At 33.5% G+C, this 57,671-nt stretch carries 50 protein-coding genes and 1 tRNA gene (1 of these 51 only partly in view); 34 read left to right on the top strand and 17 right to left on the bottom strand.

All coding sequences use genetic code 11. From position 1 onward, the window contains the following. The first annotated feature begins 13 nt into the window (after positions 1-13). A complete protein-coding gene (locus K5V07_RS02380) occupies positions 14-838 on the top strand; it encodes a thymidylate synthase (RefSeq protein ID WP_221916227.1) in 825 nt (274 codons plus the stop codon). 38 nt (positions 839-876) lie between these two features. Then, positions 877-1,812 (top strand): WD40 repeat domain-containing protein, encoded by a 936-nt coding sequence (locus K5V07_RS02375; protein WP_221916225.1) that lies wholly within the window; start codon positions 877-879, stop codon positions 1,810-1,812. Between the two features lie 160 nt (positions 1,813-1,972). On the opposite strand, the gene K5V07_RS02370 is transcribed toward K5V07_RS02375, so the two are convergent. Then, complete coding sequence (locus K5V07_RS02370) at positions 1,973-2,269, bottom strand: isoamylase early set domain-containing protein (protein ID WP_221916224.1); 297 nt, start codon at positions 2,267-2,269, stop codon at positions 1,973-1,975. Positions 2,270-2,510: 241 nt separating this feature from the next. Between K5V07_RS02370 and K5V07_RS02365 the strand changes: the two genes are divergently transcribed. The 4 genes from K5V07_RS02365 (at position 2,511) to K5V07_RS02350 (ending at position 5,354) form a co-directional block, all read left to right on the top strand. Beyond that, positions 2,511-2,837, top strand: coding sequence for a 2TM domain-containing protein (locus tag K5V07_RS02365; protein WP_182649526.1), 327 nt, complete (start codon positions 2,511-2,513; stop codon positions 2,835-2,837). A gap of 18 nt (positions 2,838-2,855) precedes the next feature. Further along, the gene (locus K5V07_RS02360; RefSeq protein WP_221916223.1) at positions 2,856-3,338 is read left to right on the top strand and encodes a dihydrofolate reductase; all 483 of its coding nucleotides are present in this window, start codon (positions 2,856-2,858) and stop codon (positions 3,336-3,338) included. Positions 3,339-3,916: 578 nt separating this feature from the next. Beyond that, positions 3,917-4,648, top strand: a complete 732-nt coding sequence (ubiE, locus tag K5V07_RS02355; RefSeq protein ID WP_221916222.1) for a bifunctional demethylmenaquinone methyltransferase/2-methoxy-6-polyprenyl-1,4-benzoquinol methylase UbiE — start codon at positions 3,917-3,919, stop codon at positions 4,646-4,648. A gap of 1 nt (position 4,649) precedes the next feature. Beyond that, complete coding sequence (locus K5V07_RS02350; protein WP_221916221.1) at positions 4,650-5,354, top strand: porin family protein; 705 nt, start codon at positions 4,650-4,652, stop codon at positions 5,352-5,354. Positions 5,355-5,384: 30 nt separating this feature from the next. On the opposite strand, the gene K5V07_RS02345 is transcribed toward K5V07_RS02350, so the two are convergent. After that, a complete protein-coding gene (locus tag K5V07_RS02345; protein WP_221916220.1) occupies positions 5,385-6,110 on the bottom strand; it encodes an RNA methyltransferase in 726 nt (241 codons plus the stop codon). A gap of 38 nt (positions 6,111-6,148) precedes the next feature. Here K5V07_RS02345 and K5V07_RS15050 point away from each other — a divergent pair, with 38 nt between their 5' ends. The 6 genes from K5V07_RS15050 (at position 6,149) to K5V07_RS02320 (ending at position 12,208) form a co-directional block, all read left to right on the top strand. After that, a complete protein-coding gene (locus K5V07_RS15050; protein WP_370632442.1) occupies positions 6,149-6,670 on the top strand; it encodes a hypothetical protein in 522 nt (173 codons plus the stop codon). A gap of 10 nt (positions 6,671-6,680) precedes the next feature. After that, positions 6,681-8,717 carry a BamA/TamA family outer membrane protein gene (locus K5V07_RS02340; RefSeq protein ID WP_370632441.1) on the top strand — a complete coding sequence of 679 codons (2,037 nt, stop codon included), beginning with the start codon at positions 6,681-6,683 and terminating at the stop codon, positions 8,715-8,717. Positions 8,718-8,778: 61 nt separating this feature from the next. Then, on the top strand, positions 8,779-9,846 hold the full coding sequence (gene fbaA, locus K5V07_RS02335; protein WP_221916218.1) for a class II fructose-bisphosphate aldolase: 1,068 nt from the start codon (positions 8,779-8,781) through the stop codon (positions 9,844-9,846). Between the two features lie 67 nt (positions 9,847-9,913). After that, positions 9,914-10,768 carry an acetyl-CoA carboxylase, carboxyltransferase subunit beta gene (accD, locus tag K5V07_RS02330; protein WP_086454725.1) on the top strand — a complete coding sequence of 285 codons (855 nt, stop codon included), beginning with the start codon at positions 9,914-9,916 and terminating at the stop codon, positions 10,766-10,768. Positions 10,769-10,913: 145 nt separating this feature from the next. After that, positions 10,914-11,342 carry a hypothetical protein gene (locus K5V07_RS02325; RefSeq protein ID WP_221916217.1) on the top strand — a complete coding sequence of 143 codons (429 nt, stop codon included), beginning with the start codon at positions 10,914-10,916 and terminating at the stop codon, positions 11,340-11,342. A gap of 14 nt (positions 11,343-11,356) precedes the next feature. Continuing rightward, positions 11,357-12,208 (top strand): IS3 family transposase, encoded by an 852-nt coding sequence (locus tag K5V07_RS02320; RefSeq protein ID WP_221916215.1) that lies wholly within the window; start codon positions 11,357-11,359, stop codon positions 12,206-12,208. A gap of 78 nt (positions 12,209-12,286) precedes the next feature. On the opposite strand, the gene K5V07_RS02315 is transcribed toward K5V07_RS02320, so the two are convergent. Beyond that, positions 12,287-13,537, bottom strand: a complete 1,251-nt coding sequence (locus K5V07_RS02315; RefSeq protein ID WP_182649518.1) for an ABC transporter permease — start codon at positions 13,535-13,537, stop codon at positions 12,287-12,289. 196 nt (positions 13,538-13,733) lie between these two features. On the opposite strand from K5V07_RS02315, the gene purH reads away from it, so the two are divergent. The 6 genes from purH (at position 13,734) to rodA (ending at position 20,960) form a co-directional block, all read left to right on the top strand. After that, positions 13,734-15,260 carry a bifunctional phosphoribosylaminoimidazolecarboxamide formyltransferase/IMP cyclohydrolase gene (gene purH, locus K5V07_RS02310; RefSeq protein ID WP_221916214.1) on the top strand — a complete coding sequence of 509 codons (1,527 nt, stop codon included), beginning with the start codon at positions 13,734-13,736 and terminating at the stop codon, positions 15,258-15,260. A 53-nt stretch (positions 15,261-15,313) separates the two neighbouring features. Next, positions 15,314-16,342 carry a rod shape-determining protein gene (locus K5V07_RS02305; RefSeq protein WP_086454445.1) on the top strand — a complete coding sequence of 343 codons (1,029 nt, stop codon included), beginning with the start codon at positions 15,314-15,316 and terminating at the stop codon, positions 16,340-16,342. Between the two features lie 102 nt (positions 16,343-16,444). After that, entirely contained in the window at positions 16,445-17,269 is an 825-nt protein-coding gene (mreC, locus tag K5V07_RS02300) for a rod shape-determining protein MreC (protein WP_182649514.1), read from the top strand. Continuing rightward, the gene (gene mreD, locus K5V07_RS02295; RefSeq protein WP_144891504.1) at positions 17,262-17,768 is read left to right on the top strand and encodes a rod shape-determining protein MreD; all 507 of its coding nucleotides are present in this window, start codon (positions 17,262-17,264) and stop codon (positions 17,766-17,768) included. The genes mreC and mreD overlap by 8 nt, the downstream gene beginning before the upstream one ends. Further along, complete coding sequence (gene mrdA, locus K5V07_RS02290) at positions 17,765-19,750, top strand: penicillin-binding protein 2 (protein WP_221916212.1); 1,986 nt, start codon at positions 17,765-17,767, stop codon at positions 19,748-19,750. The genes mreD and mrdA overlap by 4 nt, the downstream gene beginning before the upstream one ends. Beyond that, positions 19,725-20,960 (top strand): rod shape-determining protein RodA, encoded by a 1,236-nt coding sequence (gene rodA / locus K5V07_RS02285; RefSeq protein WP_221916210.1) that lies wholly within the window; start codon positions 19,725-19,727, stop codon positions 20,958-20,960. Before mrdA ends, rodA begins: the two co-directional genes overlap by 26 nt. Before the next feature lie 57 nt (positions 20,961-21,017). Here rodA and K5V07_RS02280 read toward each other — a convergent pair whose 3' ends face one another. Continuing rightward, the gene (locus tag K5V07_RS02280; protein WP_255577467.1) at positions 21,018-21,875 is read right to left on the bottom strand and encodes a DNA/RNA non-specific endonuclease; all 858 of its coding nucleotides are present in this window, start codon (positions 21,873-21,875) and stop codon (positions 21,018-21,020) included. 117 nt (positions 21,876-21,992) lie between these two features. Beyond that, entirely contained in the window at positions 21,993-24,170 is a 2,178-nt protein-coding gene (locus K5V07_RS02275; protein WP_221918125.1) for a carboxy terminal-processing peptidase, read from the bottom strand. Positions 24,171-24,378: 208 nt separating this feature from the next. On the opposite strand from K5V07_RS02275, the gene surE reads away from it, so the two are divergent. The 5 genes from surE to K5V07_RS02250 are packed head-to-tail and all read left to right on the top strand — an operon-like array spanning position 24,379 to position 29,229. Continuing rightward, positions 24,379-25,161 (top strand): 5'/3'-nucleotidase SurE, encoded by a 783-nt coding sequence (surE, locus tag K5V07_RS02270; RefSeq protein WP_221916208.1) that lies wholly within the window; start codon positions 24,379-24,381, stop codon positions 25,159-25,161. Next, positions 25,151-25,423, top strand: a complete 273-nt coding sequence (locus tag K5V07_RS02265; RefSeq protein ID WP_221916206.1) for a hypothetical protein — start codon at positions 25,151-25,153, stop codon at positions 25,421-25,423. The genes surE and K5V07_RS02265 overlap by 11 nt, the downstream gene beginning before the upstream one ends. Before the next feature lie 37 nt (positions 25,424-25,460). Next, on the top strand, positions 25,461-26,573 hold the full coding sequence (gene lpxB / locus K5V07_RS02260) for a lipid-A-disaccharide synthase (protein WP_221916204.1): 1,113 nt from the start codon (positions 25,461-25,463) through the stop codon (positions 26,571-26,573). A gap of 1 nt (position 26,574) precedes the next feature. Further along, positions 26,575-27,132, top strand: coding sequence for a C40 family peptidase (locus K5V07_RS02255; RefSeq protein ID WP_221916202.1), 558 nt, complete (start codon positions 26,575-26,577; stop codon positions 27,130-27,132). A 60-nt stretch (positions 27,133-27,192) separates the two neighbouring features. After that, positions 27,193-29,229, top strand: coding sequence for a ComEC/Rec2 family competence protein (locus K5V07_RS02250; protein WP_221916201.1), 2,037 nt, complete (start codon positions 27,193-27,195; stop codon positions 29,227-29,229). A gap of 11 nt (positions 29,230-29,240) precedes the next feature. On the opposite strand, the gene K5V07_RS02245 is transcribed toward K5V07_RS02250, so the two are convergent. From K5V07_RS02245 to K5V07_RS02220, 6 genes are all read right to left on the bottom strand, one after another. Continuing rightward, positions 29,241-29,696: a thioredoxin family protein gene (locus tag K5V07_RS02245; RefSeq protein ID WP_221916200.1), complete on the bottom strand. Its 456-nt coding sequence runs from the start codon at positions 29,694-29,696 to the stop codon at positions 29,241-29,243. Positions 29,697-29,807: 111 nt separating this feature from the next. Further along, on the bottom strand, positions 29,808-30,266 hold the full coding sequence (locus K5V07_RS02240; protein WP_221916199.1) for a thioredoxin family protein: 459 nt from the start codon (positions 30,264-30,266) through the stop codon (positions 29,808-29,810). Positions 30,267-30,318: 52 nt separating this feature from the next. Next, positions 30,319-31,830, bottom strand: coding sequence for a peptide MFS transporter (locus K5V07_RS02235; protein WP_221916198.1), 1,512 nt, complete (start codon positions 31,828-31,830; stop codon positions 30,319-30,321). 3 nt (positions 31,831-31,833) lie between these two features. After that, a complete protein-coding gene (locus tag K5V07_RS02230; protein WP_221916196.1) occupies positions 31,834-33,492 on the bottom strand; it encodes a peptide MFS transporter in 1,659 nt (552 codons plus the stop codon). Between the two features lie 77 nt (positions 33,493-33,569). Continuing rightward, on the bottom strand, positions 33,570-35,243 hold the full coding sequence (locus K5V07_RS02225; RefSeq protein WP_221916195.1) for a peptide MFS transporter: 1,674 nt from the start codon (positions 35,241-35,243) through the stop codon (positions 33,570-33,572). A gap of 34 nt (positions 35,244-35,277) precedes the next feature. Continuing rightward, positions 35,278-37,449: a S9 family peptidase gene (locus K5V07_RS02220; RefSeq protein ID WP_221916193.1), complete on the bottom strand. Its 2,172-nt coding sequence runs from the start codon at positions 37,447-37,449 to the stop codon at positions 35,278-35,280. Between the two features lie 180 nt (positions 37,450-37,629). Here K5V07_RS02220 and K5V07_RS02215 point away from each other — a divergent pair, with 180 nt between their 5' ends. Both K5V07_RS02215 and K5V07_RS02210 read left to right on the top strand, forming a co-directional pair. Next, positions 37,630-38,946 carry a hydroxymethylglutaryl-CoA reductase, degradative gene (locus tag K5V07_RS02215; RefSeq protein WP_221916192.1) on the top strand — a complete coding sequence of 439 codons (1,317 nt, stop codon included), beginning with the start codon at positions 37,630-37,632 and terminating at the stop codon, positions 38,944-38,946. Between the two features lie 60 nt (positions 38,947-39,006). Further along, a complete protein-coding gene (locus K5V07_RS02210; protein ID WP_221916191.1) occupies positions 39,007-39,921 on the top strand; it encodes a GYDIA family GHMP kinase in 915 nt (304 codons plus the stop codon). 67 nt (positions 39,922-39,988) lie between these two features. On the opposite strand, the gene K5V07_RS02205 is transcribed toward K5V07_RS02210, so the two are convergent. The 5 genes from K5V07_RS02205 to K5V07_RS02185 form a co-directional block, all read right to left on the bottom strand. Next, entirely contained in the window at positions 39,989-42,085 is a 2,097-nt protein-coding gene (locus tag K5V07_RS02205) for a peptidylprolyl isomerase (RefSeq protein ID WP_221916189.1), read from the bottom strand. A gap of 347 nt (positions 42,086-42,432) precedes the next feature. After that, complete coding sequence (locus K5V07_RS02200) at positions 42,433-42,636, bottom strand: hypothetical protein (RefSeq protein WP_221916187.1); 204 nt, start codon at positions 42,634-42,636, stop codon at positions 42,433-42,435. A gap of 11 nt (positions 42,637-42,647) precedes the next feature. Next, positions 42,648-43,202 carry an LPS export ABC transporter periplasmic protein LptC gene (gene lptC, locus K5V07_RS02195; RefSeq protein WP_221916185.1) on the bottom strand — a complete coding sequence of 185 codons (555 nt, stop codon included), beginning with the start codon at positions 43,200-43,202 and terminating at the stop codon, positions 42,648-42,650. A gap of 33 nt (positions 43,203-43,235) precedes the next feature. Then, positions 43,236-44,486, bottom strand: a complete 1,251-nt coding sequence (locus K5V07_RS02190) for a hypothetical protein (RefSeq protein ID WP_144891462.1) — start codon at positions 44,484-44,486, stop codon at positions 43,236-43,238. Next, the gene (locus tag K5V07_RS02185; protein ID WP_221916183.1) at positions 44,483-45,214 is read right to left on the bottom strand and encodes a type III pantothenate kinase; all 732 of its coding nucleotides are present in this window, start codon (positions 45,212-45,214) and stop codon (positions 44,483-44,485) included. Before K5V07_RS02185 ends, K5V07_RS02190 begins: the two co-directional genes overlap by 4 nt. A 98-nt stretch (positions 45,215-45,312) precedes the next feature. Between K5V07_RS02185 and K5V07_RS02180 the strand changes: the two genes are divergently transcribed. From K5V07_RS02180 to acs, 9 genes are all read left to right on the top strand, one after another. Continuing rightward, a tRNA-Phe gene (locus K5V07_RS02180) sits at positions 45,313-45,385 on the top strand. 325 nt (positions 45,386-45,710) lie between these two features. After that, a complete protein-coding gene (locus tag K5V07_RS02175; protein WP_221916180.1) occupies positions 45,711-46,130 on the top strand; it encodes a hypothetical protein in 420 nt (139 codons plus the stop codon). A gap of 101 nt (positions 46,131-46,231) precedes the next feature. Further along, a complete protein-coding gene (locus tag K5V07_RS02170; protein WP_221916178.1) occupies positions 46,232-47,611 on the top strand; it encodes a porin in 1,380 nt (459 codons plus the stop codon). A gap of 21 nt (positions 47,612-47,632) precedes the next feature. Continuing rightward, positions 47,633-49,168 carry an MFS transporter gene (locus K5V07_RS02165; RefSeq protein ID WP_144891454.1) on the top strand — a complete coding sequence of 512 codons (1,536 nt, stop codon included), beginning with the start codon at positions 47,633-47,635 and terminating at the stop codon, positions 49,166-49,168. Positions 49,169-49,179: 11 nt separating this feature from the next. Then, positions 49,180-49,407: a DUF6814 family protein gene (locus K5V07_RS02160; protein ID WP_144891452.1), complete on the top strand. Its 228-nt coding sequence runs from the start codon at positions 49,180-49,182 to the stop codon at positions 49,405-49,407. Between the two features lie 332 nt (positions 49,408-49,739). Continuing rightward, a complete protein-coding gene (locus K5V07_RS02155; protein WP_221916175.1) occupies positions 49,740-52,445 on the top strand; it encodes a sensor histidine kinase in 2,706 nt (901 codons plus the stop codon). Positions 52,446-52,448: 3 nt separating this feature from the next. Continuing rightward, positions 52,449-52,811 carry a response regulator transcription factor gene (locus tag K5V07_RS02150; RefSeq protein ID WP_144891445.1) on the top strand — a complete coding sequence of 121 codons (363 nt, stop codon included), beginning with the start codon at positions 52,449-52,451 and terminating at the stop codon, positions 52,809-52,811. Between the two features lie 15 nt (positions 52,812-52,826). Beyond that, positions 52,827-54,725, top strand: a complete 1,899-nt coding sequence (locus tag K5V07_RS02145) for an acetate--CoA ligase (protein ID WP_221916173.1) — start codon at positions 52,827-52,829, stop codon at positions 54,723-54,725. 15 nt (positions 54,726-54,740) lie between these two features. Next, positions 54,741-56,648: an acetate--CoA ligase gene (gene acs, locus K5V07_RS02140; RefSeq protein WP_221916171.1), complete on the top strand. Its 1,908-nt coding sequence runs from the start codon at positions 54,741-54,743 to the stop codon at positions 56,646-56,648. A gap of 111 nt (positions 56,649-56,759) precedes the next feature. Here the strand turns inward: acs and K5V07_RS02135 are convergent, their stop codons facing one another. Continuing rightward, a protein-coding gene (locus K5V07_RS02135; RefSeq protein ID WP_221916169.1) for an alpha-amylase family glycosyl hydrolase crosses the window boundary here: on the bottom strand, positions 56,760-57,671 show its end. Its footprint extends 1,977 nt past the window's final position; only the last 912 of its 2,889 coding nucleotides appear in the window; its start codon lies off the right edge, out of view; the stop codon is at positions 56,760-56,762.

The following is a 57,671-nucleotide window of genomic DNA, read 5'->3' as shown; positions in this document are numbered from 1 at the left end:
TGAAACACTAAACATGAAACAATATTTAGACTTGGTACAACACGTTATGGAAAACGGTTGTCAAAAAGGAGATCGCACGGGAACGGGTACAAAAAGTGTTTTTGGGTATCAAATGCGTTTTGACTTAAACGAAGGTTTCCCTATGGTGACCACAAAAAAACTTCATTTAAAATCGATTATTTTTGAGTTGCTATGGTTTTTAAAAGGAGATACCAATATCAAATATCTTCAAGAAAACGGAGTGAAAATTTGGGATGCTTGGGCTGATGCCAACGGTGATCTTGGACCAGTATATGGCAGGCAATGGCGTAACTGGAATAATGAAGAAATTGATCAAATATCAGATTTGATAAAGGAATTAAAAGCAAATCCTAACAGTCGTAGGATGTTAGTTTCAGCATGGAATCCCTCAGTTCTACCAGATACTACAAAATCATTTGATGATAATGTTGCCAATAATAAAGCCGCATTACCCCCTTGTCATGCCTTTTTTCAATTTTATGTAGCAGATGGAAAGTTGTCATGCCAATTATACCAGCGCAGTGCTGATATTTTCTTAGGGGTTCCTTTCAATATAGCTTCTTATGCACTTCTAACAATGATGATTGCACAAGTTTGTAATTTAGAAGTAGGCGAATTCATTCACACTTTTGGCGATGCACACATATACAACAACCACTTTGAACAATTGGAACTGCAATTAACCCGAAGTCCAAGAGCTTTACCACGTATGATCTTAAATCCTAAAATTAAAGATATTTTTGAATTTGAATATAAAGATTTTACACTTGAAGGTTATGATCCACATGACATCATAAAAGGTAGTGTCGCAGTATAATAAGAACAGTATAAGTAACCATTTAAAATACATACGTTATGAAACAAACAATTCTTATTCTGACCCTCACATTTCTAATCAACAATTTAGTGAATGCTCAATCTTGTGTAATAGCTAAAAGTTTTACTGGACATAAAGAGGCGATTTTGGGAATTGCTCAATCCCCTAATGGAAAATATATTCTATCAGGTAGTGACGATAATCTTGCTTTTATGTGGGATGAATACGGTAAAATTATTGACACAATAAGCGTACACAAGAAAAGTGTAAACGATGTAGCTTTTTCACCAGACAATAAACGTTTTATTACAGGAGGCTCTGAAGGAACATTTGTAATTTGGAGCATAAACGGAACTGAAATAAAAACAGTTTCTGCAGACAAAGTATATGTAAAAACTGTTGTTTATTCAAACGACGGAAAATATATTTTAAGTGGTGGTGGTGACAATACTGCAAAATTATGGACAGCAGATGGCACACTTATCAGAACATTCAAAGGACATAAATGCACAATTTACCAAGCCTCTTTTTCTCCAAATAACAAATCAATAATACTTGCAAGTTGCGACAATACCGCATCGATTTGGAATATAAATGGAAAAAAATCTATGATTTTAAAATGGCATAAAAGTGGAGTAAGTGCAGCGAGTTTTTCACCAGACGGAAAAAATATACTTACAGCAAGCTTCGACAAAACAGCTGTTATTTGGAATTTAAACGGAAAGCCTAGTATCATTTTAAAAGGACATTCTGGTGAAATAAATCAGGTAGAGTTTTCTTCAGACGGCAAGTATATTTTAACAGGTAGTGAAGACGGAACTGCCAAACTATGGAATATTAAAGGCAAACTTATTAAGACATTTGAAGAAAAATTTGAAACACAATATACCGCCGCAACATTTTCTAGTGATGGACAATTTGCAATTGTTTCTTCAAAGGATAACAACATAGATTTTTGGCATCTGCCCAAATAAACGGAAATAACAGGTACATAGAATTTGAGCAATTACCTTGATGGGAAATTGGTTTGTATTTGGGATGATTTACTTCGTCAATTCGCTATCGTTCGAATGGCATAACCGAAAATATAACTTAATTTAGTACAAACCTAATGTAGCACCAAAACGTTATGGTTTAAACAACTAGAACACTGTTTTCATTTCCAGCAAAGGCATTCCATCGGTAGGAGTCAGCTTCGGGCTCATTGACATAGTTTCCGTCTACTAGATATTTAAATTCATAATCAGCATCTTTATTCAAATCAAAGACTCCCTTAAAGATACCACTCTTTAATTTACTTAAACTGCCTTGAGTAGGATCCCAATTATTAAAATCACCTACAACAGCCACTTGTTGAGCTGTTTTAGCAGAGAAAGAAAAAGTAACTTTACAGACAGGTTTCGCTTTAATAAATTGTTTCTTAACAGACATAACTATTTCATTTATAGATTTATACAACAAAGTAAGTGAAAATTAACGAACATACAAACGCTCATTATTAGAATTTCTAAAATGCTTCAAACAGTGTTAATTTTTAAACTTTTATATATTTTTACAGGCATAAAATTTTGAATTCAAAAATCGTGAATCGATTGCGTTCAAAATTATACGTTTTCCAATTGATTCATTTTAAGAAATAAACTTTATCTTTATACATTAAAAGCATAAAAAAATGGAACGAGAAATACACGAACAATACGAATATGCAAGACGCAGAATCAAGCAAAAAAAACGACTTTACTTTCATTTTGTTCTCTTTGTACTAAGTAGTTTATTGTTATTTACTTTGAAACATTTATTTGAGAATTCTTTTATTTCAAATTGGTACTTGTACATCATTACAGTATGGTTATTTTTATTTACGCTACATTTTATAAAAATATTTATCACAGATCGTTTTATGAATAAAAGTTGGGAAAGAGAACAAATTGACAGATTGGTTGCCTTACAAAAAAAGAAGATAGACCAATTACAAACTCAAATTAATAATAACGAATAATAATAACCTGATAACATTATGATCATAATGATTGCTGCCGTTGCAGATAACAATGCTTTAGGAAAAAACAACGATTTAATGTGGCATTTACCAGATGATTTTAAGAGATTTAAAGCGCTAACATCAGGTCATCATATTATAATGGGTAGAAAAACATTTGAAAGTTTTCCTAAACCATTACCTAATAGAAAACACATCATTATTACCCGAGACAAAAAATACGAAGCAAATGACTGTATTATTGTAGATAGTCTTGAAAAAGCACTAGATCATTGCCCCGAAAATGCAGACAAATATATTATTGGTGGAGGAGAAATATACAAACTAGGACTTCAATACGCAAATCAACTTGACATTACAAGAGTACATCATGACTTTGAAGCAGATGTTTACTTTCCAGAAATAGATTTAAACATCTGGAAAATAAGTGCAACCGAATATCATGCTCCCGACGAAAAACACCAATACGCATTCACATATCAAACATACATTAGAATTTAAAACAAAAAAAAACATCCTTTTCAGGATGTTTTTTTTTAGCAATTGGTTAAAAGTGGTGAACTACTCTAGAAAGAGTATTTGATAACATAAAATAAAAATTACAAACATTAATAATATACCAGATATGGCAATAATAATGTTTGAAAACCTTTGAGAGTACATCTCAAAGTAGCCTTTAATACCAAATACCACGAAGGTACTAAAGACGAAAAAAATTAAAATTTCCAAAAACAAATTTAATCCTAAGAACGTATGTTGCGTTTTAACCTCTATACTGCTTTGTAGAACAGTACGCTCAAAAAATCTAACTAGAACAAACGAGATAAGTAACGCAAGAACTATCCATTTGCTTTGGTCCACCATTTGTCTTTTAACCATTTATTATGCTTATTTCTTCGGTACAAATGTGTAGATTAAAATTCACCTCCACAATACCCACTTTTAGTGATATTTTGATTTTTTTGTAAAAAAATGAAAGAATCTTTTTTCAATACGTTAAAAAAATAAATCTTGAGTCAAATTTTAGAAACACATTACTAGTTCATTTAGATTGTATTATATTTGTACAAACAAAAAAAATGTCACAAAAAATCACTCCATACAAGGATTCTTCTCTAGGTAAAAAAGAACAAGTTGCGCAAATGTTTGACACCATTTCTGGAAATTATGATAGCCTCAACCGTGTTATCTCTTTTGGAATAGACATCAAATGGCGCAAAAAAGTTTTGCAAATTGTTGCTAAATCTAAGCCTAATACAATTTTAGACATTGCAACAGGAACTGGAGACCTTGCTATACTAATGGCTCAAACCAAGGCAGAAAAAATCATTGGCCTAGACATATCTGCAGGAATGCTTGAGGTGGGCGAACGTAAAATTGCTGATAAGAATTTGACTAAAACTATAGATATGGTTTTAGGCGATTCAGAAAACATGCCCTTTGAGGACAATTATTTTGATGCCATAACTGTTGCTTTTGGAGTAAGAAACTTTGAAAATCTTGAGAAAGGTCTTTCGGAGATTTTGAGGGTACTAAAACCAAACGGCGTTTTTGTTATTCTAGAAACTTCGGTTCCCGTGAAAACTCCCTATAAACAAGGCTATAACTTTTACAGTAAAAACATACTACCACTAATAGGAAAATTATTCTCAAAAGACAACGTAGCATACGGCTATTTATCAGAATCGGCAGCAGCTTTCCCATATGGCGAAGCCTTAAACAATATTTTAAGAAAAACTGGGTTTATAGATGTTGTAGCTTTACCACAAACTTTTGGGGTTGCTACCATTTATTCAGCATCTAAAAAATAATATGAAAAAAATAATTATTGCCCTATTTTTAACTGGAATTATTACTGGAAATGCACAGAATTCAAAAGGTATTTTCAGCAAAGACCCCATTATAAATCTTGAAAATTTTCAACAAAAAAAGGTGTATTTTGGATTTTTCTTGGGTTTTAATACTTTCGATTTTAAAATAGACTATAAGACAGAAACTCCTGATATACTTGTAAAAAAGACCACAGGATTTAATGTTGGTATTGTAGGGGATTATAAACTACATGAATATATCAATCTGCGTTTTGAACCAGGATTGTATTATTCTAAAAGGGATTTAAACTACCCTAATTTTTCTAATCCAAGTGATGCATTAAGAGAAGTAAACAGCACATACATACACTTCCCTCTTTTATTAAAATTCTCATCTTTAAGAACAGGGAACATTAGACCTTATGCACTCGGCGGGTTATCTGCAACACTCAACTTATCCAGCAATTCCAAATTAATGGACGATAACTTACAGCAAAGGTTTAGGGTAAAAAGCTGGACTACAAATTACGAATTAGGATTTGGGATTGATGTATTTTCAGAATACTTTATCTTCTCGCCTTCCATTCGAGGTGTTTTTGGAATCAATGATGAGTTAATTAGAGACAATGACGCTAATAGCCCGTGGACTAGTAATATTGAATCCTTAAAGTCTCGAGCTATTTTAATCAATTTTACATTTCATTAAAAAAAATAGGTCAAGCTCAAAGATATCTTATTAGCCTCTACAGAATTCACTCAAAACAATTGCTGTAGCGGTTGCTACATTAAGACTTTCTGTTTTTTGTACAGCTCCAAATCTTGGTATTGTGAGTCTACTTGTAATTTTAGATTCTATTTGTTGTGATATTCCATTGGCCTCATTACCCATTACTATGATACCTTGTTTAGGCAAGGCACTTTGATAAATGTTTTCGCCATTCATGAATGTTCCGTAAACTGGTAATTGAGTTTGAGATAAGAACAAATTCAAGTCAACATAATTCACATTTACTCTTGAAATAGATCCCATTGTGGCTTGAACCACCTTTGGGTTATAAAGATCAACTGTTTCTTTTGAACAAAGTACTTGTTGAATTCCAAACCAATCACACAATCTTAAAATAGTCCCTAGATTACCTGGATCTCTAATTGCATCAAGTGCAAGAGTCAAACCCGAGGTTTTAATTTCTTTTTCTATGGGCATTTTAAATACTGCTAAACAAGAATTAGGAGTAGCTAGCGCTGAGATTTTCTTCAAGTCTTGATCTTGCAACATCGTTCTTATGGCGGGAGAAACGGTTTCAAAATCATTTAAGGTAGTATACAAATGAACTAACTCAAAATTTGAATCTATTAGCTCTTGAACACCCTTTACCCCTTCGGCAAAAAATAATTGATGGGCTATTCTATATTTTTTTTGCTGTAAACTCGTTATAAGTTTTATTTGGTTTTTACTAACCATAAAAAAATGTACTTTTGAATTAAATATATTAAGACCTCTTGAAAAAAATTTCTACAAAAATAACTGCATTTATTCTAATTGCAATACTTATTTGTGCCTGTAACGCTGTAAAAAGAGTTCCTGAGGGCAAATTATTGCTTACAAAGAATGAAATAACGGTGAATGATAAAAATGTTTCTGATGAAACTATTTTCAATCAATTGTATCAAAAACCAAATAGCACCTTACTTGGATACCGATTAAGACTTAATTTATACTCTATTGCAAATTTAAATCCTGATTCAACTTATCAAGCTAAATTTACCAATAATCCCAACAAGTACAATCGTAAATCAAAATGGCTTTCTGCAAAACAGGTTGACCGATTAGGCAAATCTTTCTGGTACCATGGCATTCATGATTTTTTAAAAACTACCGGAGAGACGCCCGTTATTTTAGACAAAGAAAAAGCAGATAAATCGTTATTCAGATTGAAATATTATTTTTTTAATAATGGTTTCTTCAATGTAAACGCATCATATGTTATTGACACACTTGAAAGAAAAAAAAGGGAAAATTAAATACAATATTATGTCTGGTTCAGAATATACTCTGGACACTATAAAAACAACAATATTAACACCTGCACTAGATTCTTTATATACTTCTATAAAAAGCGCAAGCTTCATTAAAGCTGGCAATACGTATAAGACAGTGGATTTTGAAAATGAAAAAAACAGAATCACAACTCATTTTAGAAACAATGGCGCTTATTATTTCCAGCCAAATTATATCACATTTGATGTAGATACTATAAAAAAAGTCAATAAAGCAAACATCAATTTATTGGTTGCAAATTATTCATACCAAATGAATGACAGCACTAAAACGGAACCGTTTAAGCTATATAAAATTAGTGATGTAAAAATATATTCGGATTACAGCCCTAATTTGAATTCGTTTCAAATCAAAGACAGCGTGACGTATAATGGCTTTACAATTTACAGTCAAAACAAACTTAAATACAAACCAAAAGCCATAACTAATGCACTTTTTATAACAAAAGGAGGATTGTATGCCGATAATAAAACCGTACTGACAACACGCTATTTGAACAATCTTAAAATCTTTAATTATCCCTCTATACAATATGAGGTTGATAAGAGAGATACTACTGCGCATTCTCTTATTGCTAAAGTATTCTTGACACCACGAAAAAAATATAGTTTTGGTACCACTCTTGATGTGACACATTCTAACATTCAAGATTTTGGTGTTGGGGTTAGTATCTCTGAAACTGTGCGCAACGTATTTAATGGTGCCGAAACATTAGAACTGGCAGTGCGCGGCAACATTGGCTCCTCTCGAGATTTAGCTAATCCGAATAATAATTTTTTCAATGTATCTGAATATGGTTTAGATCTAAAACTAAATATCCCAAGGATTTTTATGCCTTTCAGAACCGAAAAAATCATCCCAAAAAGCATGATTCCTTCAACATTGATTACGGTAGGTTTTGCTAAGCAACAAAACATTGGACTTGATAAAGAAAACTTTACGAGTACACTATCTTACAATTGGACTCCACAAAAAAACAATACAGCACGATTTGATTTGCTCAACACACAATTTGTACGAAATTTAAATTCTCAAAATTATTTCAATGTTTACAAATCATCCTATAATGCTTTAAATAACATTAGTAAAGAATACAACACCAATAGTACTTATTACGATAACCCAACATCAAAAAATCTTCTTATTGAAAGAGGTACTTCGGGATTTACAAATGATGTATTGAGCAATAGTGGCACATTTTTAAAACCTATAGAACCTACTGATTTTCAATCTGTAAAAAGCATTGAAGAAAGAAGACAAAGATTAACCGAAAATGACTTTATTCTAGCTACAAATTTCACTTTTTCAAAAACTACTAAGAAAGATATAACTGATAATACCTTTTATTTATTTAAAACCAAAATTGAATCTGCAGGTACATTATTGTCTGCATTTGCATCTTCAACAAAACAAAAAAGAAATTCTAATGGCAACTATGAAATCTTTAATCTAGAGTATTCAGAATACATTAAAACTGAGTTTGATTACATCAAACATTGGGAACTTACAAAAGATAAAGTAATTGCATTTCGATCTTTTTTTGGTATTGCTATTCCATTTGGCAACTCTGACAATATCCCTTTTTCACGAAGTTATTTTTCGGGAGGATCCAATGATAATAGAGCGTGGCAACCCTATGCACTGGGACCAGGAAGCAGCGGAGCAGTAAATGATTTTAATGAAGCCAATATGAAAATTGCCATAAGCGGTGAATTTCGATTTAAAGTTCTTGGCGATTTAAAAGGTGCTTTATTTGCAGATGCCGGAAACATCTGGAACGTACTAGATAATGTTGAAGATGAGAAATCTACGTTTACCAGTTACCGAGATTTTAAGGACATCGCAATAGGCTCTGGCTTTGGACTTAGATATGACTTGAGTTTTTTTGTTATCCGTTTTGATTTAGGTTTTAAAACCTATAACCCAGCCAATGAAACAAATAAAAGATGGTTTAGAGAGTACAACTTTACGAACTCCGTTTTAAATTTTGGTATAAATTATCCGTTCTAATACTATTTAATTCCTATTTTTGCAGAACTAAAAACTAAAAAAATTACTTAATATTAACACTATGGCACACAACATAAAACCAGGAGTAGCAACAGGAGATCAAGTTCAAGAAATCTTTAACTATGCTAAAGAAAAAGGATTTGCATTGCCTGCAGTAAACGTAACTGGCTCAAATACAATAAATAGCGTTCTTGAAACAGCCGCTAAACTAAATGCTCCCGTAATCATTCAGTTTTCTAATGGTGGAGCACAGTTTAATGCTGGTAAAGGATTATCTAATGCTGGAGAAAAGGCAGCCATTGCTGGTGGAATTGCTGGTGCTTTGCACATTCATACACTAGCGGAAGCCTATGGTGCAACGGTAATTTTACATACTGACCATTGTGCAAAAAAATTATTGCCTTGGATTGATGGATTATTAGACGCATCCGAAGCACATTTTGAAAAAACAGGAAAACCTCTGTACTCATCACACATGATTGATTTATCTGAGGAGCCAATTGAAGAAAACATCGAAATTTGCAAAGGTTATTTAGAGCGAATGAGCAAAATGGGGATGACTCTTGAAATTGAACTAGGTATTACAGGTGGTGAAGAAGACGGTGTAGACAACTCTGATGTAGATAGCTCAAAATTATACACTCAACCTGAAGAAGTTGCTTATGCTTATGAGGAACTTTCTAAAATAAGTCCTCGTTTTACAATTGCAGCCGCTTTTGGAAATGTACACGGAGTATACAAACCAGGAAATGTAAAATTAACTCCAAAAATCTTAAAGAATTCTCAAGATTTTGTTCAAAATAAATTCAACACAGGTCACAACCCCGTTGATTTTGTTTTCCACGGTGGATCAGGATCTACACTTGAAGAAATTAGAGAAGGAATTAGCTATGGTGTTATCAAAATGAATATCGATACTGATTTGCAATTTGCATTTACAGAAGGCATTCGTGATTATATGATTAAAAATATTGATTATCTAAAAACACAAATTGGTAATCCAGAAGGGGCTGACGCTCCAAATAAAAAACATTACGATCCAAGAAAATGGTTGCGTGAAAGCGAAATCACTTTCAATACAAGATTGGAGCAAGCATTTGCTGACTTGAACAACGTGAATACATTATAATAAAAAGTTTAAAGTTTCAGGTCTAAGGTTTCAAAACTTTAAACCTGAAACAACAAAAACAATAAATATGGCTTGGTTTAAAAGAAAAGAAAAAGGGATTACAACAGCTACTGAAGACAAAATGGACATCCCAAAAGGGCTTTGGTACAAATCTCCTACGGGAAAAATTATTGATGCAGATGAGCTTGCTCGCAACTTATTTGTAAGTCCCGAAGATGGTTTTCACGTAAGAATAGGTAGCGCTGAATATTTTCAAATTTTGTTTGACAACAATGAATTTGTTGAATTAGACAAAAACATGACTTCAAAAGACCCTCTTCATTTTGTGGATACAAAAAAGTATGCCGATCGATTGAAAGATGTCATGGATAAAACCAAACTTAAAGATGCCGTACGCACAGGCGTTGGGAAATCTAAAGGTAAAGATTTAGTAATTTGCTGTATGGATTTTGCTTTTATTGGTGGATCTATGGGAGCTGTTGTAGGCGAAAAAATTGCTAGAGGAATAGATCACGCTATCAAAAACAAAATGCCGTTTTTGATGATTTCAAAATCAGGTGGAGCCAGAATGATGGAAGCTGCTTACTCTTTAATGCAATTAGCTAAAACATCTGTAAAATTAGCACAACTTGCTGAAGCAAAATTACCTTATATCTCGTTATGCACCGATCCAACTACGGGAGGAACTACAGCTTCATACGCTATGCTAGGTGACATTAACATCGCTGAACCAGGCGCATTGATAGGTTTTGCAGGTCCTAGAGTTGTAAGAGACACCACTGGAAAAGATTTGCCAGAAGGTTTTCAAACTGCTGAATTTCTTCTTGAGCATGGATTCTTAGATTTTATTACTCCAAGAAAAGAATTGAAAGACAAGATTAACTTGTATATAGATTTGATTCAAAACAATCCTGTACGATAATTTGAAATCCAAAGCATCGGCTGAATATTATTCAATCGTTTTTGATTCATTAAAATAAAAAAAGCAGCTTCTCATAATTGGGAAGCTGCTTTTTTTTACCATAAATTGTCCCGTCCTGAAATAGCGATACACAAAAACAATCGTTATGGAAGAATACACGAATTATGTAAAGCGCACCCAGCGAGATTACAGCATGTCCTTAAAACTTCAAATCGTTAGAGAAGTTGAGCAAGGTAGTTCATCAATTACCCAAATTAGAAAACAATATGGCATTCAAAGCCATGCTACAGTTCTGGGCTGGTTACGAAAATTTGGTAACTTTGATTGGGAAAACCAATCCCCTTTGAATATGGCAAAGTCACCCGAACAAAAAATTATGGAACTTGAAGCCCAAGTCAAGCTATTAGAAAAACAAAAGGCTCTTTTAGAACGACAAGCTTACGTTGCAGATAAAAAAGCAATCTTGTTTGACATGATGATTGATTTAGCTGAGAAAGAATATCATATCGATATCCGAAAAAACTCTGCACCCGAACAATCGCCCGCTTTAGAGCAAAAGAACAAAAAACAGTAGCGTTTACCTGTTATTTGTTCGGGATAGACAGACAGGTTTATTATCGAAAGACTAGAAGAATAGCATCCAAACAAAACAAAGCCAAAGAAGTGATTTTGATGGTGAATAATATCAGGAAGACAATGCCTAGAATAGGTACTCGAAAACTATATTATCTTTTGTTTGATAAACTTCAATTAATGAAAATTGGAAGAGATAAGTTCTTTGATATACTCAGAGCCAATCATTTATTGATACATCCTAAACGAAGTTATCATGTAACGACTAACTCACATCATCGATTTAATAAACATCAAAATCGAATTCTAGATTTAGAAATTAACAGACCAGAGCAAGTTTGGGTCTCTGATATAACCTATATAGGAAAAAGAGATAATCCTTGCTATTTAAGCTTAGTCACAGATGCTTATTCTAAAAAGATTATGGGATATTATGTTGCCGATAACATGAACACAGAAAGCAGTTTGAAGGCTTTTAAAATGGCTCTTAAACACAGAAACAACAAAAACTTACCATTGATACATCATTCAGACAGAGGGATTCAATATTGTGCTAATGACTACCAAAAGCAACTTAATAAAAATAAAATTCTATGCAGTATGACACAAAACTCTGACCCTTATGAAAATGCAGTGGCAGAAAGGATCAATGGTATTTTAAAACAGGAATTTAGGATTGACAAATACAATCAAAAAGCAGAAATCATGCAAAAAATTGTAAAAGAAGCTATTGATATCTATAATGAAATCAGACCTCATTATTCTAATTACATGCTTACTCCAAATCAGATGCATCACCAAAACAAAATTAAAATGAGAACCTATAAAACAAAAAACAGTAGCAAACCAGAGCTTGCTACTGTCTAAAATTGTACTTTTATTTTTTATTAATCCTGTATCACTTTTTCAGGACTAGACAAATCATTAAAAATTAAAAATAATCTTTTACATACCAGTTCGAATAGCTTCAACAGGATCTAATTTTGAAGCTGAGATAGCTGGTAGAATTCCCGAAATTACCCCAACAACAATGGATAATCCAGAACCTATTAGAATATTCCAAAAACTTAAAACAAATTCAAAATCCAATACATTTGTCAGTAATATAGACAGCAACCACACAATTATCAAACCGATAGTCCCTCCTATTACGCATAGAATAATAGCTTCAAATAAAAATTGAAAAAGTATAAATCTGTTTTTGGCGCCTAATGATTTCTGAATCCCAATTAAATTGGTACGCTCTTTTACAGAAACAAACATAATATTAGCCACACCAAATCCACCTACTAAAAACGAGAAAAAGCTAATCAGTACTCCTCCACCGCGCATTGCACCAATGATTCCGTCTAGTAAATCTGTAAAACCAGATAGTACATTGACAAAAAAGTTATCCATTTCATCTACTTTCATACCTCTAAAACTCCTAAGTTTTTGAGCAAGTTCAGCTTTAAAAGCATCCATATCAACTCCTTTTTCTGGCTTTACAAGGATTACTGGAGTCATCCCATTATTGTTATCGCCATACATACGTCTTAAAAAATTAACCGGTATAAACACGGAGGTATCATTACTGTCCCCAAACATTCCAGCACCTTGTTTTTTGAGCATACCAATTACGGTAAATCTTTGTCCATACAATCGTAAATTTTTTCCAATTGGTTCGCTTTCACCGAAAAGACTCTGAGCAATATCATACCCTAAAACGATTACTGCCGCTCCAGAATTAGATTCAGATTCGTTGTAAAACCTTCCTTTATCAAACTCAAGACCTTGTATATCAATAAACTCATGAGATACCGGGACAACATTAACATCACTTACAGATTCCGATTCAAATTTTAAGGATTCTCTTCCAACAAAAAACTGAAAAGCCATTTGATCTAAATCATTCATCGAACTTTTCAAATATTCGTATTCATCATATTTCACATCTGGAAATTGCTCTCTTTTCCATTGAGGTATTTCGGAAGGACCAAAAGAAAAACGCATTAGATAAATCGTATTTTTATCTAAACTACTTAAATCTTTTTTTATCTTTTTATCTAAAGAATCTACCGCAGCTAGAATTGCAATGATTGAGAAAATTCCAATGGTAACCCCCAATAACGAAAGTAAGGTTCTCAATTTATTGTTGCGCAAGGCACTCATCGCAAATCCAAAACTTTCTCGTAACAATCTAAGGTAAACTAACATATAATGTGTATTGTGTTAAGTAAAAATCTATAAATAATATTCAAAAACCTAATAAAAATAAGAAACGTTACATGAATCCTATCATTTTAATAGAAACTCCAAAAAAGAGATTTACAAATTAAAATTATCTCATTTTCAAATGGCTTAATTTTAACATTAAAAAACTATTTTTGCACCTCATAACTATAACTACATAATGAGCACAACAAAAACAATCCAATCAGCATTAATCTCTGTCTTTTCCAAAGAAGGATTAGAGCCAATCGTTAGACAACTAAACAGTCAAAATGTTACAATTTATTCTACTGGTGGAACTGAAGATTTTATAAAAAATCTTGGAATCCCAGTAATTCCTGTAGAAGACGTGACCTCATACCCTTCTATTTTGGGTGGTAGAGTAAAAACATTACACCCAAAAGTTTTTGGCGGGATACTAAACCGTCAGGATAATGAGAGTGATGTGCAACAAATGAAAGAATTTGACATTCCACAAATAGACCTTGTTATAGTTGATTTGTACCCATTTGAAAAAACCGTAGCTTCAGGAGCTACTGAAGCTGATATCATTGAAAAAATAGATATTGGCGGAATATCGTTAATTCGCGCCGCAGCTAAAAATTTTAAAGATACCGTTATCGTTTCGTCAATGGAGCAATACAGTTTATTTTTAGAGACCATCGCTAAACAAAACGGAGCTACAACACTAGAGGATCGTAAATTATTTGCTACCAAAGCATTCCACGTATCTTCGCATTATGATGGTGCAATTTTTAATTATTTCAACACTGACGAAACCATTTACAAGGAGAGTATTGCAGATGGTCAAGTATTAAGATACGGGGAAAACCCACATCAAAAGGGATTTTTCTTCGGTGATTTTGATGCGATGTTTAAAAAAGTTCATGGAAAAGAACTTTCTTATAACAATTTACTAGATGTAGATGCAGCCGTTAATTTGATACATGAATTCAAAAATGATGGTCCAACTTTTGCCATTTTAAAACACAATAACGCTTGTGGACTGGCAACTAGATCAACAATACATCACGCCTATATTTCAGCTTTAGCATGTGATCCAACATCAGCTTTTGGTGGTGTATTAATTTCGAATACAAAAATAGATGTAGCAACCGCTCAAGAAATCAACTCTTTATTTTGCGAGGTGGTAATAGCTCCTGAATATGATAATGAAGCACTTAGCATTCTACAGGAAAAGAAAAACCGAATTATTTTAATCCAAAACGAAATGGCTTTGCCTCAAAAACAAGTTCGTACATGTTTAAACGGATTATTAATTCAAGAAAGAAACAACATCACAGATACTAAAGAGGATCTAAAAACCGTTACCAATACTGCGCCTACTGAGCAAGAAATTAAAGATTTAATTTTTGCTTCTAAAATTTGTAAAAACACGAAATCAAACACAATTGTATTTGCAAAAAACGGTACGCTTATTGCTTCGGGTACAGGACAAACCTCTCGAGTTGATGCTTTAATGCAAGCTGTTGAAAAAGCTAAAAATTTCGGATTCGATTTACAAGGTGCCTCAATGGCGAGTGATGCTTTTTTTCCGTTTCCAGATTGTGTAGCATTAGCAAAAGAGGCCGGTATTTCAGCCGTTATTCAGCCTGGAGGATCTATTAAAGATGAATTAAGCATTAATTATTGCAATGAAAATAATCTTGCAATGGTATTTACAGGAACGCGTCATTTTAAACATTAATTTGTTTAACTTTGTCTGGCATTTTTATATAACTTTTAACCCTTAAAAAACTTATGGGATTTTTTGATTTCATGACCGAGGATATTGCGATAGACCTTGGTACCGCAAACACTTTAATCATACATAATGATAAAGTAGTAATTGACAGCCCTTCGATAGTAGCACGCGATAGAATTTCTGGAAAAATCATTGCTGTTGGTAAAGAGGCCAATATGATGCAAGGTAAAACGCATGAAAACATTAAGACAATAAGACCTTTGAAAGATGGTGTAATTGCTGATTTTGATGCTTCAGAGAAAATGATCAGTATGTTTATAAAAAGCATACCTGCATTAAAAAAACGAATGTTTACTCCAGCACTTCGCATGGTAGTATGTATACCATCTGGAATTACTGAGGTGGAAATGCGTGCTGTAAAAGAATCTTGTGAGCGCGTAAATGGTAAAGAAGTATACTTGATTCACGAACCAATGGCAGCCGCAATAGGTATTGGTATTGATATTATGCAACCAAAAGGAAACATGATTGTTGATATAGGTGGTGGTACTACTGAAATTGCAGTTATCGCTCTTGGCGGAATTGTATGTGACAAATCCGTAAAAATTGCTGGTGATGTCTTTACAAATGATATTGTATACTACATGCGTACACAACACAATTTATTTGTGGGAGAAAGTACAGCCGAAAAAATAAAAATCCAAATTGGAGCCGCAATCGAAGATCTTGAAACACCTCCAGAGGATATGTCTGTTCAAGGAAGAGATTTATTAACTGGTAAACCAAAACAAGTAGAAGTGTCTTATAGAGAAATTGCAAAAGCATTAGACAAATCTATTCAAAGAATTGAGGATGCCGTAATGGAAACCTTATCTCAAACACCGCCAGAATTAGCAGCTGATATCTATAATACAGGTATTTATCTTGCGGGTGGCGGATCAATGCTACGAGGTCTTGACAAAAGAATTTCTCAAAAAACAGACTTACCAGTTTATATAGCAGAAGATCCTTTGAGAGCTGTTGTAAGAGGTACTGGTATGGCTTTGAAAAACATAGTTAAATTTAAAAGTATACTTATTAAATAATTAAAACATTTAAAACTAAATCCTAGATAGGTTTACCAATTGAATTTATAATTAGGATTTAGTTTTTGTTTCAATTTACTTTAAAATAATTCATTTAAGAAAATGCAGCAAATTTTTAATTTTATTTTTAAAAACAGCAACCGATTGCTGTTTTTGCTGCTTTTGGGTATATCACTTTCCTTGACTATTCAATCACACTCGTTTCATAGAAGTAAAATAATAAGTTCTGCTAATTTTTTGAGTGGTGGCGTTTATGAAAAAATAAACAATGTCAATGAATATTTGAATTTAAAAGCTCAAAATGACGCATTGGCACAAGAAAATGCAACCCTTAAAAGCTTACTCTTTAATAAAAAAGACACCGCTAGCGTAAAATTAATGGACAGTTTGAAAGGTGTAAAACCTAGTGACATTTTAGTTTCTAAAGTTATTCACAACTCTTATAATGTATATGAAAACTACCTCACTATAAACTCTGGGGAGCTGGATGGAGTAAAACCTGACATGGGCGTGATCAACAGTTTAGGAATTGTAGGAATTGTAGAAAACACCTCAAAAAATTATGCGACCGTAATTTCTATCTTGAATAAACGATCGCAAATTAATGCTAAGATTAAGAAGTCAAACCACTTTGGGTCGTTAAATTGGAACGGAAAAAGTACTGGATTTGTTCAACTGACTGATCTACCAAGACTAGCAATGATAAAAATAGGCGATACGATAGTAACTGGTGGTCAATCTGTTATTTTTCCTGAGAATATAAATATTGGTACTATTTCAAAAATTTACAGAGACACACAAACTAACTTTTATACACTTGACGTAAAGTTATTTAATGACATGACTAATCTAGGTCATGTATATATTATTAAAAGTAAGGACAAGGAAGAGATTACTAATTTAGAAAAAAGAGAAAAAGATGAATAGCACCTTGTTTGTCAACACATTTCGATTTATTCTCTTATTAGCACTTCAGATAATTGTGTTCAACAATATGAATTTACTGGGCTATGTTAGTCCATTTCCTTATGTATTGTTTATCATTTTGTATCCTGTAAATGGAAACAAATCTGCCTTGCTGGCATCTAGTTTTTTATTGGGCATCATCATGGATCTTTTTAGTAATTCTGGAGGAACACATGCCACAGCTTGCATATTACTAGCTTACGTAAGACCTACTCTTTTTAAATTTGCATTTGGATTAAGTTATGAATACCAAACCATAAAATTAAATGAGGTACTTACCCCACAACGTTTTACATTTATCTTACTATCGGTTGTCATACATCATTTTACATTATTTTTATTAGAAGCCTTTCAATTGAGTTTTATCTTAGACACATTACTTACTGTGTTATTGAGTACCATCTTTACAATAATTATTTGCATCATAATTATTTATCTAATCAAGCCTAATAAAAGATGAGAAAAGCACTTTTGCCCGGCCTAATAACCATTGCTACGCTATTATTGGTTGTAAGGATTTTTTATTTACAAGTAGTTGATGAAACCTTAAAATTAGAATCAGAAAACAACGCCATTAAAAAGAAATACGAGTATCCTGAACGAGGTTATATCTATGATCGTAACGGAAAACTACTTGTAGCTAACCAAGCCTCTTATGACATTATGGTTATTCCCAGAGAGGTAAAGAAAACTGATACACTAGAGTTTTGCCAATTACTGAACATTACAAAAGAAGATTTCATAAAAAAAATTGAAAAAGCAACTGTTTACAGCCCGAGGTTGCCTTCTGTTTTTTTATCGCAATTAAATAAAAATGAGTTTGCTGCTTTTCAAGAAAAGATACGAAAGTACGAGGGTTTTTACTTTCAAAAACGTTCTCTTCGAGATTATGAAGTAAATTTTGGCGCCAATATTTTTGGCTTTATCACACAAGTAAATGAAAAACTAATTGAAAAAAATCCGTATTACAACAGCGGAGATTTAATTGGAAAACAAGGCGTAGAACAAAGTTATGAAGATTTATTACGTGGTATTAAAGGTGTAAAATATCTTCAAAAAGACAAGCACAACCGTGAAATAGGATCCTACAAAGCAGGTAAGTATGATACTATAGCCGTTCAAGGACAAGACATTAACCTTACCATTGATGCCGAAATCCAAAAATACGGAGAAGAGTTAATGATTAATAAAAGAGGTGGAATTGTTGCCATTGAACCTAAATCTGGTGAAATCTTGGCACTTGTAACAGCTCCATCTTACGATCCCGGAATTCTAGTAGGTAGACAACGCTCAAAAAATTACACAAAATTATACCGAGACTCAATTGCTAAACCATTATACGATCGTGGTTTACTAGCTGAATACCCCCCTGGTTCGCCATTCAAGATTTTAACAGGGCTTGTTGCTTTACAGGAAGGCGTAATTGACTACAATACGACCGTATTTTGTAATCGAGGTTTTAGCTATGCTAGAGGTAGGTTTATGGGATGTCACTGTCATGGAGGCGCGCTTCAATTACATAGAGGAATTTTTGAGTCTTGCAACTCTTATTTTGCAACTGCTTATATGAAAACCATCAATAAGTATGCTAAACCTGCCTATGCAGTTGACGTTTGGAGCAATCACCTTAAAAGTTTTGGTTTAGGCCAATTTATGGGATATGATTTACCTATTGGCAAAAGAGGATTGGTACCAACCTCAAAAACATACAAACGCATGTACCCAAATGGTGGCTGGAGAAGTACTGCAATTGTATCCAACGCTATTGGACAAGGAGAAGTATTGATGACCCCTATTCAACTAGCAAATATGATGGCAACAGTAGCTAATGAAGGTTATTATTACACGCCTCACATCATAAAAAAAATAGAGGGTGTCCCAATTGAAAGTAAGTTTACTACTAAACATACCACAACAATTGATAAGAAGTTTTTCAAACCTATTATTAGTGGCTTATTTGACGTGTATAACCTAGGTACCGCGAGAGGACTTCGAGTGGAGGGAATTGAAATATGCGGAAAAACAGGTACCGCGGAAAACTCCACTAGAATTGGCGGTATAAAAGTAAAAATGGAAGACCATTCCATATTTGTAGCATTTGCTCCAATGAACAACCCGAAAATTGCCATAGCAGTAATGGTAGAAAATGGAGGATATGGTGCTACTATTGCAGGTCCGATTGCGAGTTTGATGATTGAAAAATACCTTAGACATAAAATCACCCGTGTAGATCTTGAAAAAAGAATTCTAGCAACCAGTTTACAAGGTCGTTACGCCAAATTAGGTGGACTTTCGGAAACCGTTAAACTGCAATTAAAAATAGCAGATTCGTTACAAAAATTAAAGACAGGAACACCTAAAAAAGTTCCGTTGACTACTGATACCATTAAAGAAAAAAAACTAGCTTCTCAATCTAATGAAAAACCAAAGTATAACAAATAATATTGACTGGATCAGCATCATTATTTATACGGTGCTAGTACTATTAGGTTGGTTGAATATTTATTCCTCCTCATTATCGTCTATGCAAGACACTTATGAGAAGCAATTGATATTCATTTTATTTACTATCCCATTAATCTTTATTGTTGTTTCTGTTGATGGTAAGTTTTATGAAAAATATGCTAGTATCATTTTTATTGTAGCACTTTTATCATTAGCTGGTCTATTTTTATTTGGGAAAACCATAGCTGGCCAAAGGTGTTGGTATGCAATAGGAAGTTTTACAATTCAACCCTCAGAGTTTGCAAAAGCAGCTACCTCACTAGCCTTAGCAAAGTTTTTAAGTGATTCTCAAATAAATTTAAAAGATCCAAATAGACAAATTCAAGCACTAGCTATAATACTTTTACCTGTACTTCTTATACTTCCGCAACCAGATCCTGGTAGCGCTTTAATATATAGTATTTTTATTATTGTACTGTATAGAGAAGGTTTACCATCCTGGTATGTTTGGACGGGTTTCATAACCATTTTATTATTTGTACTTACGTTAGTAATTCAACCTATTTACGTTGTTTTGGCAGCTTTACTTGTCATTGTTTTAGTTCATTATAGATCAAGATTAGCAGATAGAAATATCCTATTAAGCAGTATCTTGTTTGTATTAATTTCCGGTTTTGTATTTTCTGTTGATTATATCTTCAATAATGTCTTTAAACAACATCACAGAGACCGTTTTAATATTCTACTAGGGAAAGCAGTAGATTTAAAAGGATCAGGTTACAATACCAATCAATCAGAAATAGCCATAGGTTCTGGTGGTTGGCTGGGAAAAGGATTTCTAGAAGGTACACAAACAAAAGGTGGCTTTGTACCAGAACAACATACTGATTATATTTTCACAACAGTTGGTGAAGAATGGGGTTTTGCAGGATCACTAGTAGTAATAGCCCTATTTGCAGGATTATTTCTTAGAATTATATATTTGGCCGAAAGGCAAAAAACCAAGTTTAGTAGGGTTTATGGATATTGCGTAGCGGGTATTTTATTTACGCACTTCTTTGTAAACATTGCTATGGTATCTGGAATATTCCCAACAATTGGTGTACCATTACCTTTTTTCTCCTACGGAGGATCAGGGCTATGGGGCTTTACAATACTACTGTTTATTTTCATCAAAATGGATGCGAATAAAGTGAATGAATGGTAATTGTTGCTTAAGTTTAAAACTATTAGCTTAATCCTTATCGAATGTGTAGTAGTAGATTTAGTTAAAACTCCAATCTTTATAATACTTGTTAGCTTCTAATTGATTTTCTAAACGATCTTCTAATTGAGGAAAGAAGTTAATTCCCGTGAGTTTTTCTATTGCATCTACAGATACTACAAATTTGTATAAAGGTTCATCACTTGGTTCATTAGGCATTAAAAAACCAATCATTTTCACTCTATTTCCAGAGCGATTCATTAATATTTTATAAAAATATTGAGGCACAGCGACCTTTTCTTTTCCAATAGTTTTTAAGGAATTGTTCAAAACACCTCCTGTCACTACATACACACCATTATCTTTCACTGCCCAATACCTAACTTTTTGCTCTAATCTATTCCAAATACCGTTATTGAATTTCTTATCCTGAGGAGCTATATTTGAGGTCAAAAAAGTATCATTGTACGCTGACATTGAGAATTCCATGTCTCCTGCTGGGCACAAATGCCCTTTATCATAATTAGAATTCTTGTAATTCCTCCAATCAGCAGAACCTGTTATAACCTTAGCATCCTCAATAAAATATGGGCGTTTAAAGTTATTGTTCTTTATGTAATCTTTCTTTAATTCATAAGCCACCCACTCAGCTTGTTCATAATTTTCATTATAAGAAAGAGAATAATAATTGTGCTTTACAATTGTATTTGTCGTCGATATTGGTAATAAATCATTTGTAGTAAGACGCAATTCTGTTTGGTTTCTACCCTCAGGTATACTCCCGTTTACATATTCGCTCTTTTCATTTGCGATTGGCACAAAACCTTTTTGGGTATTTGATATATCCTTTTTACAAGAAAAAAGTGTTGCAATCATTACAGTACACCCTACTACTATTTTGCTTCTATTAAAACTCATATAACTTAGATAACGTTAAAAAAATTATTGAAATAAAGATAGGGAAATATTAAAAAGAGAACATAAAAAAAAACGCTCAAAATTACTTTTGAGCGTTTTGGAATGGTTATCATCAAATTATGACTTTACAAGCTTATCTTTTTTTACCTTAACTGGTAACACTTTGTTAGTAAAAGCTTTAGATTGTAAATCATCTAATACATTCAAAGCTTCTTCTACATAGATATCTTTCGACAATGCTTCATGCCATCTCGCTCTTTTTTCTTTCAAAGAACTATCTTGATTCATAGCTTCTATTTCATGTGGTAAAGAACTGAATCTTAAATCATTCTTATAATCAACAATTGATTTATACTTTTTTGCTTTTTCCTCAATTTGAGCTTGAGCAATTTTAAATTTAGTAATATTTAAACTATAAATATTTTCCTCACTACGGCCATCGATCCATTTTGCATTATCTTCGATCAATTGAAATTGTGGGCTTTGAGTAATTCTATTTTTACTATTCATTATTACTTGGCCAAAATTAGAATTATCACTCCATAATTGATAACTAGTTTGGTCAATTTTATCCCAAGGCATAGCGTTGTCAATATCCCTTTCACCCATTTTTAAATAAGAATAGCGATCCGGCATTACAATATCACTATGTACACCCTCTAGTTGCGTAGATCCTCCATTGATTCTATAAAATTTTTGAGTAGTAGTTTTAATAGCTCCTAAATCTCCCACTGCGCTATTACGAACAAGCGTATTCAAATCATATACATTTTGAACAGTACCTTTTCCATACGTTTGTTTACTTCCTATTACAATACCTCTTTTGTAATCTTGAATTGCAGCAGCAAGAATCTCAGAAGCCGAAGCAGAAAAGCTATTCACCATAATTACAAGAGGACCATCCCATTCAATTTTAGGATCCTTATCATACAAAACCTCTTTTTTACGTCCAGCTGATTTAATTTGAACAATTGGACCTTGCTCAATAAATAATCCTGCAATATCAACAACCGTAGATAGCGATCCACCTCCATCATCTCTAACATCTAATACGATTCCGCTAACACCTGCATTTTTCAAACGGTCTACTTCAAGAGCTATATCTTTACCAGCATCTCTACCATCTGGATTTTCAAAATCGATATAAAATTTCGGCAAATAAATAACACCATATTTTAATCCATTTTTCTCAACTACACTTGACTTCGCGTATGTTTCTTCAATTTCAACGATATCACGAATGATAGAAACAATTTTAATAGTTCCGTCCACTTTTTTAATCGTAAGACGCACTTCAGAACCTTTTGGTCCTTTAATTTTTTTAACCACATCATCAAGACGCATTCCTACAACATCAACTGCCTCGCCATCACCTTGAGCAACTTTCATAATTAGATCACCTGATTCTAATTGTTTTCCTCTCCAAGCAGGCCCACCAGATATAAGTTCAGATATTTCAGTAAGATCATTTTTCTTTTGTAATCTTGCTCCAATACCTTCTAACTTTCCACTAATACTTACGTCAAAACGTTCTTTTTCTTCAGCAGCAAAATAATTAGTATGAGGATCAAAACGACCTGTGATTGCATTTATGTAAACTGAAAACCAATCATTACGATCTAAATCTTTTATAAAACTGAAGTACTCATCAAGAGATTTTAAAGAACTTTCTCTCGTTTCTTTCTCTAATGCTTCAAAAGATTTCACTACATACTTAGCGTCATTTTTCTTCTTATCTTCTTCTAATCTTTGCTTGTCAACCAATGAAGAAAGGGTTGATAACTTGATTTGTTTTCTCCATTTATCATTTAACTCTGTAAGATTTTTAGAATATGGTGCTTTTTCATAGTCAACATTGAAACTCTCGTCAGTTTCATAATTGAACGGTTTACTAAGCACTGATTTGTAAATTTTAGTACTCTCGTTCATTCTTTTGATCAAACGATCGTAGGTAAGATTAAAAAAACTTAAATCTTTGTTCAATAATTGATCGTCTAACTGCAGTTCAAATTTTGAAAACTCATCAATATCTGATTGCAAGAAAAAACGTTTTGAAGGATCTAATGCTACAATGTAATCCTTGTAAATGCCCTTGGAAAAATTATCATCAATTGTAGCAGGGCTATAATGTCCTTTCTCAATAACAAATGTCAATAATTCTAACAGTAATTTATCTTTTTCAGGATCATTACTTTTTGAGCTTTTGATATTAAATGCAAATAAAGCCATCGAAATACATGCGACAACAATTAATAATTTATAATTTCTTTTCATAAAGTGAAGAATAGTATTCATGAATTTTTTTGTTCTAAGATACGGTAAAAACCATGCCATATAAAGACATGATGCCATAAATTTTTGTTAAAGATATAAAATGTTTTATTGTAATGAAATGAAAGTTCAATTGATATTAAATTTTTACATTTAGTTCAGTTTTTACCAATTTCAGTCAGTACATTTGTTATTAATATAAATTAATATTCTTTTTTTTAATTTTAAGTAAATGAAAAAAAACAAGCCACTAATACTTATTACAAACGACGATGGCATTTCGGCACCTGGGTTGAGAGCTTTAATAGCTGTAATGCAAGAAATTGGCGAAATTGTTGTTGTTGCACCAGATAAACCTCAAAGTGCTATGGGACATGCCATTACCATAAACAGCACTTTATACCTAAATAAAATATCCAAAGATACCGACCCCTTTTTAGAATACAGTTGTTCTGGAACTCCAGTAGATTGTGTTAAACTTGCCGTAAATGAAATCTTAGAAAGAAAACCAGATCTTTGCGTATCTGGAGTAAATCATGGTTCAAATTCTTCCATCAATGTTATCTACTCAGGCACCATGAGTGCTGCCATGGAGGCGGGAATTGAAGGTATACCCGCTATAGGATTTTCTCTTTTGGATTATGATTGGAATGCAAATTTTGATGCCATCAAAACCTTTATTCGTAAGATTGCGCTACAAGTTCTTGAAAATGGCTTACCCGAAGGTGTATTACTGAATGTTAATTTCCCAAAACTACAAGAAGAAAACATAAAAGGAATACGAGTATGCCGACAAGCAAAAGCCATTTGGGTAGAAAAATTTGACAAGCGCAAAACACCTCAAGGCCGAGATTATTACTGGTTAGCTGGAGAATTTGTAAATCAAGATCATGGAGAAGACACTGATGAGTGGGCACTAAAAAACGGTTACATATCCGTAGTACCAGTACAATTTGACTTAACAGCACATCATGCCATTCAACAACTTAACACCTTTTCATGGAATGAAGAATAAAGATATACTCATAGGATTTATAATAGGACTTTTGACTACAGGTTTAGGCAGTTTTATTTTCATGTATTTTTTTACAGATTACCATTTTATTGCGGGCATTCAAATCTTACAATCTCAAGGAAATCTTGGAAAAATAATCACCTTAGGTTGTATTTTAACGCTAGGAGCATTTGGGGTAGCTCTAAAATTAAACAGAGAAAAAATCGCGCAGGGAATTGTGTTTTCAGTAATTACTTTAGCCATTTTAACCTTAGTAATATAAATACAGAATTCGTTTTTTAAATTTAGCTTTTACAACCATGAAATATTACATAATTGCAGGTGAAGCCTCTGGCGATTTACACGGCTCAAACTTAATGAAAGAGCTTTTCAAAAAAGATCCACATGCAGAAATTCTTTTTTGGGGAGGTGATTTAATGGAGAATGTAGGTGGCACCTTAGTAAAACACTATCGTGAGCTTGCATTTATGGGTTTTATTGAGGTAGTCTTCAATTTAAAAACGATTTTAAACAACATAAACATTTGTAAAAAGGACATTCAGAAATTCCAACCTGATGTGTTGATTTTTATAGACTATCCTGGATTTAATCTCCGAATAGCAAAGTGGGCTAAAAAACTAGGAATCAAAACACATTACTATATTTCTCCTCAAATATGGGCTTGGAAAGAAAGCAGAATTACCGATATCAAAAGAGACATTGATAAGATGTATGTTATATTACCTTTTGAGAAAAAATTCTACGAAGAAAAACACCAATACCCTGTTGATTTCGTGGGACATCCCCTAATAGATGCCATACACAACAAATCGAATGTTACTGAAATAGATTTTAGAAAAGAAAACAACCTAAGTGATAAACCTATCATAGCAATACTTCCAGGAAGTAGAAAACAAGAAATTACAAAAATGCTGCAAATAATGCTGAGTGTTTCTAATGACTTTCCTGAATATCAATTTGTAATTGCTGGAGCTCCAAGTCAGGAATTCTCTTTTTACACCCCATTTATAACACAAAGTAACATCCAGTTTGTAGCAAACAAAACCTATGAATTATTACAAAATGCGACAGCCGCTTTAGTAACCTCAGGCACGGCTACACTTGAAACGGCTTTATTTAAAGTACCAGAAGTAGTATGCTATAAAGGCAACTGGATATCCTATCAAATTGCAAAAAGAATTATCACATTAAAATACATATCACTAGTCAACCTCATTATGGACGAAGAAGTAGTCACAGAACTTATTCAAGATGAATGCAATACAAAACGCATTAGACAAGAGTTGTACAAAATCTTGAAAACCGAAAAACGCAATACTATTTTAGAAAAATACATACTTCTTGAAAACAAATTAGGTGGTCGTGGTGCCAGTGAAAAAACAGCTACTTTAATTGTAAAAGATTTATTTTAAATTGAATTTCATAACTTCATACATACTAATAAAACAAGTACTAGAACGCAGTATAACAGTTGCTGTTATTGTGATTTTGGGTTACAGTTGTGCACCTAAAAATTATAGTTCAACGTCGAAAAAACATGGTTATAAAGAAATAGAATCTTCGACAAATAAAAAAAAGACAGAAAAAATAGCCAAATCGGTGGTAGAAAATGCTCACAAAGAGCTAGGAGCTCCCTACAAATATGGAGGAACAAGTTCAAAAGGTTTTGACTGCTCTGGATTAATTATTACCATATTTAAACAGCAAGATATTATTCTACCTCATAATTCTCTCCAATTATCCAAAACTGGACTAGTAATTAACACAAAAAAAGACAAAGTCAATAAAGGAGATTTAGTATTTTTTTCAAACAACAAAAATAAGACTATAGACCACGTGGGCATTGTAATTGATACCTCTGATGAGGAAATTAAATTTATTCACTCCTCTACTTCAAAAGGTGTAATTGTATCATCTACCAACGAGCCTTACTATAAAAAGAGTTTTGTTCAAGCCAATAGACTTTTTTAATTTTACAATTTTCTTACTAAAAAACTGTTCTTACTTGTTTAAAATGTGTACTTTAGAGTTATGAAAGTACTACATTTCCCACTGATAAAAATTACAATTGGTTTTATAATAGGACTTGTTTTGTCTCATTATATCTTTTTCCCCACAAAATATATTTTTGTAGCAATACTACTTTCAGTTTTTGGATTAGGAGTAATGCACTTCTTTCTCAAAAAAAATATAAATACAGGACTATTACTTGGAATTAATATACTTTTATTAGCGGGATTAGTTGGAGTTTCAACCCAACGCACACATTCTGACAGTTACAAGAAGAGTCACTACTTACAAGTTAAAAATATATTCGAACAAGAAAAAACCTATACATTAATCATTAGAGAAAAATTAAAAAAAACTTCATTTAGTGATCGATATGTAGCAATAGTCACTCACATTAACAATGAAACTAAATCAGGTAAAATAGTCCTGAACATTAATAATGACAGTATCCAAAAAACATTAAAAGTAGGAAATATAATTCAGTTAAAAACCTCAATACACCCCAACACTTCACCCAAAAATCCTTATCAATTTGATTATGGAAAGTATTTAGAAAACAAACATATTTATGGCCAAATGTACACGTCAAGTGACGACATAAAAATTGCAAAACAATTAAAAAAGGATCTTTGGCATTACTCGGATGCATTAAGAACACGAATTTTAAAAAACTTACAACATCATCATTTTAACAATGAAGAACTTCAAGTTGCCATGGCACTTATACTTGGGCAGCAACAAGAAATCTCGCCTACTATTATTAAAGACTATCAATATGCAGGTGCTGTACATATCCTATCTGTTTCAGGACTTCATATAGGTTTCATACTAATGTTTATGACATTGGTTTTAAAACCTATACCAAACAATAAAAAAGGTTCATGGATAAAGCTATTTATTATACTAACTTCACTTATTTTATTTGGTATACTTGCTGGACTAGCACCATCAGTGGTACGTTCTGTGACTATGTTCTCTTTTATTGCAATTGGGAATCATCTAAGACGCAGCGTAAATATATATCATACCTTAATCGTTTCAATTCTAATAATTCTACTTATTGAACCTTCATTTCTATTTGACGTAGGATTTCAACTAAGCTATTTAGCGCTCTTTTTTATAATTTGGCTACAGCCGATGTTAAGCCTACTATACCAACCCAAAAATAAATTAACAAAATATTTTTGGGATATTTTAACCTTATCATTTGCAGCACAAATTGGTACCCTTCCATTAAGCATTTATTATTTTCATCAATTTCCTGGACTCTTTTTTATATCCAATATAATAGTAATACCATTATTAGGTGTAATAATGGTTCTTGGGGTACTGGTAATGCTTTGCGCTGCTGTATATGATACACCACAATTTTTATCTCAATTGTTTGAATGGAGTATCTATTTTCTAAATAAAATCATTCATAGTATTGCCTCCTTTGAACAGTTTATCATTAGAGATATACCTTTCCACTTTTTCATGTTAGTTAGTGCTTATATATCTATAATTTGTATGGTGTTTTGGATTAAAAAACCAAGTTTCAATAAATTAGTTGGAGTATTGACCTCAATTATAGTAATGCAAGCTGGATGTATCTACATGACCTGGCAAGACTCAAACATTAGTGAATTAATTGTTTTTCATTTACCAAAAGAGACGTTAATTACTGTAAAACATGGGATTCACTGCAAGGTATATTGCAACACTATCACTACAAAAGAAAACAAAGCAAAAAGTAACTTAAACACATACTTACTAAGCACTAATGGTATTATACAACGAAAACAGTCTTTAAAAAACTTCATCTATTTCAAGGGAAAAAGAATTTTTGTATTAGACAGCGCGATACAACTTATTCCAAATATAAATCCCGATGTTCTACTATTAACACAATCAACTAAAGTTAATTTAGATCGTGTATTAATGGAGTTAAAACCCAAAATGGTTGTAGCAGATGGATCGAACTTTAGGTCCATACAGCAAACCTGGAAAAAGAGTTGTGATAAACAGAAAATCCCTTTTCACATGACTCATGAAAAGGGATCTTACAGTATGAAATAAATTATACTTAATTATTCTTCGGCTACTGTTAAAAGTATTTTAGCATCAGCTAACCAAGCTTTTACACCTCCAGGTTTATAAGCCATCTTACCTATTAACTGGTAATTTATCTTACCTTTTCTTGAACTCGCTCTAGCAAAACATATTGAGGGATTAACATCCACACCAAAAGCTTTTTTCAAGTTTAAGTTGCGATCAATATACTCATTTCCGTCTTCTTGGGTAAGATCAATTTTAACAATTACAACGTTATCCCTAGACCATAAAGCAAAATCAAGTGTATTTAAAACTTGAGAATACAAAAGGGTATTTGAAGCATTTTTATCTGCAAATAAAAGCAATAATGGCTTATTTTCTTTATTACTAATTTCAATAGCCGCATTTACATCCGTTAACCAATTCAAGGATTGGGCATTCATATTAAAGCTATACGATAGTATAAACACAAAAAGTAAATTCTTAATCATAAGTTAGGTCTTAAAAAGTTTTTATAAAAATAACAAAAAAACAGAATAATCAACAATAAAATGTAGATTTATGTTCAATTAATCTTTATAAAATAACAAAATCTCACCTAATTACTTTTTTAAAAGCTTATTAGCTTCTGTTAACCAGGCTGCTGGTCCTCCGGCAACATATCCCGTACTGCCTAAACCCTCAAAATTGATCTTACCATCAACTGTTTTAGCATTTACAAAATGTACCGTTGGAAAACCTTGTATACCAAAAGCCATTTGCAATTCACTATTCTGCTTTTTAATTTCCTCTGTTTGGGTAGATTTTCTAGGGAAATCAAGTTCAACCAATACTACATTATCATTTGCCCATTTTGCAAATTCAGGTGTTTTTAGCACTTCTTTTTGCAATCTGATACACCAACCACACCAGTCACTTCCAGTAAAAAACAACAACATCGGTTTTTTAGTTTTGGTCGAAACTTCCATTGCCTTGTTAATATTAGTTTCCCAAACCAACTCTTGTGCTTGTGTAGCAACTGAAAAAGTTATCAGTAATAGCGTAATTATAATTTTTTTCATTGTGTTTTAATTTTTACAAATATATTCAAAAATAGTACCAAAAAAGGAGTCGTTACTTTACTTCCTGCATTAATTTTTTAATGAGTGGCGAACTTAAAATCAAAACTAACCCTGCAATTAAAGCATAAATCCCCAATTGGTAATACCCATCAGCATATACGTAAAGTTTATCTAGATTGGATGCATTTTCAGATGCTTCTGCAATATTTGCCCCTAATATTCCAGCAAAATATTGTCCATACGCACTAGCTAGAAACCACATCCCCATGATTACGGCTTGTGTTTTTTGAGGGGATAGTTTAGTCATTGCTGACATTCCTATTGGTGATAAACACAATTCTCCAAAAGTGATGATAAACCAACCTAAAGTAAAAACTCCTAACGAGGTTCTTCCGTTTAGATCAGCAAAGAATTTAGTGTAATAAAATATCCAAAAACCTCCAGCAAGAAATATAAATGCCAAACCAAATTTAATAACAGTATTAGGTTCAATTTTTCTTTTAGCCATTCCTAACCAAACTAATCCTACCAATGCTGCAAAACCTATAACAAAAAACGAATTGGCTGCATTGTTTACTCCATTTGGACTTAATTCAACTCCTAAAATATCATTATTTAAATTATTTGCAGCAAATAAGCTTAACGAACCGCCACTTTGCTCGAAAAACGCCCAAAAGAAAATAGAAAAAATGATAAACACTAAAGCAGCTAAAAGCTTTTTATTTTCTGCCAAAGAAAAATTCTTCATTTCATAGAACAAATACAATATAGAGGCAGGACCAATAAAAATCATAAAATAATCGGTATACTGGGTATTTGCAACCATGATTATTATTAACGGAATAATACAAAGCGAACCTATATAAGTTGCAATTTCAAGATTTTTTTTCTTCGATTTTTCAATATCCATCAAGGGTGAAAGTCCTATTGGCCCTAAACTTTTTTGAGTTTGAGTAAAGGTTAGCAAACTTACAATCATTACAACTGCTGCAAACCCGAAGCCAACATTCCATCTTAAATTTTCCGGTACTAATGATTGCCACATAGAACCTTCAGCTACAGCTATACAAATATAACCACCAATTAATGCTCCAAGATTTACACCCATATAAAAGAATGAAAAACCAGCATCTCTTCGTGGATCGTCATTTTTATATAACTGTCCCACCATTGATGAGATGTTGGGTTTAAAAAAACCTGTTCCAACAATTGTAAAACCCAAACCAATAAAGAAAAAATTCTTAGGATCAACGGCTAGAATGACACTTCCTATAATCATTAAAATTCCACCCCAAAAAAGTGACTTTCTTAAACCTAAAATTTTGTCAGCAAATAATCCTCCGATAAATGTAAAGGCGTACACCCAAGCCTGAGTGGCACCATATTGCAGGTTAGCTACCGTTTCATTCATAGCCAAATGATTCACCATGAAAACCACGAGCATACCTCGCATACCATAGAAACAAAAACGTTCCCACATTTCGCTAAAAAACAAATACCACAATTGTTTTGGATACTTTCCTTTGAAATTTTGAATTTCTTCTAATGATTGATTGATTTCCATACCTTAATTAATTCCGTGGTCTTTCATTACTTTGTTTAAATTTTTAACTAAAGCAAACATTAAAAGTGTAGCAAACATCAGTAAAGCAAAATTCACCCAAAAGAAATTGGCCTTATCGTCATATTGATCCCACATACTTGCCAGAACTCCAGATAATTTATTTCCAATAGACGTTGATAAAAACCATCCACCCATCATTAAAGCAGTTATATTTTTAGGAGACAATTTAGATACAATTGACAATCCCATCGGGCTGAGAAATAATTCTCCAATGGTTATAATTCCGTAATTAGCAACAAGCCACCAAACGGATACTTTTTCAGCTCCATTGTTTCCAATGTGAACAGCAGCGACCATCACTAAAACGGATAAGGCTGAAATTAATAATCCAAAAGCAATTTTAGTTGGAGTAGATGGTTCTTTTTTCCTGCTTCGTAAAAAAGTAAAAAAAGCAACAACCAAAGGTGTTAAAATAATTACCCAACCTGGATTTATCGATTGACTTAAATTTGCCGACCATGTAAATATTTGACTTTCCTCTTTTGGTAATTTCTCTTTCGCTACATTTCTAAAATACAATGGATAATCTACAACCTTTGTAACTTCGCCATCTTTTTTCTGAATTCTAAATGCCGCATCGTACAATGCAACTGAATCTTTTTTAAAAGTTAGCGTATCGGTAAGGTTTAGTTTAGATCCTATTTGTTGTGAAGTCCCTGTTAATTCTCTGTCAGTATATTTATCACCCCAATTATTTAGTGCAGAACCATTCAATTTAAACACTGCCCAAAATAAAATCACTACTGCAAAAATTGAAAGCAACGCACCGATTGGTCTTTTGTCTTCAACTTTAGCTTTGAAATATAAACTTCCGTAAAAAAACACAATTGGAATACAGGCAAATATAAAAGCATCGGTGCTATCAGATCCAAAAACAGAACTATCAACAATCATTTCTGACTGAACACCTTTCAAAAACCAACCTATAACTCCAAAAACAACTGATGGCACTAAAATATACAATACAATTTTATAAAACGGCATGTCTCCTTCTTGTACTCCTTTTTTATCGGTTTTATCTCCGTAATGTTTGGTTCCCAATAAAAATACAATCACACCAATAAACATTCCGACCCCTGCAGCCATAAAAGCCTCTTGCCAACCGAAAAGAATTTTCAGAGCAGCCCCAAAAAAATTACAAATAAAAGCACCAACATTAATTCCCATGTAGAAAATATTGTACCCTTCATCTTTTTTATCTTTATACTGTTCATCATTGTAGAAATTACCTAACAGTGTTGAAATATTAGGTTTGAAAAATCCGTTTCCTATAATTACCAAAGTCATGGCAAAATACAACATCGGCAAACTGTGAATTCCCATCATGAGATAACCTGCACCCATCATCAATCCTCCAATTACGATTGACTTTTTATATCCTAAATATCTATCGGCAATTAATCCCCCAATAAATGGAGTTAAAAATACCAAAGCAATGAAAGTTCCATACAAATCAGAAGCTTCTTTCTCCGTCATGGCAAATCCAGCCTCAACATCTTTAAGATATAAGGTAAAAATTCCGATCATTAAATAATAACCAAAACGTTCCCACATTTCGGACAAAAATAAGTAAGGCAATGCTTTAGGGTGACTTTTCCACATAGTATATTGGTTTAAAAAACAAACCTACAAGGATTTCTTGTAGGTTTGAAAGATATAAAAATATTTTTAAAATTTAGTTAACGCACACCGTGCATCATTTTTTTCAATTTTGGAGTTAATGCCATTAATATAACAGCTGCCAATCCGCAAAGAATAACGAATACCATGAAAAATTCAAATAAATTATGAATCTCAAATCCGGCAAAAACTGGATTGTTTGGACTGATTTGATTTTTCTCTAAGATTGCTAATTGTTCTACAGTTAAAGTGATTTTTTTATCTAAAACCGCTTGTAAATCTATTCCAAGTTCTTTTGCTTTATTGAATTTATCTCCAGTAGCAGGCAAAATAGAACCTAATGTTCCAGCCAAGGCATAACCTGAAGCATTTGATAAAAAGAATACTCCATATAATAAAGAAGAAAAACGCTTCGGAGATAATTTACCAACTAACGACAGTCCAATTGGTGACAAACATAATTCCGCACAAGTTTGAATTAAATATAAAAGAATCAACCATTTGATAGCAAGCAAACCATTGTTTCCTAAATCTTTAACATTGTAAGCAATAATAAAATAACTCAATGCAATTAACGCTAAACCAACTGCTTGTTTTACAGGTGAAATTGGCTCTCTGTCTTTGCTTCTTAAATAATCCCACAACATACTGAATGGTACTGCAAATGCTACAACAAATAATCCGTTAAAAATTTGAACCATCGATGGCGGCATATTGTACCCGAAAAAGTTTCTATCCGTTTGATTATCGGCAATAAATGTTAAGGATGAACCAGCTTGTTCAAAAGCAGCCCAGAAAAATATAACAAAGAAAGCTACAATATAAATTACAAAAATTCTATCTCTCTCTACTTTTGTAAGTGATGAATCTGAAATTATTAATCCCGCAAGTGATAAACCACTAGCATAAATTAAAGAGTATATAAAGTTTTGTCCGAATACAAAATGGAAAATTAATCCCAATCCGAAGAATGCTACTACTGCACCAATTAATGCTTTCTGCGAAAAAACAGCTTTTTGAGATTCTCCCTCTTCATAGTCAGAAGCATCATTTTTAGAAGGCAAACCACCTAAAGGTTTTCCCTCTGGAGTAACTACATATTTGTTTTTAAGAAAGTAGAAAACTGCAGTTCCTATTAACATAGCAATAGAAGCTGCTAAAAACCCCCATTTAAAGGCATGTATGTCTCTTACTCCATCTGTTTTAACATCACCTACAATTGGGCAAATCAACTGGCCTAAAAAAGCTCCTAAGTTGATACCCATGTAGAAAATTGTAAAGGCTGTATCTAGTTTGCTTTTTTCTTGCTTTGGATATAAACTCCCAACCATGGAAGAAATATTTGGCTTGAAAAAACCATTTCCAAAAATTATAATTCCCAATGCTGACCACATTAGAGTACTTGCTAAACTGATGTTAGTACCAAATACACTAGCACTTATGAATAAAAAGAATTGTCCAATTGCCATCATCAAACCGCCAAGTAAAATACAATTTCTGTTTCCAAAAAACCTATCGGCAATAAAACCACCTAACATAGGAGTTAAATAACAAAGTCCTAAGAATCCTCCATAAATTAAAGAGGCATCTTCTTCTTTCATCATCAGTGAGTTCACCAAGAACAAGGTCAAGATAGCTCGCATTCCATAGAAATTGAATCGCTCCCACATTTCGGTTCCAAATAACACCCAAAGTCCTTTTGGATGTCCTGTTTTTACTGCTGTTTCACTCATTTTTATTAATTTGGTTTGTTTTTAATTATCGCTTTTATAAATTCTCTTTAATGAAATTTGTCATCTTTGTATACAATTGAACCCTAGTTTTACCACCATAAATCCCGTGGTTATTATCAGGATATATCTGAGAATCAAATTGCTTATTTGCTTGTATCAAAGCCTCCATCATTTGCATAGTATTTTGCACGTGCACATTGTCATCTCCAGATCCATGAATCAACAGGTACTTTCCTTTTAATTTATTCACGTGGTTTATAGGGGAATTATCATCATATCCACTAGCGTTTTCTTGTGGCGTAGTCATGTAGCGCTCTGTATATACACTATCGTAAAAACGCCAGTTGGTAACAGGTGCCACAGCAATTGCCATCTTGAAAACATCATTGCCTTTTAGAATACAATTTGAGGCCATAAAACCACCATAAGACCAGCCAAATATACCAATTCTAGATTTATCTACAAATGAATAATTCCCTATTACTTTGGCAGCATCAATTTGATCCTCTACCTCATACTTACCTAGCTGCAATTGAGTCACTTTTTTAAAATCGGCGCCTTTAAAACCGGTCCCTCGTCCATCAACACAAGCTACAATATAACCTTGTTGAGACAACATCATGAACCAGTAATCATCAGTACTGTTCCATTCATTATTTACTTGTTGAGATCCAGGACCAGAATATTGGTACATGAATACTGGATATTTCTTGTTTGGATCAAAATCTTTTGGTTTTATAATCCATGCATTCAATTCTATTCCTTTTGCTGTTTTTAACACAAAAAACTCTTTGGCAGGTAGATCATATTTCTTTAATTTGGCCGCAAGAGCCTCATTATTTTCTATTACTTGAATTTGTTTTCCAGCCTTGGCTTCATTTAAAGTATAAGTAGTAGGCTGCGAAGCGCTAGAATACGTATTGATGTAGTATTGAAAATTTGGGCTAAAAGTAGCTGCATTAGTACCTGTGTTTTGAGAAAGTCGTACTTTTCCTTTGCCATTAAGCAAAACTTTATATACATCTCTATTGATGGAACCATTTTCTACAGATTGATAAAAAACCGAATTAGTTTTCTCATCATAACCATAATAATTAGTTACTTCCCAATTTCCATTTGTAACCTGATTTTTCAAACTTCCATTTTTGTCATACAAGTAAATATGATTGAAACCATTTTTTTCACTCGTCCAAATAAAACTGTTGTCTTTAAGAAAAGTCAAATTATCAGTTACGTCTACATAGGCTTTGTCCTTTTCATTCAAAACTACTTTTGTAGTTCCAGCTGTGGCATCAACAAAAATTAAATCTAAATTGTCTTGATGACGGTTTAAAACCTGAGCTGAAACAAGATTACTGTCATTTGTCCATTTTAACCTGGCAATATAAAAGTCATTGTAATTGCCTAGATTTATGTTTTTCACCGCATTTGCGTCTACATCATAAACGTGCAAAGACACAACCGCGTTCTTTTCGCCAGCTTTTGGATATTTAAAAGTTTGATTTGTAGGATATAAATCTTTGCCAAACATAGACATCGAGAATTCAGGTACCTTACTTTCATCAAAACGAATGTAAGCTACTTTTTTACTATCAGTACTCCAGTCAAAAGCTTTCACAAAAGCAAATTCTTCTTCGTAAACCCAGTCTGTAATTCCGTTTATGATACTATTTTTTTGTCCGTCTGTAGTTATGGCAGTAGATTTAGTAGTAGCTAGATCATAAACATAGAGATTGTTCTCTCTAGCATAAGCAATTTTTTTACCATCAGGTGAAAAGGTTGGCTCTTGAACTTGAAAATCAAAAAGTTTTTTCAACTTTTTTGTAGTTATATCGTACAAATAATAATCAGCTGTAAATGAATGACGAAAAATTTGATTAGAGTTACAAGCCAGCAATATCATTTTTTCTGAGGCATCAAAGGAATAACTGTCTATTCCGCTAGCCAGCTCTTGATGCGATTTAGTATCAATTAAAGTTGCCGTTTTCTTTAAAGTCGCAAAATCATACACATCAATTTGCATACTCCTAGATTGCATATCTACGTTTAAAACAGTGTATTGATTCGTGTTTTTTAAGGATTGCAATTCATCCATTCCTTTGGCTCGAAATGTACCGTTGTACATTTCATCAATGGTTATTTTTTGTTGTCCAATAACCGAAAAACAAATAAATAAAAATAAAGCGATATAATTTTTTGAATACATACTATTAAATTAAGGATAAAAAACCGTCAATTTTAGTGAAAAAATTACAATAATCAGTTATTTTTTATGTTAAATGTAAAAACAGGTTATCACAACTCACTCCTATTGAAATGATTTAGATTGCAAATAAAACCGCTAATAACGTATCTTTGCAGTATAGTACACCCTAATCAATTGAGAATGAACAAGACCATAAGTGGATTTTCAAAATTATCAAAAGAAGAAAAAATCAAATGGATTGCAACAGAATATTTCTCCAATCCATCTGAAGCAATTGCGGTAATTAAAAATTATTGGAACAACGATGAAAAAATTCAACAACTTCATGATGAATTTATAGAAAACACGATTACAAATTTTTATATACCCCTTGGAATTGCTCCCAATTTTTTGATAAACGGCAGGTACCACACCATTCCAATGGCTATTGAGGAAAGCTCTGTGGTTGCAGCAGCATCAAAAGCTGCCAAATTCTGGGCTACACGAGGAGGTTTTAAAACCACGGTTATCAATACTGAAAAAATCGGCCAAGTTCATTTTATATTCAAAGGTGATGTATCTAAACTAAGCCTATTTTTTGCTCAAAACAAAAGTAAATTTTTCTCTGAAACCGAGTCGATCACCGCTAATATGCAAAAACGCGGCGGTGGAATTACCGATATAATTTTAAAAGATAAAACTGATTTATTACCCAACTATTATCAGTTACATGCTACTTTTGAAACTAAAGATAGCATGGGTGCCAATTTTATAAATTCGTGTTTGGAACAATTTTCCAAAACCTTAAAAGAAGAAGCACAACACTATGATTTATTCTCAAAATCAGAGAAAGAAATTGAAGTAGTAATGAGCATTCTTTCAAATTATGTTCCAAATTGCATTGTAAGAGCCGAAGTTTCGTGTCCAATTGCTGACTTAGAGGAAAAACAAATTCCAAACCCGCAGGTATTTGCAGAGAAATTTGTGCAAGCGGTTCAAATTGCCGAAGTAGAACCATACCGCGCCGTTACTCACAATAAAGGAATCATGAACGGAGTGGACGCCGTTGTACTGGCTACAGGTAATGATTTCCGTGCGGTTGAAGCCGGAATTCACGCCTATGCTTCCCGTAACGGAACCTATTCTAGTCTTTCCCATGCCAAAATAGAAAATGGAATTTTTTCTTTTTGGTTGGAGATTCCGTTAGCATTAGGAACTGTTGGAGGATTAACATCGCTGCATCCTCTTGTAAAACTTTCTCTCGAAATGCTAGAAAAACCCTCTGCACAAGAACTCATGCAATATGTTGCAGTTGCAGGTTTAGCACAAAATTTTGCAGCCTTGCGTTCGTTGACTACCACCGGCATTCAAGAAGGTCACATGAAAATGCACTTAAATAATATAATCAATCAATTTGAGGCCAGTAATGAAGAACGTCTTTTGATTCAAAATCATTTCAAAAAGAATGCTGTTTCTCATAGCGCCGTAGTTTCCTTTATTGAAAACCTAAGAAAATAAGATTGATTTTTGATTTTCCAATCAAAATTAAAAACCTTGATTTGGATTAAAACAATACTGATGAAAAAAACATTTTACAGCAATGGTAAACTTCTAATTACTGGAGAGTATCTTGTTCTTGATGGCGCACAAGCCTTTGCATTGCCTACAAAACAAGGACAAAACCTTTGTGTAGAAACAAGTAAAAACAATGAAATCGTTTGGACAAGTTATGACTTTGATGGTCAAATATGGTTTCAAGACACTCTTTCATTTTCTGATATTACTAATGAGACTAAAGATCAAACGGAATCTGTAAAAAGTACACTTACCACTATTTTACACGAAGCCTATAAATTGAATCCTGAATTCATTCTCAATGCTAATGGATACATTATTACCACTGAACTCAGTTTTTCCAAAAATTGGGGTTTAGGGACGTCATCCTCTTTAATCAACAATATTGCCCAATGGTTACAAATTGATGCCTTTACGTTGTTAAAAAACAGCTTTGGAGGTAGCGGATATGATATTGCTTGCGCACAAAATAACACTCCCATTCTTTTTCAGATAAAAGATGGCAATCCAACCGTTAAACAAATTGAATTCAATCCTGAGTTTAAAAAAAATATCTATTTTGTATATCTCAATAAAAAGCAAAATAGTAAAACTGCCATTACAGCCTATCAAAAAAATAAAAAAAACAACCTAGCCGAATCCATAGCTTTAAATGACCAATTGACAACAGCTGTTTACAACGCTCCTACTCTTTTAGCATTTAAATATGCATTAACGCAACACGAAGCACACTTGAGTTCCATTTTAGAAACTACAATAGTGAAAGACACTTTATTTCCTGACTTTGATGGCGTTTTAAAAAGCCTTGGCGCTTGGGGCGGAGATTTTATAATGGCAGTATCAGAACATAATCCAACCGCTTATTTTAAATCAAAAGGATATGAAACTGTAGTTCCATATAAGGATATGATCTTGTAGTACATTTTAATCCATAAAAAAACCCGATACTTTGTCAGTATCGGGTTTTTTTAGTATTCGGAGTAGATTAGTAATTAAAATCTATCCTGTTATCTTCAATTTTTGCGTTTTCTTTAAGAGCAGGAATAACTCTATTCGCGTCTGATGCACTTTGAGCTTTCAACTTTGTAACATAAGCAGCATGGCTTTTTAAAGCTGGCGCTTTTACAACACCTACATTTTTCACCACATAAACTCCTGTATTACCTTCAATTGGTGCAGAAAGTTTGTTAGCTGATAATGCAAAAGCGTTTCCAACAACTTTTGGTTCTGGACCTACATTTGGTAACATAGAGTTCTCCATTGTTAATCCTGTTGCTTGTTGAACTGTTCCACCTACTGCTTTTGCAATAGCTTCAAGAGAAGAACCATTCATTTTAGCTTTGATTAATTCAGCTTTCTTTTTGTTTTTCAAAATAGATTCTACGTAAGGTCTTGCTACTGAAACGGCGATCAATCCAGAATCGTCAATGCTTTTTAATTTAGTAATAACATGCCCAACATTAGCTACTTCAAAACGTTTTACATCACCTACTTTTACTCCTTTTTCAAAAGCCCAACGAACAATTGTTCTTTGGTTTCCAAGAGTACCGAAATTTTCATCTAACCCTTTAACAGATACTGCAGGTGCAACTTTTAAACCTAATGTTTTTGCAACCGAATTAAGATCTTTATCAGCTGCATCCATCTCTAACTTTGTAGCTTGAGCAAATATTTTATCAGCAGTAGCCTCAGAAGCCTCCACTTTTTGAGCTACAGTTGCTAAACGAATTCCATCTTGTTTATCAGTAACTTTAATTACGTGGAAACCAAATTGAGTTTCTACTAAACCTACTTTACCAATACCATTACTAAAAACAAAATCATTAAAAGGTTTTACCATTTGGTTTGGACCAAAATAACCTAAATCACCACCTTGTTGTGCAGAAGAGTCATCAGAAGCTGTAAAAGCCAACATCATAAAACTATCCGGATTTGCAGTTACCTGAGCTAAAATACTTTCAGCTTTTGCTTTTGCTTCCTCCTTAGTTCTTTTTTCTTTTTGATTAGGAACTTGAGAACCTTCATACCCAATTAATATATGACTTGCTTTAACATTTACTGCTAATTTTTTACCCATAGACTTTGACAAACAAATGTATTTACCAAACATGTACGGACCATAAACAGCACCAGGAGCAAGGTTAAACAATTTATCAGCATCTACAGCTGGTAAGTCTTTTTTGGCTATGTATGTAGAGTCATAAGGAATATCAGAATTAGAATTAACGAAATCTACTGCATTAGCTGTAGTTCTAAATCCTGGTAAAGTATCATTTTTACCTGTTTTTTGGTTGTATACCACACTACCAGATAACAATCCGTTTATTCTAGTTTTAATTTCAGATTCATCAGCTGGTGATGCTTTGTCTTCAATTAATACATACTCTACTTCACGAGATTCGTCAGCTTTGTATTTTTTCTTGTTTTTACTCATGAAATCTACAATTTCTGAATCAGAAATTTTAACTTCACTATCTTTAATTGTTGAATACAAACCAGCAACATAAGCAAAATTTACTTTGTTAGATTCCATTTCGTACTTCATCTTACCTTCACTATCCGTTGTAAAAACTGAAGCTTTGATAAGCGTATTGTACAATTGAAACTTAGCATTCAAATCAGCATCTTTTTCTCTGTCTTTCAAAAACTGAGCTTGTTCTGGGTTTGATTTAAAATATTGTTTGAATTTTGCAACATCAAAAACGCCAGCAGCATTTAAAAACAATGGATTACCACCTATGTTTTGATCCGCTTTAAAAATCTCTAACAAATGTTTCTCACCTACACGTAATCCTAGTTTTTCAAACTCAGATGTTAATAAAGCAACAGAAACCTCTTGATCCCATACTCTATTTGCAGCTTGTGTAGAAGTAATACCTTGACCACTTTTTTCAACATTACTAACTTTAACTCTAAAATCTTCAAATGAAATGTCTTTTCCATCAACACTACCTACATCTTTTGAAGTACTGCTAAAACCACCGCTATTGAATATATCACCTATGATAAATGCTAATAAACAAAACCCGATAACGAGTATCAAGAGAAGTGAACGTTGTCTAATTTTTTGTAAAACTGCCATTTTATTGTTGTTAATTTTTATATTCAGTTTGCGAAAATACAATTATCTAATTAATAATTATACTAGTAGCCTTTTATTTTGCAAGAAAATTTATTTTCCCAATAAAATAAAGCCTTGAAGCATTATTTAGTATTTTTAATTTAGCTTAAACCAATGATTTTTGAGGGTATTAAAAACTATTTAGAGCTTTTTTCATAGTCATTGAACCGTTAAAATAAACTTTGAATTAAATCTGAAAAATGATTTAAAACTAAAGTTTCATCAACTAGAAACACTTGTTTTATTGAAGACAAAACCCAACTTTTACCAAATAAAGCTATCTTGTCAAATAAACAAACCAAGTATTTTTATGGTTTCATATTTTTATTTCTTTCCTCAAATTTTTTAGTAAACCTCCTTCTGAAGAAAAACATAAATATTGCAAAAGCTGCTATTATAAAATTCAACCAAGCTTCACCAAGAGCTGGATTGTTGAGTTTTTTAACCCCATCAAAAATAAGATAGGCTGCAAAAAGTAAATAAATGTATTGTGTATATTTAAAATATTTCATGATGATGTGTTTTATTCTTCTGTTTGGACTTCTCCCGTTATTTTTTGTGAATTGATCACTTTGAAATCTTTACTAAAATCTATTCCTTGCCCATTTGAAACTCCTTTTGCCCCAGAAAGCTTAAATTTTCTTTCGGTAAAAAACCATTCGTTTTTTTGATCAAAATACAATTGCTCTGTTTCTAATTTTTGACCGTGTTCGGTGAAAATTTTAACATTACCTTGTAAATCAATCATATTTGTAGCTTTGTAAGAGACTGCATAATTTGATTGAATAAACGTTTTTTTTCCTTTCTTGTCATACAAGGTTACATCAATACCTTTTGGAAATTCAGTAAATGGAAAATCAACGGTGGCATAATCTAGCATTTTTGGACTTACTAAAACCGCGGTAATTCTTCCCGAATCAGTATATTTTAAGTCTACTAAATCAGCATCACTACTGGGTACAAACTCCGAGAAATTAATTTTTTGTATATTTTTAAAATTACTTTCACAACTTCCAAGCGCTAAGGCACAACTGCTAATGGCTGCAAATTTTAAAAAAAAACGTTTCGTAATTGTCATATACAGCTATTAAGAACACAAATTGTAAAAGTCCTAGTAGAATTTTCTTCTTTCAAACCATTTTTCATTTAATGAAAACCCAAGACTAACATTAGCATAATTCTCCTGAATCAAATTAGCTTTTGTAGTACCTCTTTTTCCCATTTCAAATCCAATGTTTACATTAGAGAATGTTCCATTTAGCGGCAAACCTACACCAAGCGTAAGACCCATGTCATTTATAGATTCTGAATTAATAACGAGACCCGTTTTTTCATATCTTAAACCACCTCTATAAACAATTCGCTTAGCATAACTAGTAAAAGAATTGTATTTTGGAATGTAATATCCTCCTAGAGAAACACTACCATATTTACCATAACCTACATTAGCACTGTTATTGTATTCATTGGCTTGACCTGAGTTTTTTCCGTACTCAATTGTACCTCCCAAAAGCCATTTTCTAGCTTCTCCAATACCCCCACCAAGCGCTATTTTACTTGGCATACTTAAATCTTTAGATGAATTGATATCTGCAAGAACATCAACAACCGCGATATTAAAATCCGAATTGTATAGTGCAGTTGCAATGTTGCGAGAGTTATTTGATTTCAAATTACTCTGCAAGGTATAGGTCAAACTGCTATATGCATTAATCTTTTTGTACAATTTAGTTTCAAACATCATTCCCAAACTAAAATTAACACCCGATAAATCAGCAGTGTTTAACTCCCTTGTCCCTATTGAAACATCATTAATGTACTCAAAACTATTAGTCTCAATTTTACCAAAATTATAACTTACATCAGCACCGATGTTAAATTTAGGAGTAACTTTGTAGCCAAGACCTAAAAAAGCTTTATTCAAACCACCTTTTCCATCAAAACGTCTGTTTGTGGCAGCAGCATCCTCAGATGTAGATTGTATTTTAAACCCAACAGAAGAATACGGTATCAAACCAAAACCTAGACCAAATTTACCCATTGGTAATCCAACAGCTAGATAATCTATAGTTGTTCTTTTAGCATTTGCAGATTGCGAATCATTTTTCAAAGTTGTAGTTCCATATGTACCTCCAAGCGCTACACTCGTATATTTCAAATTAGCATAACTTGCAGGGTTTTGTAAATTGATATGTATACTATCTTGCTCCACTGCAACACCAGCCATAGAACGGTATTCATGTGCTCCTCTAAACCTTATTTGTCCTATACCGTAAAAAGAATATGGAGATGCCGATCCTTCTTGTGCGAAAGTTGCTACTGAAAAAAACAAGCAAGAACTTATTAAAATTTTTTTAATCATTTTTTGATATTATAATGGAATTTTCGATTCAAACTCTCTAATAGGAAATTTGAATTGGCAAATATGGTATTTTTTAATCGTTTAGCCAAAAAAACTGCATCACCGCCCGTTAAAATTATTATAAAATTTGGATATCTCAATTTGTAATCCGCTATGAATCCATCGATTTCATGGACCAATCCATTTACAACACCTGAATGAATGGAACTGTTAGTAGAATCGCCAATGCTGTCTTTTGGCATTTCTAAAGTAAGCAAAGGAAGTTTTGCTGTGAAATTGTGTAAAGATTCATATCTCAATCTTAAGCCAGGAGAAATAGCACCACCCAAATAATTATCTTGATCGTCTATAAAATCATAGGTCACACAAGTACCTGCATCTATCACCAACCTGTTTTGCCCCGGAAACTGCAATACAGCACCCGCCGCTAAAACCATTCTATCAATTCCTAATGTCTCGGGTGTAGCATATTTATTAGTAAAAGGATACTCATCCTCACGTCGAACGTAGTGTACTTTTAACTTTGAATGATGTTCTAAAAAAGCAATTTCATCCACAAAACCCACTGATGAAATTGCAACATCAACCACCGATGGGAATTTTTTTAAAATATTTTCAATATTTATTTGAACATCCTCTTTAACAAATACAAAAATCTCTAGAAGCATATTCTCCTCAAAGACAGCTGCTTTAATCCTTGTATTCCCCACATCTATAACTAAAACCATAATTCAATATTTACGATCACGAAGATACAAATTCATTTTTTTTTAAATTTGTTTTGGAGAAACAAAAAATGATTCTATATTTGCACCCGCATTAGCACGGTACCTTAGCTCAGATGGTAGAGCAATGGACTGAAAATCCATGTGTCCCTGGTTCGATCCCTGGAGGTACCACAAAACCCGAATAGAAATATTCGGGTTTTTTGTTTATCTATACTTCTCAAAAAATCAAAAACTAGTTTTTACTTTTTTTTAAAACACTCTGCAACACCAACCAACTATTTTTCACAACACCAGAAATCTATTTGTAGCAATTTTACTATTGCAATACTAAATCTTCCGTTTTCAAAGTCAATTTACAGTCAAAACCTTATTTTACTGATAATACCACAACAAATAATAGATAAAAATAAACAGTATCTATATTTATTTGATTTTTTTTAAATAATTCTAATTTAGAATGTTGCTAATTTAGTATATTTATGCAAAATTTATATACATGGAGCTTTTAGCCTGCCCGAAATGTCAAGGAACCCAAATCACAAAAAGCGGAGTAATCAACAATAAACAAAGGTATTTATGTAAAAAATGCCGCTACTTTTTTACCGTAAATAAATTGGGTAAAAAGATTGATGATTACTATGTTACTAAGGCCTTACAACTTTATTTGGAAGGATTGAGTTTTCGAGAAATTGAACGCATTATTGGCGTTTCGCATGTCACCATTAGTAATTGGGTAAAATCATTTAACATAAAAAAACCATCTCATGCAAATTACCACCCTACCTACAAAATTTTAAGTCACTTAGAACTAATTGAATACTTAAAGAACAAAGCGTTATTATCTGGTGCAGGAATGATTATCACTGAACTGGGAGATAAATTCATGCTAATTAAATGGGAACGATTCAAGGATTAACTATAGACTTTACACAAAAATATATCTGAATTTTTTTTCACAATAAAAAAATAGAATTTGGCACTTTATTAACCGACCATTTACTAACCAAAATTTTATTTATGAAAAAAATATTGTTTTCAGCGGCAGTACTCCTACTATCACTGCAAGGTTTTTCTCAAGGCTCCACTGACTACGGTGCTGGCATGAAATTTAACCTGAACGAAGACGGTTCTAAATTCATGCGTGTCATTGCATGGAACCAGATCTGGATGCGTTCCTCTCAGATGAATCCCGGTACAATGATTGGTGGCGAAGCAACATCAACTGGAACCGATATAGGGAACAGACGTTTGCGTTTTCTAGCCTATGCACAAGTATCTAAACGATACATGATTTTGACCCATTTTGGGATTAACAACCAAACTTTTACTAATGGTGGTGCAGCAGGATCTTCAGGAACTGGAGCTTATGGTGCAGGAAAAAAACCAGGCTTATTCTTTCACGATGCATGGAATGAATATGCGGTTGTACTTCCAGAAAAAGACAAAAAATTTAGTATGTCACTGGGTGCAGGATTGCATTACTACATGGGTTTATCCAGATTAACAATGGCATCTACACTTAACTTCCTTACTATTGATGCTCCTATATTTAACTGGCCCTTGATTGAAAACTCAGATCAATTTGCTAGACAAATGGGTCTGTTTGCAAAGGGTAAATATGGAAAACTAGAATATCGCTTGAGTTACAACAAACCTTACGCCACTAATGTAGTTCCTACAAACACTACTACCGCAGATAACGCCGTAGCGGTTGACAACAGTGGTATGACAAAATGGTCGAAAGCTGGATATTTTGAATATCAATTTCTAGATCAAGAAGCAAATGTACTACCCTTTAAAGTAGGTAGTTATTTAGGAACTAAGAAAGTATTCAATGTAGGTGCTGGTTTTTATAATGCTCCTGATGCTACAAGATCTTTAGTTAATAACACCGTAAACAAACACGACATTACACTTTTATCTGCTGACGTTTTTCTAGATTTACCTATTGGAAAAAAAGAAAACAAAATGGCTGTAACCGGTTACAGTGTACTTTATGATTATGATTTTGGACCCAATTATTTACGCAATGTGAGCATTATGAATATTGGATCAGTAGATCCTAATTTTACTGGGAGTAGAGCTATTTCGGGACCTGGAAATGCGCAACCTACAATTGGTTCTGGAACGATCTGGTACACACAAGCCGGGATTTTATTACCCAATAAAGAGACAAAACCGAAGATTAGAATTCAACCCTTTGGAGCAGTTACGTATAAAAACTTTGATGCTTTAACACAGTCCAGCAAACAGTTTGATGTAGGATCTAACTTTTTCTTAGACGGGCACCATGCAAAAATAACGACACAGTATTCAACGAGACCCGTTTATACCTCATCAAGTAATCGATCTGGATCATTAGGAGACTTCGTAGTACAATTGCAAATTTATTTATAACTAATTTTAAAAGCATAATTTATGAGCACTAAATCAACAAAAGGAATTTGGAAAGTCATTTCTGCATCCTCAATGGGTACCATGATTGAATGGTATGACTTTTATATCTTTGGGAGTTTAGCCGTTGTAATTTCAACTAAATTTTTCCCTTCTGACAATCCTACTGCTGCTTTCTTATCTACTTTAGCCACATTTGCAGCTGGATTCGTTGTTCGCCCGTTTGGAGCCCTTTTCTTTGGAAGACTAGGAGATTTAATTGGTAGAAAATATACTTTTATGGTTACACTCCTTTTGATGGGAGGAGCTACATTTTTAATAGGATGTATTCCCACTTATGAAACCATTGGGTTTATGGCGCCATTATTAGTTTTGATTCTTCGTTTGCTTCAAGGACTAGCGCTTGGGGGTGAGTATGGAGGAGCTGCAACTTATGTAGCGGAACATGCACCCGTAGGACAAAGAGGGTATTGGACTTCATGGATTCAAACTACTGCTACAGTGGGATTATTTATTTCCTTGATGGTAATTTTAGCCACGAGAAACTTTCTTTCTCCAGAACAATTTGACGAGTGGGGATGGAGAGTTCCGTTTTGGGTATCTATTGTTATGGTAGGAGTTTCGTATTTGATTCGTAAAAATATGGATGAATCTCCTGTTTTTGCCAAAGCAAAAAGCGAAGGAAAAACGAGTACTAACCCACTAAAAGAAAGTTTTGGAAACCGTTACAACTTGAAATTTGTATTGCTTGCGTTATTTGGAGCAACAATGGGACAAGGTGTAGTTTGGTACACAGGACAATTTTACGCGATGAGTTTCCTTAAAACGGTTATGTCTATTGATTCCTCACAAGTAGATACTTTACTTGGGATTGCATTAATTATGGGTACTCCGTTCTTCATATTTTTTGGATGGTTGAGTGATAAAGTGGGTAGAAAATACATTATGATGGGAGGAATGCTAATTGCTATCCTATTGTACAGACCAATCTACAAGCAGATGTTTGAAACAACTAATGTGAAAAATAAAACAGAAGTGGTTGCCAATACTAAAATTCTTGCCGAATTAAAAGAAAACAAGAAACAAACCATGGACTCTATCTATACCACTAACAAAGAGTATGAAGATGGAACAACATTAGTCGAAGTAAAAACAGTATCTTTAGAAAACGGTATTGCAAAAATAGTTGACGGAAAACCGAAAGTTGAAACCAAAACCACTATAAAAATTAACTCTAGTGACAAGTGGACACTAATCTTTTTAGTTTTTATTCAAGTGATATTTGTTACAATGGTTTACGGTCCGATAGCTGCTTTCCTTGTTGAAATGTTCCCGGTGAAAATTAGATACACTTCTATGTCATTGCCTTATCATGTAGGTAACGGAATTTTTGGTGGCTTACTGCCTGCAATATCAACCTACTTTGTAACCAATGCTAAAGATTTAGGTCATCCTGAATATTACTTAGAAGGATTATGGTACCCAATTGTTATTGCTGCGATCAGTTTTACTATTGGAATGGTTTACATAAAAAATAAAGATAAAAACGCTCACGTATAAAAAACACAGCTATGAATCAATTAAAAAGACTTTTAGGAATCGTTTGGATTGCATGTGCAGCAGCTGCAGCCTATTTTTGTATTTTCCAATTTGGGTTGCCCAAATTTACATCAGGAAAACAAGAAGATTTAGTATTTGGAATTATTATCCTTTTTGTACTCACTCCGTTAATCGTGGCGGGACTTGGAACCTTTGGTTACTATGCTCTCGCTGGTGATTATGACGAAAGAAACGATTAAGCAAACCATTATTTTGGGCAATCTCTACAATTAATTGTAGGGATTGCTTATTTAAAGCAACGTTGAATGAAAAGCTATTTGCATTTACGTGCTGGAACAATTACTCCGTATTAAAACATGCATCAATTAGACTATTCCCTTTTGTATGAAAAAGAGACATGAACAAAAACTCGTTATTCTTTCAATGCTAATGCTATTGGCCTTGAACATGCCACTCTTACTTTTATTTGACAGTTCAAAACCCATTTTTGGATTTCCAATTATCTATGTTTATATCTTCTCGGCATGGCTTTTTTCAATTGCAATCTCGTATTTAATTATCAAAAGGTATTATGAATAGTATAGGTCTTTTATTAATATTAGTACTCTATGTGTCTATTCTTTTTTACATTGCCTATTGGTCTGAAAAAAGAAGCCACTCCAAATGGACTAATAACCCTTATATTTATTCTTTTTCGTTAGCCGTGTATTGCACTGCCTGGACTTATTATGGCAGCATTGGCGTAGCTGCAGAATCCGGTTTAGGATACTTACCTATTTATCTTGGCCCCATATTAATCATCCCAACATGGATGATTATCCTAAAGAAAATCATCCGAATTTCGAGAGTAAATAAAATTTCCAGCATTGCAGATTTTATTTCTTTACGCTACGGAAACAGTAGATTTCTTGGTGCCTTGGTTACCATAGTTTGTATTTCTGGAATTTTACCCTACATTTCCTTACAACTTAAATCGATATCAGATACTTTTCATATTGTAACAAAAACACAAGCAAGTTCAAATATTTTTAATGATACTACCACCTACGTATGTCTTGCTCTAGCTCTTTTTGCCTCTTACTATGGAACTAAATATGTTGATGCATCTGAAAAAAGAAGAGGTATTGTTACTGCTGTGGCAATGGAGTCGATCTTAAAGTTGATTTTCTTTTTGATCATAGGGATTTATGTAACCTATTTTGTGTTTGATGGTGTTGATGATATTTATAAACAGGCAGCAACTCTAAAAGATTTTGACAAAAAAAATACCATTGGCGGCATTACGGATGCTATGAACTGGTTTTTCCTTTGTGTTTTATCCATGTTTGCCATATTCCTTTTACCACGACAATTCCATACGGCAATAGTAGAAAACAATAAAGAAACTCATATACGCACCGCAATATGGCTATTCCCGTTGTATTTACTACTATTCAATATATTTGTGTTCCCAATTGCTTGGGGCGGCAACATCCTTTTTGAAGGTAAAGGACACAATTCAGATACATATTCCTTGCTTATTCCGCAATTGTTTGACAACGATACCTTGACGGTAATGGTGTTTCTGGGTGGATTTTCTGCAGCTATATCCATGATTATCGTTTCGTCTATATCTCTAGCCACCATGTTAAGCAACAACTTATTGATTCCGTATGGCTTTATAGGTTCCTTAGAAAATTCGTCGCAAGAAAAAAACAGCAAACGCATCGTAAACAGCCGTAAAATTGGAATTTTTTCTCTAATTATTTTGGCGTATGCCATTTACAGATTATTTATTCTAGACTATTCACTGGTTTCAATAGGCTTAGTAGCCTTTGTAGTCATCGCCCAATTAGCACCCTCCTTTTTTGGTGCTATCTTTTGGCGTCGAGGATCAAAAAAAGGCGCTATAACAGGAATCATTCTCGGATTTGCTGTTTGTTTTTATACCTTACTAATTCCGTATGCAACCGGCATGACAAATTCAGTCAGTCATTTTGTTACCGAAGGACCTTGGGGAATTTCACTCTTAAAGCCTTTTCAACTTTTTGGATTGGATTATTTAGAGCCTATTCCGCATGCTGTTTTTTGGAGCTTATTAATTAACATCATGAGTTATGCCGCAGTATCGGTAAGTTTCAAAGGAAATTACAGAGAACGCAATTATGCCGAAATGTTTGTGGATATTGACCAATACATCACCAATCACGAAAATGCTTTTGTGTGGAAAGGAACAGCATACATCTCTGATATTCAAAAAGTATTGCTTCGCTTTCTTGGCGAAGAACGCACCAAACGAGCTTTGAGTATTTTCAATTTAAAATATAACATTGATAAAAACGTAACCACTGCTGATGCCCGATTCATAAAGTTTGCCGAGAATTTATTGACAGGTCACATTGGTACGGCTTCCGCCAAAATATTAATTGCAAGTGTAGTCAAAGAAGACAAAATCAGCTTGCCCGAAGTATTGCGAATTTTGGAGGAATCCAAAGAAAACATTATCATCAACAAGATGTTGACGGACACATCAAACGAATTAAAAAAAATATCAGAACAACTCAAGAATGCGAATCAGGAACTGGTCAATAAAGACATCCAAAAAGATGAATTTCTAGATACGGTTACTCATGAATTGAGAACGCCCATAACAGCAATACGCGCAGCAAGCGAAATCTTGCATGATGATGACGCCATTCCCGAAGAATTAAAAAAGCAGTTTTTGCAAAACATCATTTCAGAATCGGATCGTTTGAACCGTTTGATTGATAAAATATTGGATTTAGAAAAATTTGAAACGGGAAAACAGAAAATCTACTTGTCAAAAAACAACATTACAAAAACGATTTTAACAACGATAACGTCATTAAATCAATTAATTAAAAACAAAAAAATCACAATTGACTTTGACAAAGCTGATTACGTCATTAAGGCTTTTTATGACGAAGAACGCATAGTACAAGTAATCCATAACTTATTGTCTAATGCCATAAAATTTTGTTCAGAAACTGATGGAAAAATAACCATTTCTATCCTTGAGAATGAAACAAATGTAGCAGTCAAAATTCATAATAACGGCAAAAGTATTAGAGAAGAAGATGCCGAAGCTATTTTTGACAAATTCTATCAATCTCGGAACCAAAACATAAAAAAACCAATAGGAAGCGGATTAGGATTAGCCATTTGCAAACAAATTATAGAACATCATAAAGGAACTATTTGGAGTGAAAAGAATGAGGTTGAAGGCGCCACTTTTACTTTTACATTACCCAATTATAATACAAGCGAAACGAATTAAAACATGAAAAAAATTTTAATTGTAGATGACGAACCAAACATTGTAATGTCATTAGAATATACCTTCAAAAAAAACAATTTTGAGGTTTTTATAGCCCGTGACGGACAAGAAGCATTGGACATTTTGCAAACTAAACTCCCAGACGTTATTATTCTGGATGTCATGATGCCCATGGTAGATGGTTTTGCAACATTGGAACAAATAAAAAAAGAAGAACGTTTGCAACATTGCAAGGTAATTTTCCTTTCGGCAAAAAATAAAGAAAAAGATATTGAAAAAGGGCTTTCATTAGGTGCTAACTTGTATGTCGTGAAACCATTTTCGATCAAAAAGTTAGTCGAGCAAGTACATGATTTACTATCCTAAAAAACATTCAATACCATGAATTATAACAAAATTTACGAAGACAGTATTGCACAACCAGAACAATTCTGGGCACAACAAGCTGATGCAATTGAGTGGTACAATAAACCCGCGACAATTTTATCGAAAGATGAAAATGGATATCCGCAATGGTACAAAGATGGCGAATTAAATATTTGTTATTTAGCACTTGACAAACACATTCAAGATGGATACGGCGACCAAGTTGCCATTATATATGATTCTCCAGTAACACAAACCGTAAAAAAATACACTTACTCTGAGGTAAAAACTGAAGTAGCAAAACTAGCAGGTGGCATGCTTGCATTAGGGTTAAAAAAAGGCGATACGGCCATTATTTACATGCCTATGATTCCGCAAACAGCCTTTGCTATGTTAGCTTGCGCACGCATTGGAGTAATTCATTCGGTTGTTTTTGGTGGTTTTGCACCACATGAATTGGCTATCCGCATTGATGATTGTAAACCACGTGCCATTATTACAGCTTCATCAGGAATAGAAGTAGATCGATTAATTGCCTACAAACCATTAGTTGATGAAGCCATTGCATTAGCGAGTCACCGACCAAAAAAAGTAATCGTTTTCAATAGAAAATTAGGCGCCCGAATTCCGTTTAAGAAGTATGATGTAGATTATGACGCCTTAGTGTACGGCTCCGAAGAGACAGCCTGTGTTGCCTTACCTTCTAATCATCCGCTTTATATTTTATACACATCTGGAACTACAGGAAAACCAAAAGGAATTGTAAGAGATACGGGAGGTTATGCCGTTGCATTGAAATTCTCGATGAAACATATTTACAACGTAAATCAAGACGAAGTTTTTTGGGCAGCGTCGGATATGGGTTGGGCAGTAGGACACAGCTACATTTTGTACGGGCCATTATTAAACCGAAATACAACCATTGTATTTGAGGGCAAACCCATCAAAACACCTGATGCCAGTACGTTTTGGAGAATCATTTCAGAGCATAAAGTAGGCACCATGTTTACAGCACCAACTGCCATTAGAGCCATTAAAAAAGAAGATCCTAACGGAGAATTCATCAAACAATACGATTTAAGTTGTTTAAAAAATCAATTTTTAGCAGGAGAACGCTGTGATAATGCTACTTTAGAATGGTATCAAGAACACATCCCGATTCCTGTTATAGACCATTGGTGGCAAACCGAATCTGGTTGGCCCATGATTGCCAACTCCCTTGGAATTGAAAAAATGCCTGTCAAATCTGGTTCGGCTACAAAAGCAGTTTGTGGCTATGACATTAAGATTTTCAATGAAAACGGCCAAGAACTAGGTCCAAATGATGAAGGGCTTGTGGTCATAAAATTACCATTGCCACCCGGAAACTTATTAGGAATTTGGGCAAATGAAGCCCGATTTAAAGCCAGTTACTTCAGCAAATTTGATGGCTATTACCTTTCTGGTGACGGTGGTTATAAAGATGAAGACGGTTATATTTTTATTACCGGAAGAACCGATGATGTTATTAATGTAGCGGGACACAGGTTGTCAACCGCAGAAATGGAAGAAGTTGTGGCTGCTCATCCCTGCGTTGCAGAATGTGCAGTTATAGGCATTCACGATGAGCTAAAAGGACAAGTTCCACTGGCATTGGTCGTAACTAAACTAGGAACCGAAATGGAACAATACCAATTAGAACAAGAAATTATAAAACTGGTTCGGCAGCAAATTGGGGCGGTTGCTTCACTGCGAAATGTAGTTGTAGTGCAACGTTTGCCAAAAACACGATCCGGAAAAATCTTAAGAAAACTAATGCGAAGTATTGTTGATGGTGAAACCTTTCAAATTCCATCTACAATTGATGACGAAGCCATTATTGACGAAATTACGCAAACAGTACAAAAACATAAAATAGGTAGTTATAATTTATAAAATTTATCAAACATCATGAGTTACTATAAAATTAATACTTTAGAAGAATATTTTAAACATTACAAAAAATCAGTTCGTGAACCAAAAAAATTCTGGGACAAAGTAGCCTCCGAAAACTTTACTTGGTACCAAGAATGGGATAAAGTGGTTGATTTTAATATGGCCGAAGCCGAGATAAAATGGTTTACCGAAGCCAAAGTAAACATCACTAAAAATTGTATTGACAGGCATTTAGCCAAAAACGGAACAAAAACTGCCATCATTTTTGAGCCCAATGATCCAACCGAAACCGCTTTGCACATTTCCTATAACGAACTACACGAGCGTGTGTGCAAAATGGCTAATGTTTTACAAGAGCAAGGCATACAAAAAGGAGATCGCGTATGCATTTATTTGCCTATGATTCCAGAACTCGCTATTGCTACGCTAGCATGTGCAAGAATTGGTGCTATTCACTCTGTTGTTTTTGCAGGATTCTCGGCATCGGCGGTGGCAGCTCGTATTAATGACAGCTCCTGCAAAATGGTCATCACTTCAGATGGTGGTTATCGAGGCAATAAAACAATTGATTTAAAAAGTATCGTTGACGAAGCTTTATTGAGTTGCGATTGCGTAGAAAAGGTTTTAGTTGCAAAAAGAATTAATACCACGATACCTATGAAAGAAGGTCGTGATCAATGGTTACAGCCACTTCTAGACGCTGCCTCAGACAATAACGTGGCAGAAATTATGGATGCCGAAGATCCGTTGTTTATTTTGTACACCTCTGGCTCTACAGGAAAACCAAAAGGAATGGTTCATACTACTGCAGGCTATATGGTGTATACCGCGTATACGTTTAAGAATGTTTTTAATTACGAAGAAAATGATATTTTTTGGTGCACTGCTGATATTGGTTGGATCACTGGACACTCCTATATTTTGTACGGCCCTTTATTGAATGGAGCTACGACGGTAATTTTCGAAGGCGTTCCCTCCTATCCTGATTTCAGTAGGTTTTGGCAAACTATTGAGAAACATAAAGTCACTCAATTCTATACCGCCCCAACAGCAATTAGAGCTTTGGCGAAAGAAAGCATCGAATTTGTACAACGATACCAGTTGACCTCTTTAAAAGTCATTGGATCCGTGGGAGAACCTATTAATGAGGAAGCTTGGCACTGGTACAACAATCACGTAGGCGATAAAAAATGTCCTGTAGTGGACACTTGGTGGCAAACCGAAACTGGAGGAATTATGATCTCGCCAATTGCTTTTGTAACACCAACTAAACCTACGTATGCATCGTTGCCATTACCTGGAATCCAACCTGTTTTAATGGATGAAAAACGCAACGAAATTGAAGGTAATCAAGTTACAGGAAGCTTGTGTATTAAATTCCCTTGGCCAGGAATTGCTAGAACTATTTGGGGCGATCATCAACGATATAAAGACACGTATTTCTCTACCTTTCCAGGCAAATATTTCACTGGAGATGGCGCTTTGCGTGACGAAGTTGGGTATTACAGAATCACGGGCCGCGTAGACGATGTTGTAATTGTTTCTGGTCATAACCTTGGAACAGCCCCTATTGAAGATGCCATCAATGAACATCCAGCGGTTGCTGAAAGTGCTATTGTAGGTTTCCCGCATGATATTAAAGGAAATGCTTTGTATGGCTTTGTAATTCTAAAAGAAACTGGAGAATATCGTGATAGAGAAAATCTGAGTAAAGAAATTAATCAACACATATCAGATCACATAGGTCCAATTGCTAAGTTGGATAAAATTCAGTTTGTCTCTGGTTTACCCAAAACCAGATCTGGCAAAATCATGCGTAGAATTCTACGTAAAATAGCCGAAGGGGATTACTCTAATTTTGGAGATACTTCAACCTTGTTGAATCCTGAAATTGTGGACGAAATCAAAGATGGTAAAATTTAATTTTTAGTTTTAATTTGTTGTTGAAAAACTGCTTCATTTCTGGAGCAGTTTTTTTATACAAAAACGGCTGTCTTTTTAAGGACAGCCGTTTTTCACTAATTCAACGCAATATTAATTTTTCAATAGCTTCAATACCTTCATGACATTATTCTCATCGAATGTTTTTACAATATAAAGTCCTTGATTCAAATCACTAACTAAAAATTGAGATCCTGCTGTTTTAGTAGCATCAAAACTTTTAACCAATTGTCCCGTGATAGAAAAAATTTGAACTTTAGAAATAGTTTCATTCAATGTAAAATAATCAGATGCTGGGTTTGGATACAACACAATCGTTGGTGATTTTTCATAATCGGCGATTGCCAAAGAAGCTGTTTTATTTCCGTAGATTTTAAATTCTCCTGGCTGTAAAGATATTGGTTGTGATGTACTTGAAATTACAATTTCACTGTTATCCATCAAATTATACCACGTACCTGTGTAAGCAAAACCAGATGGAACTGTTTGAGCGGTTACATTAAAATTAGCTAGGATTAAAACGTCTTTTAATTGGCTTGAAGCCAAAGCGCTATTGGTAATTTTGATATTTGGGTATAACGAACTCGTGTTTGCAATACTTGCGGAACCAGAAAAAACCGGTTCCTTTGTTTTCAGGGTAATCATTTTGGCCCAATCATCGTAAATCTTACTTCTATTTGTATCTCCAAGCCAATTACCCGTCCATTGCGGTTGTGGTTTTGTATCCAATTTACAATCGCCAGAAGTACCATCAGACGATGTATTTACCGTTCCATTATTACAAGAAAATATAGATTTGTCCCAACCTAACTCCCCAAATTGCCAAATCATTTTTGGTCCAGGAACCAATAATGAAACGGCTCCTAAAGCAGACATTCTGGATAATGCAATATTCAAGTTTTTAACATCATGATTCGCCTCAGAACTGTTACCGGTCTGTAAGTTATTGTACATCAAACGTTCTTCATCATGACTTTCAGCATAACCCATTAATCTATGCGCTGT

It is taken from the genome of Flavobacterium sp. CHNK8 (assembly GCF_019774515.1).
Taxonomy (GTDB): Bacteria; Bacteroidota; Bacteroidia; order Flavobacteriales; family Flavobacteriaceae; genus Flavobacterium; species Flavobacterium tiangeerense.
This window is presented reverse-complemented; position numbering and strand designations above follow the sequence as displayed.

Coding starts and splice junctions, on each gene's coding strand:
- K5V07_RS02380 (WP_221916227.1), top strand. CDS start 14: ATGAAACAATATTTAGACTTGGTACAACACGTTATGGAAAACGGTTGT.
- K5V07_RS02375 (WP_221916225.1), top strand. CDS start 877: ATGAAACAAACAATTCTTATTCTGACCCTCACATTTCTAATCAACAAT.
- K5V07_RS02370 (WP_221916224.1), bottom strand. CDS start 2,269: ATGTCTGTTAAGAAACAATTTATTAAAGCGAAACCTGTCTGTAAAGTT.
- K5V07_RS02365 (WP_182649526.1), top strand. CDS start 2,511: ATGGAACGAGAAATACACGAACAATACGAATATGCAAGACGCAGAATC.
- K5V07_RS02360 (WP_221916223.1), top strand. CDS start 2,856: ATGATCATAATGATTGCTGCCGTTGCAGATAACAATGCTTTAGGAAAA.
- ubiE (WP_221916222.1), top strand. CDS start 3,917: ATGTCACAAAAAATCACTCCATACAAGGATTCTTCTCTAGGTAAAAAA.
- K5V07_RS02350 (WP_221916221.1), top strand. CDS start 4,650: ATGAAAAAAATAATTATTGCCCTATTTTTAACTGGAATTATTACTGGA.
- K5V07_RS02345 (WP_221916220.1), bottom strand. CDS start 6,110: ATGGTTAGTAAAAACCAAATAAAACTTATAACGAGTTTACAGCAAAAA.
- K5V07_RS02340 (WP_370632441.1), top strand. CDS start 6,681: ATGTCTGGTTCAGAATATACTCTGGACACTATAAAAACAACAATATTA.
- fbaA (WP_221916218.1), top strand. CDS start 8,779: ATGGCACACAACATAAAACCAGGAGTAGCAACAGGAGATCAAGTTCAA.
- accD (WP_086454725.1), top strand. CDS start 9,914: ATGGCTTGGTTTAAAAGAAAAGAAAAAGGGATTACAACAGCTACTGAA.
- K5V07_RS02325 (WP_221916217.1), top strand. CDS start 10,914: ATGGAAGAATACACGAATTATGTAAAGCGCACCCAGCGAGATTACAGC.
- K5V07_RS02315 (WP_182649518.1), bottom strand. CDS start 13,537: ATGTTAGTTTACCTTAGATTGTTACGAGAAAGTTTTGGATTTGCGATG.
- purH (WP_221916214.1), top strand. CDS start 13,734: ATGAGCACAACAAAAACAATCCAATCAGCATTAATCTCTGTCTTTTCC.
- K5V07_RS02305 (WP_086454445.1), top strand. CDS start 15,314: ATGGGATTTTTTGATTTCATGACCGAGGATATTGCGATAGACCTTGGT.
- mreC (WP_182649514.1), top strand. CDS start 16,445: ATGCAGCAAATTTTTAATTTTATTTTTAAAAACAGCAACCGATTGCTG.
- mreD (WP_144891504.1), top strand. CDS start 17,262: ATGAATAGCACCTTGTTTGTCAACACATTTCGATTTATTCTCTTATTA.
- mrdA (WP_221916212.1), top strand. CDS start 17,765: ATGAGAAAAGCACTTTTGCCCGGCCTAATAACCATTGCTACGCTATTA.
- rodA (WP_221916210.1), top strand. CDS start 19,725: ATGAAAAACCAAAGTATAACAAATAATATTGACTGGATCAGCATCATT.
- K5V07_RS02280 (WP_255577467.1), bottom strand. CDS start 21,875: ATGAGTTTTAATAGAAGCAAAATAGTAGTAGGGTGTACTGTAATGATT.
- K5V07_RS02275 (WP_221918125.1), bottom strand. CDS start 24,170: ATGAATACTATTCTTCACTTTATGAAAAGAAATTATAAATTATTAATT.
- surE (WP_221916208.1), top strand. CDS start 24,379: ATGAAAAAAAACAAGCCACTAATACTTATTACAAACGACGATGGCATT.
- K5V07_RS02265 (WP_221916206.1), top strand. CDS start 25,151: ATGAAGAATAAAGATATACTCATAGGATTTATAATAGGACTTTTGACT.
- lpxB (WP_221916204.1), top strand. CDS start 25,461: ATGAAATATTACATAATTGCAGGTGAAGCCTCTGGCGATTTACACGGC.
- K5V07_RS02250 (WP_221916201.1), top strand. CDS start 27,193: ATGAAAGTACTACATTTCCCACTGATAAAAATTACAATTGGTTTTATA.
- K5V07_RS02245 (WP_221916200.1), bottom strand. CDS start 29,696: ATGATTAAGAATTTACTTTTTGTGTTTATACTATCGTATAGCTTTAAT.
- K5V07_RS02240 (WP_221916199.1), bottom strand. CDS start 30,266: ATGAAAAAAATTATAATTACGCTATTACTGATAACTTTTTCAGTTGCT.
- K5V07_RS02235 (WP_221916198.1), bottom strand. CDS start 31,830: ATGGAAATCAATCAATCATTAGAAGAAATTCAAAATTTCAAAGGAAAG.
- K5V07_RS02230 (WP_221916196.1), bottom strand. CDS start 33,492: ATGTGGAAAAGTCACCCTAAAGCATTGCCTTACTTATTTTTGTCCGAA.
- K5V07_RS02225 (WP_221916195.1), bottom strand. CDS start 35,243: ATGAGTGAAACAGCAGTAAAAACAGGACATCCAAAAGGACTTTGGGTG.
- K5V07_RS02220 (WP_221916193.1), bottom strand. CDS start 37,449: ATGTATTCAAAAAATTATATCGCTTTATTTTTATTTATTTGTTTTTCG.
- K5V07_RS02215 (WP_221916192.1), top strand. CDS start 37,630: ATGAACAAGACCATAAGTGGATTTTCAAAATTATCAAAAGAAGAAAAA.
- K5V07_RS02210 (WP_221916191.1), top strand. CDS start 39,007: ATGAAAAAAACATTTTACAGCAATGGTAAACTTCTAATTACTGGAGAG.
- K5V07_RS02205 (WP_221916189.1), bottom strand. CDS start 42,085: ATGGCAGTTTTACAAAAAATTAGACAACGTTCACTTCTCTTGATACTC.
- K5V07_RS02200 (WP_221916187.1), bottom strand. CDS start 42,636: ATGAAATATTTTAAATATACACAATACATTTATTTACTTTTTGCAGCC.
- lptC (WP_221916185.1), bottom strand. CDS start 43,202: ATGACAATTACGAAACGTTTTTTTTTAAAATTTGCAGCCATTAGCAGT.
- K5V07_RS02190 (WP_144891462.1), bottom strand. CDS start 44,486: ATGATTAAAAAAATTTTAATAAGTTCTTGCTTGTTTTTTTCAGTAGCA.
- K5V07_RS02185 (WP_221916183.1), bottom strand. CDS start 45,214: ATGGTTTTAGTTATAGATGTGGGGAATACAAGGATTAAAGCAGCTGTC.
- K5V07_RS02175 (WP_221916180.1), top strand. CDS start 45,711: ATGGAGCTTTTAGCCTGCCCGAAATGTCAAGGAACCCAAATCACAAAA.
- K5V07_RS02170 (WP_221916178.1), top strand. CDS start 46,232: ATGAAAAAAATATTGTTTTCAGCGGCAGTACTCCTACTATCACTGCAA.
- K5V07_RS02165 (WP_144891454.1), top strand. CDS start 47,633: ATGAGCACTAAATCAACAAAAGGAATTTGGAAAGTCATTTCTGCATCC.
- K5V07_RS02160 (WP_144891452.1), top strand. CDS start 49,180: ATGAATCAATTAAAAAGACTTTTAGGAATCGTTTGGATTGCATGTGCA.
- K5V07_RS02155 (WP_221916175.1), top strand. CDS start 49,740: ATGAATAGTATAGGTCTTTTATTAATATTAGTACTCTATGTGTCTATT.
- K5V07_RS02150 (WP_144891445.1), top strand. CDS start 52,449: ATGAAAAAAATTTTAATTGTAGATGACGAACCAAACATTGTAATGTCA.
- K5V07_RS02145 (WP_221916173.1), top strand. CDS start 52,827: ATGAATTATAACAAAATTTACGAAGACAGTATTGCACAACCAGAACAA.
- acs (WP_221916171.1), top strand. CDS start 54,741: ATGAGTTACTATAAAATTAATACTTTAGAAGAATATTTTAAACATTAC.